The organism is Streptomyces sp. MMS24-W38 (genome assembly GCF_059889265.1).
This window is the reverse complement of sequence record NZ_JCBCPP010000002.1, coordinates 168,222-210,055: the sequence shown is the minus strand read 5'-3', so window position 1 is coordinate 210,055 and position 41,834 is coordinate 168,222. Positions and strand designations below refer to the sequence as shown.

Here is a 41,834-nt window from a genome sequence, read left to right as displayed (position 1 = left end):
CCACATCGCTGCGCGATGTGTAAGCGAACCTCCGCGCTGCGCGCGGAGGTTGCGCTCCCGCTCCGCGGGAGCGTTGGCGGGTGGCTGCGCCACCCGCACAACCCCGATGCTGCGCATCAGGGTTGACGCTCCGTCCGCTGCGCTCCCGAAGCAGCGGGGACTGCGTCCCCGCGAGGCGGCCTCCGCTGCGCTCCAGCCACCGCGTGGGCGCTCCGCACCCCAACCGCCGGCCCCGCTACGCGGGACGGCCAACGGGCCTGCGGCCCGAGCAGCAACAAGGGGAGGGTGGCTGGGGCCGGTGAGTCTGCATCAGGTGATGCAGCATGTAGCTTTGGCAGATCCGGGCTACCCCCTAAGCTGCTTCAAAAAGCATTTCGGATCAATTCTGGAGTCAGACTGTACCCGGCGCATACACGCGCGTCATCCAATTCGCTCGCGAAACGGTACGTCTTTTCATCGGCCTGACGGCACCGGAACCCCCGTGCCCATCACAGGAATCGGTGAAACCGCATGACGCGCCACAGTGAAAATGGGATGACGCCCATCACTGGTGAAGAATCCATGATGCCCATCAGTGGTTGAGGGGATGGCGAAGTCCTCGTTGGCTTGAATCAGTTGGGCGATTTTTCGCTGGTGGGCCTCAGCAGCGTCTTACCCAGCGGTAGCGCGTCGAGCTGGTGCTGCCACAGCGCGCGGTCTGCTGCAGCTTCTATTCCTCCGGGTCGGTCAGCCTGCGCGCCTGCACAGGTTCGGTCACCATCCTTCCAGGAGTCGGACGGGCGTCACCGTTCGTCCGACTGTCCCAATCGCTCCTCGGCCAGCCTTCCTCGTCACAGCGCTAGGTGAAGCAGGGAGTGTGTGGGCAGTCTGGTCCTGTCAGTGCTGGTAGACCTTTGTTTGGGTGGGCGATGGCGTAGGTTGCGGCGGCCGGCCACGGTGGCCTCGGTCTCGCGCATGGTGCTCAGTGGGTGGGCGATGGGCGGATGGGTCGAGATGTGTCCACCTTGAGTGAAGTTGTCGTATCGGACGGCTCGTCGTAGGGGTCTGTCTTATCCAGCGCATCGAGCCGAGGAAACGTCACACCGCGTGTGTTCGATGCGGTTGCAACGCCTTGTGTCTACGTTTTGCGTCCCTTGTGGACACAGCAAGCATCGCTTTTAGGTCACCGCGGCTTGAGGACGGAATCCGTGTAACCCTGTTTGTCGTCTAGGTTCGGGATATGGGGGCTCTATGGGGCAAGTTAGCTTCCTCCTGCCATGAGTCAGGAGGCCGCAGTGGTGAAGCCGGAAGGGTTTTTCGTTTTGCGTGTTCCAGTACCCCAGTGGTTTCTCGTCCGGGTGCCTATTGTGATCCATCTGACGTTTGAGCATGCGCGCCCGGTGATGCCAAGCGTGGTTCCTGGTTGGGTAGTTGCCGAATGCGTGTGTCCTGAAAGTAACTTCATCGGTAGTGATCTTCCCGCCTAGAGTCCTGACGTCCGTGCGACCTCGCACAGACGTTTGAGTTGACCTATCGGGAAGGACACGGCACTTCGTGTATCCATCCACACGATCCATCACGCCAAGACGCAGAAGACACAGCCGAATCGCGGCGGCCGCCGCGCTGCTGCTGATCGCCGAGGTGGGCATCGCCGTCACCGGACAGGCCGCCGCGGCTCCCGCCCCGGAGCCCAGCAGCGAGCCGGCCAAGGTCTCCCAGCCGTCCAAGGCGGAGATCCTCGAGGCCCTGCCTGCCGATGCGGGTGAGGTTCCCACCGCACGGTTCAAGGCGCGGCGCACCGGCGAGAAGGTGGAGCTCACGTCGCAGACGACGGATACCTCCAAGACCTTCGCCAATCCGGACGGCAGCTTCACCACCGAGATGACGGCCGGCACCGAGCGCGTCAAGCGTGGCGGGAAGTGGCAGACGGTCGACGTCGGCCTGGTGCGCCGGGATGACGGCTCGGTCGGCTCCAAGGTTCACCCACAGGGCCTTGAACTGGCCTCGGGCGGCGGCGCCAAGGCACGGTCGCTGCAGGCCGCGAGCGAGGCTGCACCGCGGGATCTCGTCACGCTCGGCAGCGGCGACACCGCTGTCACCCTGCAGTGGCGCGGTGGTCTGCCCGAGCCTGTGCTTGACGGCGCCACCGCACGGTACGTGGACGCGGTGCCCAACGCCGACGTGCGCGTGGAGGCAACTCGGACCGGGTTCGAGCAGTTTGTCGACATCAAGCAGCGCCCCACCGGCGACGCCGACTACGGCTACACGCTGCCGCTGAAGGCCAAGGGGCTTGAGGCCAAGGCCAACAAGGACGGCTCGGTCAGCTTCACCGACCGCACAAGCGGCAAACTGCGCGCCGTCATGCCGGCCCCGGTCATGTGGGACGCCTCCACGAGCAAGATTTCCAACAAGCACGAGAACCGGGCCCCGGTGGGCATGAAGGTGGTCAACAAGGGCGGCGGCAACGTCGACCTGGTCGTCACCCCGGACAAGAAGTTCCTGGCCGACCCGGCAACGAAGTACCCGGTCACGGTCGACCCGTCCACCTCCGCGCTGTCCAACGCCTTCGACACCTACGTCCAGCAGGGCGAGACGACGGACCTGTCCACCGACACCGAACTCGACATCGGTGACCCGGGCACCAAGAACAGCGACGGCACCCCGCGCACCGCGCGCTCGTTCATCAAGTGGAACACCACGCCCATCAAGGGCGCGCTAATCGTCGACACCAACCTGTCGCTGTACAACTTCCACTCGGGCAACACCGACTGCAAGAACTACGGTTGGGGTATCTGGGCCACCAGCGTCGCCTCGACCACCAGCCGGTGGACGAAGCAGCCCACCTGGCAGCAGCAGTACCACACCGGCACGGAGACCAAGGGCCGGACCGAATGCGGCGGGGACGGCTGGATCAACGCCGACGTCGACAACCTCGTCCAGTCCTGGGCCTCGGCCAACGCCAGCTCCGGGCACATGGGTCTGCGCGCCACCGGCGACTCGACCTCCCACTGGAAGCAGGTCAACTCCGCGAACAACGCGGCCAACCAGCCGAAGCTGTCGGTCACGTACAACTACCGGCCGGGCAACGGGCACGACCCGAAGGCCGGGCCGCCGTTCACGCAGGACTCCAAGGGCGTGTGGCAGACCGACACCCTCACCCCGACCCTTCAAGCCACGTTCGACGACGCGGACGGCGACAAGGTCAACGGCACCTTCGACATCCGTGACGCGGTGACCGACGCGAAGATCGGCGACTATCTCGTCTCGCCGTGGACCGACGTGGACAAGCCGACCGAGGTGAAGGTTCCCGCGGGGCTGCTGACGGAGGGCAAGAAGTACAAGTTCCGGGCATCCGCCTACGACGGCACGCACTTCGACACCGGGTGGACGCCGTGGGCCGAGTTCGTGCCCACGGGGACAGCCGACCGTCCGCACGCCGTCGACATCACGCTTCCCGCGCCCAACCCCACCGCTCCCGAGCCGGCGTTCAACAACAACCCCATGTCGGCCTTCGACTACAACGGCTGGGACCCGGCTTCGGTCGGTAAGTCGCGTACGTTCAAGCAGGACGGCGCCACCATCACAGTGACGCCCGAGAAGGAACGCTCCCAGGCCGCCGCGGACTCCATCAAGCGTTCCAGGCAAGTGCAGAAGAGCCAGCCAAGCACGCGTGACTACACCGGCCCGGTGCTCGACAACGACTGGTGCGACACCACCCTGGTGGGCCAGAAGTCCTACTTCAACCGCACCGAAGCCTGCCTGATCTACACCTGGACCGCGACGGCAGACGACGAGACAGGTGTCCCCACTTGGCGTCAGAGCTGGGAGTTGATGTGGCAGATCAAGCTCGACACCGAGGGCGACACCATCAAGCAGTGGCTCCAGGTACAGCCCATCGAGGGCTCCCACAAGCCGCTGGAGCCGTGGCCTGCGGCGCCCAGCGCACTGGGTCTCAACCTTGGCGCCGCGTGCAACGCCGGCTGCACGGACAACGAGACCGGCTTCGACTTCGCGAGCGACCGCAAGCCGAACTGGGGCAGCGGCCTCGACTACCACATGGCCGAGGGCAATGCGACCCTGACGTGGGACGGCAGCGTGGCCAATAGCTCGGGCACCAGGGACATCGATCTGTCCAAGGAGCTCCCGCTGTGGATCCACGGTTTCGCGACCACGAACGCGCCGGGACTGGTGATGACGCAGCCCGAGGCCGGCACTCCGTTGTTCAAGGCCCGTTGCGACAAGGCCAGCCTCGCCGGCAACAAGGCCCCGGGCTGCGTGTTCCCTGGCTTCGTGCCCGGCTACGTCATCAACAGCGCAAAGGCTCCGGCCGCGGCGGCACACGCCTGGCTGTTGCGGAACAAGACGCCCAACCTGATCGGGCGCGACCCACTGCACCCGTTGAACTACCTGCCGAACGCGGCCCGCAACGAGGGCAACGTCGACCCGGAGAAGACAAACCGCGGCAAGATCTGCAACACCAGCGGCACGGGGGCCTTCAAAAAACACCCCGACACCGGTCTGTTCGACGAGCTCGTCTCCACGGGAACGCCCGACTCCATCTCCTGTGACGAGTACGCCTTCAACGCCACCTATCAATCCGGTGGCATGCCCGCCGACAAGGGCGGCACGAACGAGGTCAGCCACGGCGGAGAATGCGTCCAGACCTACGCCACGAAGACCAAGCTCTACGACGACCTGTCGTACGCGGCCCCAACGTGGAAGGAAGTCTGCGGACGCTCCTCGATGTCCAACTGGGTGAACGGAGCCGCGATGAACCGGTTCGGCTCCACGTTCGCGCCCCAGTTCCGGCTGCTGGATCACGACGCCTACTGGGTCCAGATCCCGGGCCTGGACGCGTGCGACGCCTCCAAGGCAACGGTGAAGTGCGAACTGAAGCCGTAACCGGCATGTGACACGCAATAACGCCCCCCAGCCAAAGGCTGGGGGGCGCCGTGCTTGCCCGGGTCAGTCGTCATCCTCGGCATCAGGAATCTCCGGCGCCCACGCCCCCTCTTCCAACTGACTGGCCGCATCCTCGAGAAACGCGGAGAGCATGGACCCTTCGGGGAGGTGCTGGTCCTGGAAGTTCCACCGTCCGACCTGCCCGTAGTACTCCCCGGGGGTCGCGTTGACGAACAGTCCACTCTTGCCGTCGGGAACACCAGTGCCGAACGGAATCCAGGTGGGCTCGTAGAACTCCTGGCTCAGGTTGGTGCCGTAGAGGAACCTGGACGCCTGCACGGAATAGAGCATGTCCCCCGGCGGCAGGAACTGGCGGGCCAGGAACTCCTCTTCCGGATCGCCCCATTCAACTCTGTCGCCGCTTCCGTTGTTGCACATCCACAACGCCTTCAGCCCGGGCGGGATAGCCACGGCCGCAGAGATCCGCGTTTCGAAGTCCATCAACTGATCTGCGGTTGCCGCTGGTTGGAGCGTGGCGTACGAAGCCGGGGCGTGCAGACGCAACCAGCTCTGTATCCGGCGCCATGCAGCAACGACGCGCTCCGCTTCATCGGTACTCATGCGGCCCGATCATACAAAGAGACGCACATCCTCAGGGCGGGCATTCGCCCGGCCGACGGCGCCCCCCTCAACGCCACACCATCGAGCAATGACAAGCCGGACGGAAGGTCACGTACCGCACTCTCAAGCTGGTCCCTCATGTCGGAGAGGTCTTCGAGGGCGTCGTAGGCCTCCAGCCGCAGCACCCGGTGCGGCTTCTTTTTCGTCACCAGCAGGCGGCCGGCCGAGGTGTCGATGCCGAGCGCGGGTGTTCCGTTCACGTTCAGCGGCTGCTGCCCAGAGGTGCTTGACGTCTTCGGCTCGCTCGTCGTCGGCGGTGACTTCTCCAGGTCAGTCAGGGCCTTGTCCAGCACGGCCGCCAGCTTCAACGGGGCGATGGTGTGAACTGCCCCGGGTTCGGTAGAGATCTCAGATTGTGGTTGTGACCTGTGGTTTCTTGGATTCCATGTAGTGATTGGCCTCGTACTCGACGGGTGGGACGTGGCCTATCTCACCGTGGAGCCTGCGGTGGCAGTACCAGTCGATCCACTCGGCGGTGGCCAGCTCGACCTGAGAGAGGGTCTTCCAGGGCCGCTGCGGCTTGATCAACTCGGTCTTGAACAGGCCGATCGTGCTCTCCATCAGGGCGTTGTCGTACGCATCGTCGACAGATCCGATCGAGGCCGCAATGCCGGCCGCATCCAGGTGTTCGGCCAGCCGGAAACTGGTGTACTGGCTGCCCGCATCGCTGTGGTGTATCAACTCGCCGCGAACATAGGGATATTCATCGCGGTCGCGCTGCCACAGCGCCATCTCCAGGGCGTCCAGGACGAGCCGGGTCTCCTTCGACGTCGCGGCGGACCAGCCGACGATCCGGCGGGAGAAGGTGTCGACGACGAAGGCGACGTAGACCACTCCGGCCCAGGTGGCCACGTGCGTGAAATCCGCGACCCAGCAGCGGTTCGGCGCGCCGGCGACGAAGTCGCGGCCCACCCGGTCCGGTGCCCGCTCGGCCTGCTGGTCCGGGATGGTGGTGACCACCCTCTTGCCGCGGACGGCGCCGGCGATGCCCAGCTCACGCATCAGCCGTTCGACGGTGCAGCGGGCCACCGCGTGACCCTGCCGGTTCAGCTCCCGCCAGATCTTCCGGGCCCCGTAGACACGGTAGTTGTCGGTGTGGACCTGGCGGATCCGCTCCTTGAACTCCGTGTCCCGCACGGAACGGGCGGACGGGGCGGCCAGGCGTTTCTTGTGGGCGTAGTAGGTGGAAGGGGCGATCTTGCAGTCGTGCTCGGTGAGTGTCCTGCAGATCGGCTCGACCCCGCCGAAGCGGTCCCGGTGCTCGTCGATGAACGCTACGAGCGTGTGTGTGGCCGGTCGAGCTCGGCCGCGAAGAAACCCGCCGCCGCCTTGAGGATCTCGTTGGCCCGCTTCAGTTCGGCGTTCTCCTTCTTCAGCGCCTTGAGCTGGGCGGATTCCTCCGTCGTCGTCCCCGGCCGCGTCCCTGAGTCGATCTCGTGCTGCTTCAGCCAGTTCCGCAGTGTCTCGCGGGAGCCGATGCCGAGCTTGTCCGTGACCGCCTGCAGGGCGGCCGTCTCGTTCGGGTGGTCGCCGCGCACCTCGGCGACCATGCGCACCGCACGACGGCGGAGCTCAAGCGGGTAACGGGAAGGTCGTGCCATGACTCGATCCTTTCATGAAATTGAGTCTCCATTCGAGCCGGGGCGGTTCACCGCCTGCTCCCCGCACCTGCGGGGATGGTCCCGACCGGCCCTGTGTCGCCCAACGACGCGAGGAAGCAGCTGCAGTCCTCTCCGCGCGAGCGGAGGTGAGCCAGCCTGCGTGACGCGATCAGAGCAGACGGCACCGACTGGCTCACAAAGCGGGATGAGCTGGTCACGGTCCTGGCAACGACAGGCCACGGAGAAGCTGTTGCCCACAACCTGCGTCCTTCGTAGGCCTTCGGCAGGGAGTCGACTCGCTTGGTTTACCGCGGTAAACCAACGGGTGCCATGGGTGAATCATCGGAGTCGCCGTCAGCGGCGTGGGGCCGTCTGGAATGATGCTCGTGCCCGCAGTACCGGAACACACGGGAAGCATACGGAGCATCAGATGCAAGCTGCTGTCTATGTTGTGTCCATCGACCCACAGGCCTCCACGGTCTGGTGGGCGAACAGGATCACGGATCTACCCTTCGACTTCTCTCAGGAGCATGAGACTCCTGAAAACTTGGCGGTCCTCAAAGACACTGGTGCCAAGGTCGTCGTCATTGCCAACCAGAAGGGCGGCGTCGGTAAGACCACCGTCACCCTCAACCTCGGTGCTGTCGTAGCTGATGTCCTGAAGGGCTCCGGCCAGCTTCAGTACGTCTTCATCGACACCCCTGGCAGCCTTCAAGATGAGAACTTGCTCCTTGAGGCCCTGAAGTACGCCCACGAAGTCATCGTCCCTATGCCGCCGGAGCCGCTCGCCTTCGACCCGACCGCCCGCACCATTGCGAAGGTCATCGAACCCACCGGTCTGCCGTACAGGGTCCTCGTCAACAACTGGGACCCTCGAGACGGCAAGGCTGACCTTGAGGAAACCCGCGGCTACATCGCCGCGCAGGGCTGGCCGACGCTGGAGTCGGTGATAAGGCGCTACAAGGTCCACACCCGGGCTTCCGCCGAGGGCAAGGTCGTCACCCAGTACGAGGAGAACCGCCCTTCCTACAAGGCTCGCGAAGACTTCTACCGCCTCGCCATCGAGCTCGGTTACGGCGGTGGTCGCTGATGGGCCGCCGCACCAGCCTCGCCTCTCTCGCCGGCGCCAAAGTGGAAGACGTTCCTGGGCGCGGCGATGCAGTACTCCTTTCGCTGCCCCTGGACAAGCTGCACTGCACTCGCTTCAATCCGCGCCGCAGCTTCGGAACCGAGGACGAACTGCGCGATTTCGGAGAGAAACTGAAGAAGGAGCAGCTTCAGCCCGCGGTCGCGGTGTCCCGCACTGCCTACCTCAAGCTTTGGCCCGGGGAGGACGAGCGGGTCGGGACCGCCTCCTACGTCATTGCCAACGGGGAGCGGCGCTACCGAGCCTCCAAGTTGGTCGGCCTGAAGACCATCGAAGTCGTCCACCGTGAGGAGGTCGCCAAGTCCAAGGCCGACTTCCTTGACGCCGTCCAGTCGGAGAACAACGACCGTAAGGACCTGGACGCCATTGAGCGGGCCATTGCCATCGAGACCATGGTCACCGAGCTTGGCGGCGCCGATCAGGTAGCCGCCTACTACGGCAAGACCAAGGGCTGGGTCAGTCAGCAGCGCAAGCTCCTCAAGCTGACACCAATGCTGCAGGACCTGGTGAGCTCCGGGGAGATGCCCATCCGGGTGGCCCGTGATATCGCCGGCCTACCGCAGGAAGATCAGGCAGCCGCTTGGCATGAGGAGCTGGAGCGTCGACGCCTGGAGAAGCAGGCCGCCGCCCAACTGCGTGCTCGGGCCGTCAGCCCACCGACCTCCTCCTCTGCGCCCATCGCACCGCGGGATTCCGGCACGGCTCGGTTTACCGCGGTAAACCACGAGCCAGCGAGCGCTGGGCCCATCGCGGAACCTGCCGAGACTCTCGAGGCACGGTTTACCGCGGTAAACCAGGGTGAGGGATCCAACAGCCCGTCATCGCCGTCAGGTCGTCCGACTCCGGTTCCCAGCCCACGGCATGACCAGGCTGATCGAGTAACGGATCTCGCAGAACAAAGGGACGGTAAGTCTCCGCGCCAGCTGCCGTACGACAACGCCTTCTACGTCGCGCGGCACCTGCACCTCAAGATGGAGCTGCCGGTCTTCGCTCAAAACGCTCGCCTGATGCTGGGAATCCTGCAGGAGCAGCATCCCGACGAATACAGCGCTCTGCTACGCGAGCTAACCAACCAGGAGCAGCAGCCGACCTGACGTCAGAGGGCGTTAAGTCCGTTTCTGGTAGCGGCCACGTCCGGGCTGCTCGAGGAATCCCTGGCGGACGAGTCGTCCCAGGCGGGAGCGGGTGACGTTGATCGAGGGCTCGTCGGTGGGCAGGCCGAGGTGTTCGTGCAGATCGCGGACGCGGAACACCTTATCGGGGTGTTCGCTGAAGGCAGTCACGATGCGCTGGTAGACGGTGGCGGTCTCCGCGGAGGCCGTTTCGTAGTCGGGCGGGGCGAGGCCGTCGATGACCTTGCGGGTGGCGGCGAGCTCGGCCAGGCGGGCCTCGGTTTCGGCGAGGGCGGTGGTGAGCTGCTCGATCTGCTCGCGCAGGTTGTCGGCGCGGGCTGCGGTCTCGTCGTGTTCGGTCTGCAGCAGCCGCAGGAGTTCGGAGACGTTCACGCGGCCAGCTCCACCGCGGCGCGCCAGGCGGGGGTGGGGTGGTGAGGCGGCGGAGCATGCCGGCGGTGGAGGCCCAGTAGACGCGGGAGGCGGCGTTGTCGGGCCGGTGGTCATAGTCGCGGGCGAGGCGGCGGTGGAGCATGAGGGTGCCGTTGACCTGCTCGACGATCCACCGTTTCGGTTGCGGGACGAAGCCCTTGCCCTGGTCGTCGGGGTTGCGCCGGACCACCTCGACGGTGATGTCCTTCACCGCTCCGTGGATGATCACGGCGTCCTTGAAGCCCTGGTCGACCAGGGCCTTCTCCAGGCGTATCCCGCATCGTTCGGCCGCCTGGTCCAGCAGGGCGATGCCGGCCTCGTTGTCGTGCGCGCTCGCGGCCAGGACCACCACGCCGATGATCAGGCCCATGACGTCCACGGCGAGCCCCCGCTTGCGGCCGGGCGTCTTCTTGTTCGCGTCCAGTCCCGTCGTCTCCTTCGGCACCCCGGCCGCCACGCGGACGGACTGGGTGTCGATGATCACCAGGGACGGGTCCTCTCATCGCCGGGCCCGCTCCCGCACCTGGCAGCGCAGGATCTCCTGGATCCGCTGATCGAGGCCGTCCTTGCGCCACAGGGTGAAGCAGTAGAACACCGCCGACCAGGCGGGCAGGTCATGAGGCAGGTAGCGCCACTGGCAGCCCGTCCGGTTCTGGTACAGCAGCGCGTTCACGACCTCCCGGAGATCACAGGACCCGGGGTCGCCGGTCGCCGACCGCGCCACCCGGTCCCGTTTCCAGGCCGTGATCATCGGCTCGATCAACGCCCACTGTTTGTCCGATAAGTCGCTCGGATACGGCTCACGCTCCATGCCGATATCCGAGCATGCACATGTCCAACCGCTGCCCCGAACGGCAACCAGTCACACGAACGAGCGATCACGAACCGAGAGAGATGGGACTTAACGCCCTCTGAGAACTTCGACGCCGTCCTCGCCCACGAAGCCTAAGAGAAACGGATCACAACACCGATGACCACGCGCCCGTACGTCATCCTCTCCGCCGCCATGTCAGTCGACGGATACCTGGACGACACCAGCCCCGATCGGCTGCTTCTGTCCAACGAGCCCGACTTTGACCGCGTCAACCAGGTCCGCACGGAGTCCGACGCCATCCTGATCGGCGCGAATACGATGCGCCGGGACAATCCCCGCCTGCTGGTGAATAGTGAGGAGCGGCGCACGCGGCGCATCGCCGACGGCAAGCCCGAGTACCCGCTGAAGGTCACCGTCACCGCGAGCGGCGATCTGTCCGCCGATCTCAAGTTCTGGCACCACGGCGGCCAGAAGTTGGTGCTCACTGTGGACAGCGCCGAGGAGAAGGTGCGTGCCGCCCTGGGTGACTTCGCCGACGTTGTCAGCGTCGGCCCCGAGCTTGATTGGGGCCTGGTCCTCGATGAGCTGGGTCGTCGCGGTGTCGAACGGCTAATGGTGGAGGGTGGCGGCACCATTCACACTCAGCTCATGGCGCAGAACCTGGCCGACGAAGTACACCTAGCCATCGCCCCGTTGCTCGTGGGGCAGCCCGAGGCAGCCCGGTTCTTGGGCGCCGCCGACTACCCGGGCGGTTCGACGGCCCGGATGAAGGTGCTGGAGGTCAGGGCAATCGGCGATGTCGTCTTCGTTCGTTACGCACCGAAGGAACGTTCTACCGAGAACTAGAGCTGACGACACGCCGTCAACTCCACCTGAAGAAGTGCAGAACTATGTATAGTTCCGGATCACGTAAGGAGAGGGGGATCAGTGTCTGAGCTACTCAACGCAGTCGATGCTCTACTCGCACGGCCGGACGCCATGCCGCCGCCGGACGTCCGGGCTCGGCTGAGGAAAGCCGACGGGTTGACACAAGAAGAAGTCGCCGAAGTCTTCGGTGTCACCCGCGTGGCCTTCCATCGCTGGGAGACGGGTTTGGCGAAACCTCGCCGACGTCACCTCGAGGCTTACGTTCGCCTGCTGAACGGCTGGGCGGCAAAGCATCCAGAGGCAGCACAGGCTCCGGAACCAGAACGACAGGCTGGATAAGGAGATTGATGCCAACCGGTCCGTAAACGCCGAAGCGGCCCCGTCGCCACAACGGGACCGCTTCCTAGCGATCGACTCGATGCCTACCAAAGCCCTGAGTCGTGAGCAGCGAGGTGACCTCGTCTGCCGGGTGATGCCCGTGAGCCCTAGAGCCCGCGTGGTCACCTATACCCAGGATATGCGCGGCTTCGCGCGCATCGCCACTATCCCGGGTCGGCAGTTACGTCACACTCGCTGATCACGACTCCCCTACTTGGGGAGATGTCCTCCTTTGCACAGCCCACATCACCCGCCCGTCGGCCCTGCTGGCGAGGACTTCGGGTCCACCTACCTGGAACGCGCCTGGGAGCCGCCAGAAGAGGTCATCCTGCGGCGGGAGCTGGTGCGCACGCCCACGCTGCAGCCGGAAGATCTCGGCGTCCTGGCGGAGCTGCTGCTCCGTGACCCGCGCCTGCCGTCGACCATGGAAGCCATCCGCGCCGACCTCCAGGCGCGCGGCTGGAGGATGGGCAAGGACCGCTACAACGCCATCGCGGCGCGTCTGACGAAGGCCGGCCACCTCGCCCGCGTCTCGGTCTACGACGACACCACGCAGCGCCCTACCTGGGTCACTCGGGTCTACCGGAACCCCGCGAACAACGAGCAGTACGTCGATCTCGGCATCGCCGCATCAGCACAGGTCAGTGCCGGATTGCGGGAAACCCGCAATCCGGCCGACATCCCCGGCTCCGAACAGCGGGAAACCCGCGTTTCGCCTGGTCAGAGCCGGATCGCGGGTTTTCCGCAATCCGGAGCCGGATCGCGGAAAACCCGCGATCTGAAAACCCGCGTTTCGCCTGGTCAGAGCCGGAATGCGGGAAACCCGCGATCCGCTCCGCACCCCCCACACCCCCCGGAGGAGGAGGATTCCTCCTCCCCTACCCCTCCCACGCGCACCACGGGATCGCTCCCGTCACAGAGGGAGGAGGCGGAGTTCTCCCCGGAGGAGCTCTCGGCGGCCCGGGAGTTTCTGCAGCAGATGAAGCGCTGGCAGGCGGGCGCGGCCACGGCTCGCCGGGTGGCGCCGAAGCTGCTGGCCACGATGCGCGAGCAGGGCTGGCCGTCCCTGGTCGGCATGACTGCTCAGGACCGCGCGCTGCTGGAGGCCGATCTCCTGCGGAACACGGGCGGCGCTAAGTCCTGGGTCAAGTGCCTGCCCGGGTGGGTGCAGGACCTGCGGCGCTACGCCCTGGTGCGCCCGCAGGCCGCTCCCGCCCCGACCAACAGCCCGCGGCCGGCCTCCTCCCGCGCCGTCATCGCCGCCTGCCCGGCGTGCGACGAGTACGGCTGGCTCCTGGACGACGACGACAGCGGCCCGCAGCGCCGCTGCACGCACCCCGGCATCACCCGCAGCGCAGTGGAGGCGGTCAAGTGACCACCCAGACCCTGGACCAGGAGCAGGCCGTGTCGGTGGACGCGGAGCGCCGCGCGCTGGGCGCCTGCCTGATGGCCACCCCCTCCTACGACCCGGTGGCCGACGTGGCCCTTGCCGTGCGCGAGGGCGACTGGCACGAGCCCGCGCACGAGCTGGTGTGGTCGGCCGTGCAGCGGCTGCACGGGGCGAGCCGCCCGACCGGCGTGCCGGCCGTGGAGGCGGAGCTGCGCCGCACCGGCGACCTGGAGCGCGTCGGCGGCGTGGTGGGCCTCTCCCGGCTCGCGAGCGAGGCGTGTTCGGCGGCCGAGGCCGGCCACTACGCCGACCTGGTGCACGGCTACGCCCAGGTGCGCCGCTACCAGGCCGCCCTGGTGCGCGGGATGCAGGGCGCCCGCCTGGCCGACCCGCTGGCCGTACCGGAGACCATCGCCGCCCACCAGGCGGAGCTGGAGTACCTCACCGCCGACGACCAGACGGGCGACGACGACTTCGGCCGGTTCGGCGACCACCTGGACGCCCACCTGGACGGCCTGGCGGTGTCCCTCCCGGCGGCCGCCGTCACCGGCTTCACCGATCTGGACGCCCTGATGAAGCTGATGCCCGGGCAGATGATCGTGGTCGCCGCCCGCCCGGCCATGGGCAAGTCCGCGTTCGCCCTCGGCGTGGCCACCGCCAACGCCCGCACCGGGGCCCCCACCCTGGTGCACAGCCTGGAAATGGGCAGGGCCGAGGTCAGCAACCGCATCCTGTCCGCCCGGGCCCGGGTGGCGTTCCACCACATCCGCGACGGCGTCGACGGCCTCACGCAAGACGACTGGGACCGCCTGGACCGGCACACTCCCGAACTGCGCGGCCTGCCGCTGTGGATGGACTACTCCGCCCGCCTCAGCCCCGCCCGGATCCGCTCGCGCATCAAGACCATCGTCCGCGAGACCGGCCGCGCGCCGCTGGTGGTGGTGGACTACCTCCAGCTGATGCAGACCGACCAGCGCAATGCCCGGCAGTCGCCGTATGAGCGGGTCACCGAGATCAGCCGCGAACTGAAGATCCTCGCCGCCGACACCGGCGCCGTGCTCATCGCCCTCGCCCAGCTCAACCGCGGGCCCGAACAGCGGCAGGACAAGCGGCCGGCGGTGAGCGACCTGCGCGACTCCGGCGCGCTGGAGCAGGACGCCGATGCGATCCTCCTGCTGCACCGCGAGGACTACTACGAGCCGGAGTCCGGACGGGCCGGGGAGACCGACCTGATCGTGGCCAAGCACCGCAACGGGCCCACCGCCACGGTCACGGTGGCCCACCAGTTCCACTACAGCCGCCTGCGCGACATGTCCGCCGCCGAAGAACCCGCCCTGTAACAGCCCTGGACGTCGCTGTGCAGCCCGTTCCGCCCGGCGCCGGGCAACTACCCCGGCCCGGCCGGGAACACCGCGCAGCGGCCCCCACAGACGATCATGAACGGAGAGCCCGATGGGCATCGTCGGAAACGGCCTCGAGCGGGCCGTACAAGGGGCGTTCACCCGGCCCATCCCGAAGTCGGCCGGTGTGCAGATGCGTTACCTGGTCAAGCAGCTCAAGGGCACCCGCGCTGTGGCCGACGCCCTCGGCGTCTCCCAGCGCACCGTCGAGCGGTACGTGAAGGGCCAGATCAAAAAGCCCCGGGCGGACCTCGCCGCGCGACTGGAGCGTGAGGTGAAGAAGCGGTGGCAGCCGCAGATCCGGGCCAAGGCCCGGCAGAAGGCGGCGACCACCGGCGGCATCGTCATCGACACCCGCGCCCGCCTCGGCTACACCGCGCCGATCGGGTCGACGGACCAGGACCGCATCCGGCACCTGACCGTGGCCCTGCCGCCGCAGTACGCCGCCCGCCTCTTCGATGCCCAGGAGGCCGGCGTCGGCGACCAGCAGTTGCGGGAGATCGCTGCCGAAGCACTCAAGGAGGTGTACTTCCAGGACAGCGGCCGCCGCGCCGGCAGCCTGGAGGAGGTCCGCTTCACCGACATCGAACACCTGGAGTTCGACCTGTAGACGCCGGCGAACCCGGGGCGGTGGCCCGTTCCATGCTGGTCATCGCCTGGCAACTGATCAACGACCCCGACTCCCGCTACCAGGAGCTTGGTGCCGACTGGCACCAGCGACACCTCAACCCCGCCCGCAAGACCCGCGACCTTGTCCGCCAGCTCCAGGCCCTCGGCCTCCAGGTCACCATCGCCCCCACCACCGCATCCTGACCACGCCCACCCCATCCACAGAGTGACCGGCCGGCGCACGAGACCGTGTTCCGGGCGATCCTCGACGTCCACGGCAAGGGCGAGCCCGCCGACCCGATCACGGTCGCGGCGCACCTGACCAAGACCGGCGAGCTGACCAAGATCGGCGGCGCTTCCTACCTGCACACGCTGGTGCAGCAGGTGCCCACCGCGGCGAACGCCGCGTACTACGCCGAGAACGTCTACGAGGCCGCCGTCGCGCGGAACCTCGTCACCGCCGGTACGGACATCGCGGCCAGCGGGTATGCCCGCAATGGCGGTGCCGAGGAGCTCGTCGAGCGGGCCCAGGAGCGGCTGTACGGGGTGGTTCGCCAGCGCGGCGACGAGTCGCTGCTGGACGCCTCACAGGGCATGGACGAGACGTTCGACGACATCGAGGCGGCCGGGAAGCGCACGAAGGGCGAGCTCACCGGCGTGCCGACCGGCTTCACCGACCTCGACGCCTCACCCTCGGCCTGCAGCCCGGCCAGCTCATCCTGATCGCCGGGCGGCCGGCCATGGGCAAGAGCACCTTCGGCCTGGACATCGCCCGGGCGGCCAGCCTCAAGCACCACCTGTCCAGCGTGTTCTTCTCCCTGGAGATGAGCCGCAAGGAACTCCACATGCGGCTGCTGTCCGCCGAGGGCCCCGTCGCCCTGCACCACATCCGCTCCGGCCGGCTGGACGATGCCGAGTGGGCCCGGCTGGCCAAGGCCAAGGCCAAGATCGACGCCGGGAGCCTGCTCCTGGACGACTCCCCGGAACTGACCGCCCTGACGATCCGGACCAAGGCCCGCCGACTCAAGCAGCGCGGCAGGCTCGACCTGGTCGTCATCGACTACCTGCAGCTGCTCCAGTACGGCGGCGGCCGCCGCCCCGAGAGCCGTCAGCAGGAGGTCTCCGACATCTCCCGCCAGCTCAAGCTGATGGCCAAGGAGCTTCAGGTGCCCGTCGTCGCGCTCTCCCAGCTCAACCGCGGGCCCGAGCAGCGCACCGACAAGAAGCCGCAGGTCTCCGACCTGCGCGAGTCCGGCTCGCTGGAGCAGGACGCGGACGTGGTGATCCTGCTGCATCGCGAGGACCAGTACGAGAAGGAGTCCCCGCGCGCGGGCGAGGCGGACCTGATCGTGGGCAAGCACCGCAACGGGCCGACCGCGATCATCACGACCGCCTTCCAGGGCCACTACTCCCGGTTCGTGGACATGGCCCAGACCTGACGGCCTCGCCAAAGGGTGTGAGGCGCCCTCGCAGTGCCGATCTCCTTGCCCGGCGATAAATCCCCTGTCTGGCTAGGAGATCGGCGCTCAGCGGCCCACATAGCCGATCATGTACACAGCTCCGCATCCAGGGGGAAGCTCAGTCGACGGCTGACACACATCCCGGCAGGAACCTCAGGGCTTGAGTAATCGCGTCACTCTTCCGCCCGGAACCAGACAGTCCAGGCCAAGCCAACGCCTAAAGGTGATCAGCGAGGGAATCGTCACCCTCGGTTATTTGCGCCACCTCACAGTGAGCACGCTGGTGCAGGATCAGGGGAGGGAGATGCGATGGCAGTGGGCAGCAGGCACATCGTGCGGCGGGGGACAGGCGCTCTGGGCGTGGTGACGGCGGTGATGATCGCCATGGCAGCAACAGCACCCTCTGCGGCCGTTACGAGCGGCCCGAAGGATGCCGCCCCGGTGGTCGTGGCGGCGGCCGCTCTGAGCGATCCGACTCCGGAAGAACAGGAGCGTCTCCGGGAAGTGGCGGGAGCGATCTGGACGCCAGAACTGGCGGCCGGATGGAACATGAATGCCGGGGTCGCCGACGTCCTGTCGACGGCCACCGGGGAAATTCTCCGCTGCAGCGAGGCCTTTTCCCTCGTGCCACGTCCACCGGGCTTCGTGCCCGGACTCGGCTACCTGGTCAGCTACTGGAAGAACCTCCGCGACTACTTCCTGGCGGTGAAGGACAACCGGACCTACCGCGCCTGCGTGGTCACCGCCGCGGCCAACTACCGCTCACCGATCGAGATGGCCTCCATGGGTATTTGAGGGGGCTTCGGCCATGTCCGGCTCAGGGTGCGTACCTCGTACTGAATAGGCTCAGGGACTGGCGTGGTGGCTGACGCCCCGTTTCCAGTCCCCGCCGCTTCAAATCCCTCCGCCGGTCCCTGTTGGGCTGAGGCGGCTTCGCGTGCGGCAGCGCTCGCGAAGCTCGCCTCGTGGGTGGCACCAGTGGCTCTGAGTCTGGGGTGGTGCCGACCGCGATGGACAAGCATCAGAAGGCAGAGCCGGCTGTCCCGGTCGGGCACGACAGGTTCCCCGCCGACCGAGGACCGCCGTCAGATGAAGAGTTCCGGTAAACGAAGAGGATCCGCTCCAGACGCCGGCCGTGTCTCGGCATCCGGCACGTCAGCACACGTCGATGCCGTCAGCCTTGTCGTTGTTCGCGCTGCCGACGTTGCTGCTGGACGACGGGGCGGTGGAGGTCCAGAGCAGGGTCCAGGCGCCCGTCCAATTGTAGACGCGGGTCTTGGTTCCCGACGTCTGGTTGTTGTGCCAGGAGGTGGTCTTGTCGCTGAACCCCCAGTCGGAGAGGTCGAGGATGCCGCCGCAGTCGGACCAAGTGAGGCGACGTCCGTCGAAGTTGCTGTGCTCGTACAGGCACGTCCACTTGTAGGAGCAGTTCGGCGATCCCATGGCCGAGAACGGCTCGTCTACGGCCCGTGCCTGCTTCTCGCCGGGGAGCGGGAAGGTCATGATGGCCTTCCCGCCACGCCACGAGACCTGGTTGAGGCCGATCTGGCGGCCGTTCGGCACGAGCGCCATCTGCTTGTTGATCTGGCGCTGCAGCTCCGGGATCTGGCTGTGGTCCAGGCCGGCCTGAGCCGCCTGCCGCGCGATCGTCGCGTCCAGGGCGGTGGACGCACTGGTGGGGCTGGCGGCTCCCGCGATCAGACAGAAGCTGGCGGTGGCGCCGACTGCGAACTTGACGAGCGACTTCATGGACGTCCGCATAATTGCTCCCGGTTCCGAAATGGGTGGTTGCCCTTTGGCGTTGTTCAGCATCGGGGATTTTCGACGTCGAATCCAGGTTCTTTGGCGTAGGGCAAAACACGCTGCTCGTCGTCGTGTCAGACATGCGCGATTCTGACTCATGCGAAGGGGAAATCTGATGCTCAGGGTGCATTTCACCAGCGAGGATCTGCTGCGCACGAGGGTTGCTTCGGGACCGGATCCGCTGTGGGAATCAATACTCAGCGTTCATCTGCTGGGAAACCGCGAAGGGCAGGCCGTCTTCGACGTCTGGCGCGCGAGTGCTCGCTTGCGGCTCCGAGGCCTCCCGCCGGAGCACGTCAGATTGATCCGGCACATCGCACCGCCGTCCGGCGATTTCCCCGATTTCCTTACGCCTCACGAGGCAGGGCACGGCATCAGGGCGGGCATCGACGTCCTTCTGGCCACACCTGCGCGCCGGATACGGCAGGAGATGGCTGCCCTGCCCAAGATGCCAGCGTGGATGGACCCGCTGGCCCACGGCGATCCGGCCGCATTACGGCTTCTCGGGAAGTCACTTCACGGGTATCACGCTTCTGTAGTCGCGCCGTTCTGGTCACGCATTCAATCACTCGTCGATGCCGACAGGGCGACACGCGCACGATCGGTTCTCGAAGGGGGAGTCGAGACACTGCTAGGCAGTTACCGGCCGATACTGCGGTGGCGTCGGCCGGTGCTCGAGGCCAATTATCCCGTCGACCGCGAGCTTCACCTGGAGGGGAGGGGTTTGCTTCTCGTGCCTTCGGTGTTCTGTTGGCGCAGACCGGTTACTCTCATCGATCCGGATCTTGCTCCGGTACTGGTCTATCCCGTTGCTCGTGGCCCGCATTGGTGGACCTGTGGCCGAGCGGTCCCGGGCAGAGGCAGAGCCCTGGAGCGATTGCTGGGAGCGAGCCGCGCTGCAGCGCTCCGCAGCATCGAGGACGGTTGTACGACCGGGGAACTGGCCCGGCGCATCGGCCTGGCTCTTCCCACGGCCAGCCAACATGCCACCGCACTGCGTGAGGCTGGACTGACCGCTTCCCTGCGCCGGGGCAACACGGTGATTCACATCCTCACCTCTTTGGGTGTGGCCGTGCTTGCCGCCAACTCCGACTAAGAGGCGATTCCTAAAGCGGACGTAGCTTCAAGTTTTCCCAGTTCAGGCATGGTTGCTGCGCCGTAAGAGCATGCTCGGGCCGTCGTATTCGGGTCCCGGTGTGCGGAGGTGGCCGATGCCGTCGGCGATGGGGTTGCTGGAAGAACGCGAGCGGGTGGCGCTCGCGCGGGCCGAGGAGCTGAGGGTGGAGCTGGAGCGGCTTCAGGTCGCGGTGGTGGAAGCGGAGGAGGCCGCACGGCGGGCGGTGATCGCGCGTGAGGAGCTGGTGGCCGCGTTGTCCGGTGTGCCGGCGCAGGTCACGGAGGCGGCCGCCGGGGAGGCGGTGGTGGCCGGTGGAGGTGCGGGCCGGAAGGCCGAGGTGCCGGTGTGGGCAGAGGGCCTGGAGCGGTCTGTCCTGCCGGAGGAGTACGCCCGGATCGTGTCCCTGGTCGAGCGTGACGGTGCCGGGGGCGGCGGTGGTGTGCGGGCGAGGGGGCTGCGGGACGGTCTGGGCTGGCAGGCCACGGATGCGCGGGAGCAGGCGGCCCGGTTCCGGGCGAAGAGGCTGGTGGAGCGGGGGTGGCTCGTCGAGGCGGGGCCAGGGTTGTTCAGGCCGGGGCCGGGCCGGTCCGCTTGAGGCGGCGGGGTGCCGGGATGCCGCCGCGGGCGAGGCGTCGGGTGGCGGGGATGGTGGCCGCCCACCAGGTCATGGCCTCGGCACTGTCAGTGCGCGTTTCGTAGTCGCGGGCGAGGCGGCGGGCCCGGATCAGCCAGGCGAACGTGCGCTCCACGACCCAGCGGCGGGGCAGGACGGTGAAGCCGGTGACGTCGTCGGGGCGTTTGACGATGGTCAGCGCGAGGGCGAGGACGCCGGTGGCGAAGGTGACGAGCCAGCCGGTGTAGCCGCCGTCGGCCCAGACCAGACGGAGTGCGTGGTGCCGCTCGCGCAGGGTTTGCAGCAGGTCGGCACCGGCGTCGCGGTCGCTGACCGAGGCGGCGGTCACGATCACGGTCAGGAGCAGGCCGAGGGGGTCGGTGGCGATGTGCCGCTTGCGCCCGTTGATCTTCTTTCCGGCGTCGTAGCCGCGTGAGCGGGCCGGCACCGTGGCGTCGCCTTTCACGGACTGCGAGTCGATGATCGCGGCCGTCGGCTCGGTGTTCTTGCCGGCCAGTTCGCGCAGGCGGGCACGGAGCCGTCCGTAGAGTTCCTTGATCAGGTCGTTGTCGCGCCAGCGGCGGAAGAAGCGGTAGACGGCCCGCCACTTCGGGAAGTCGCGCGGCAGGCTCGCCCAGCGCACCCCCTCGGCGACCAGGTAGCGCACGGCATCGATCATCCAATGCCACGAAGTTAAGTGCTCGCCGTGAATGTCAAAGGCGGGTGAGATGAGGAGGGGCCTCTGCTATTCAGGGGATCGACCAAGATCTTCCTGAGAAAGCAGAGACCCAGTGGCCCAGTGAGCCTTTCCCGGTAACCGGTCGTCGCTCACTGTGATCGCCGGGCTGTGCTGCGTCCTGTAGACCCCAACTCCGGGCAGTCGCAAGGCCCCTGGTAGGAACGATCTTGCGACAGAAAAGATCCGACCGAGGGGCCTCACGTGCCGACCAGTGTCACATACACCGCCGTGCTCGATGTCCGCTGGTCCACCGCCGAGCACCTGGCCCGGCCGCTGCGGGACCACCGTTCGACGATCGGTACCCGCCGGGGACGACGCGCGCTGGGCTGCTTCCGGCAGGCCGTGCTCATCCTGCGCTGGTTCATCGACGGCACCCGTCTTGCCCAACTCGCCTGCGACAACGGCCTGTCGTCCTCCACTGCCTACCGCTACCTGCACGAGGGGCCGGTAGCTGTCAAGTCAAATGAGACGTTTACGTCGCTATGAGCTTTGTGATTCGGTTTGCGCTCGCTTGGTGGGGTCGTTGATCCAGACCTGGCCGGGTATCTCGGGTGGTTTCGGCCGGCGGGCGAAGCGCTCGGGATGGCGTTCGTAAGCCCCGGCGAGGGCGACGGACCGCTGATCCCTCACCTCGTGGGCGGTGCCGAAGTGGACCGAGGCGGGGGTGTGCAGGCCGATCCCGGAGTGGCGGTGCTCGTGGTTGTAGTAGCTGATGAACGCGTCCATCGACTCCCTGGCGTGCGCCAGGGAGTCGAAGCGTTCGGGGTAGTCGGGTGCGTACTTGGTGGTGCGGAACTGGCTTTCGCTGAAGGGGTTGTCGTTGCTCACCCGGGGTCGGGAATGGCTCCTGGTGACGCCGAGGTCGGTCAGCAGCTGGGAGACCTTCTTGCTGGTCATGGAGGTGCCGCGGTCCGCGTGGACGGTCTCGGGCACGATGCCGTTGCGTTCGATGGTCTCGCGGATCAACTCCTCGGCCCGCTCGGCCGTTCCGGCGCGTTCGACGGTGTGCCCGACGATGTACCGGCTGAAGATGTCGATGATCACGTAGGCGTGGAACCAGATGCCCCTGGCCGGTCCGGGCAGTCGGGTGATGTCCCAGGTGAAAACCTGGGAGGGGCCGGTCGCGACGAGTTCGGGGATCGTCCTGGGCGGGTGGGTGGCCTGGCGGCGGCGTTCGCCGTTCTGTCCGGCGGCCGACAGGATCCGGTACATCGTCCGCTCCGAGCACCAGTAGTTCCCCGCGTCCAGTTCACGTGCCCAGACCTGGGCGGGCGGCAGGTCGGCGTACTCCGGCCGGTTCAGCAGTGCCAGGACCGCGGCCCGCTCGGCCGGTGAGAGGGCCGAGGCGGGCGTGGGTCTTGGGGACGGTTCAGGCTTCGGCCTCGGGCTGAGGCGGCGGTAGTGGGTGGCACGTGAGCGTCCGGTCAGCCGGCAGGCCGCCGTGGTCCCCAACTGGCCCTGGACGCCCGCGAACGCCTCGGTGATCACCGGTGCGGCGGCGTGCTTCAGTCCGCGCTCTCGGAGAGCAGTTCCAAGAGCGCGTTGGCTTTTCCCATGACTTCCAGTGCCGCGTCCCGGCGGGCCAGGTCCTTCTCCAGCCGGGCGACCTTCTTGCGGAGTCGTTCCAGTTCGGCCTGCTCGGCCGCCTGCTTCGGCCGGGCCGGCGAGGTGCGCTGATCGGTCAGGGCGTCCAGAGCGCCGCCGTCGCGGGCCTGGCGCCACTCGATCACGTGCGAGTGGTACAGCCGCTCACGCCGCAGGATCGCGCCCTTCTCCCCGGTCGGGGCGGCGTCGTACTCGGCGACGATCCGCAGCTTGTACTCCGCGGAGAACGTCCGCCGCTTCGGACGGGGCGCCGGATCCGGTCCGGAGCTACGGGGGGTGGTGCCGGCCATGCCGGGGTGTACTCCTGTCTCGCCCTTCCAGCCTAACCCGGCAAAGCGGGCGTCTCAGTCAAGGCTGTCAGAGAGGGCCTGGACCGGGCGATCGGCGCCTTCCTCGCCGCCCGGGCCACCCCGACCGAGCCCGGACTGCGGGCCATCGCCGTCGACGGCAAGGCCCTGCGCGGCTCGCGCACCGCCACGGCCACGCACGTCACCCTGCTCGCCGCGATGGACCACAGCGGCAGCGTTCTCGCCCAGTGTCAGATCGCCGACAAGAGCAACGAAATCCCCGCCTTCCAGCCCCTGTTGGACACCATCGATCTCACCGACAGCGTGGTCACCGCCGATGCCCTGCACACCCAGCACGCCCACGGCACCTACCTCCGCACCCGCGGCGCCCACTACATCGCCCAGGTCAAGGCCAACCACCCCGGCCTGTTCGACCGCGTCCGCCGCCTGCCCTGGCAGGAGATCACCCTCGACCATTACGAGCGCACCCGCGCCCACCACCGCCACGAGACCCGGCGCCTGAAGACCGCTGCCTTCGCTCACCTGGACTACCTCGACGCTCAGCAGGCCCTCCAAGTCGTGTGCTGGAGGCAGGATTTCACCACCGGCAAGCTCACCATCGAACGCGTCTACCTGATCACCAGCCTGCCGCCGGGCGCCGTGAGCGGCGCCCAGCTCGCCGCCTGGATCCGCGGCCACTGGAAGATCGAAAATCTTCTGCACCACGTCCGGGACCGCACCTTCCGCGAGGACGACTCCAAGATCCGCACCGGCCGTCTTCCCCGGGTCATGGCCGGCCTGCGCAACCTCGCCATCGGCGTCCACCGCCAGGACGGCCACACCAACATCGCCGCTGCCCTCCGCCGGGCCGCTCGCGACTACCACCGCCCCCTGACTGCCCTCGGCCTCGCCGGATGAACCCGGACAGAACTGATCATGCAACGGACCCTGGCAGCACTACGCCGAGCAGGCAGCGGCCGAACGAGAGAACCTGAAACCCCGCCAACCCGCTCTGATCAGCTGATCAGCCCCTCCCGAGCAACGGGGGAACCTCACAGCGGGGGAGGGGAGCATCCCACGTGCCGCGTGGAGTGATGACGGTGCAGCCACTCCGCCCTGCCGGATCCAAGGCGCCGGGAAGTCCGCATCCTTGAAGTGGCGGACTCGAGGCGTGGATTCCTAGCGTGCTGGTCGGTGCGGCCAGCCATGCGTGCCATCCGTGTCCGGAGCCACCGAAGGAGCGCTCGTGGAGCATAGACCTGGAATGCATGGAATGCACGAGATGGGTAGCTCCGTGTCCGCTGTGGACACCGCGGGTGCCGTCTTCTTCACCGGATGGGCCGTGGCAATGTGGGCGGCGGTCGCCGTGCTCGCCTATGCGAACCGAGGGCCAGTACGGCCATGGCTGTACCGGACGGCGGTGGCGCTGATCGGCCTGGGAGTCATCGGGCAGATCGGCCACTTCCAAGAGCACATCGCACAGGCGGTTTACTGGATAGCCCACCCGTACTCCGAAGCATGGATGACTCCCTGGGCGAACAGTTTCGCCAGAGGAATGGGGCAGGTCGACACGACCAAGCCGCCGCTCGGTATGGAACTGCTCCATCTCACGGGCAACCTCATTTTCCTCGCCGGTCTGGTCGGCATCATGCAGATCACCCGGCGGGTCGGCGGTCAGCTGAAGTCGCGCAAGTGGGCCAGGACGGGTGTGTGGATGCAGGGCATCCACGGCGTGGAGCACTTCGTTCTGACCCTGTCTGTGGCGCTGGGAGCCAGTCGGGCCATCGGTCTGTCCACCTGGTTCGGCGCGATCGAACCGGGCGTCGCGCTGACGACGTACCGGGTCTGGTGGCACTTCGTCGCCAACCTCGTCGGAACGGTCATTCTGGGGCTCGCGGTCTTCCACCTGTGGCGGGAGAAGCGCAGCATCAGGGTGGCCTACCACCCGGAGCCGGACGACGGCGTCCTGCCCCTCCCCGGCGAAGGAAACCACGAGGACGTGCCGCGAGAGCCTGTTCTGGCCGGCCCCTCGGCCTCCACACGACACCGCCAGCACAGGCCATAGGGGGCCTTTCGGGCGCAGGTTCCCCCCCGGCCGCGGCAGCGGTCCACCACGACCGGTCCCGACGCCTCCGGTGGTGTCCGGGCCGGGAGGCCCGGATGCTGTTCCTTCCGCCGGAGGTGGTGTTGCTGGTCACCGGTGGCACGGCTCGGTGGGGCCGACAGAGGTGGGGGCGGGGTGGGTATGACTTCCTCGCCCCGCAGCGGGACGCGTCGGTCCGCAGCCGCCTCCTGGCAGGCGCGGCAGCGCCTGCCAGTTGACCAGAGAGTGCCGGTCTCGCAGTCCGGGTCCGCGCAGCCCCAGCGGGGCAGGGCCACACCGAGCAGCCAGCGTCCGGGGTCGCGAATGTCCTCGACCATGGTCCCGGCGAGCCGTTGTGTGAGGCGGCTGTGCAGGCGTTCGACGCCCATGCCGGCATCGAGTTGCCGGGCGATCTCCTGCCCCAGGCGCCGTTGCATGTAGGTGCTCACGTGCTCAAGCAGGAAGCGTACGGGTTCCAGCACCGCATGGAGCCGAGGACTGAAAGTCAGCTGCGGGCCCGTGTAGGGACGGCTCGTCCGGCTGCCGCCAGTGCGGCCTGTGTGAGTGGGGGAGAGGCCTGCGCCCTCCGTGCGAAGCGCGAGACTGCCGTGGCCCGGTACCGGCCGCGGTGTGATCGCGGAGACTGCCTCCTTATCCACCTGTCTCTCGCCTGCGGCGGATGGGGTGCGGGCAGCCTCGTCATCGGGTCGGTCAGTTCTGTGGTCTTCCTTGTACGCGAGCGACCCTTCATCAACCCGGGTACCTGATCGGTCATCTAGGAAGGCTGGGGAAGCAGTCATTCCGGTCGCACGGCCGGGGCCGGAACGACCGTCGTGGACCCCGAACAGGTGCCGCCCGTGCTCGCCGGCCCGGTGGTGGACGGTGATCCAGCCCGACACGTCGAGCTCATCGACGATATGGGTGACGGCGCTCGTGGTGAGGGGGAGGCCGGCCCGGCGTCCCGAGTGGTGGCGGAGGACCTCGGCGAGTACGCGGGAGGTCAGCGGGTACTTTTGGGCGACGGCGTAGGCGATCACGGCGAAGGCGCGCAGCAGGCGCGGGCGGAGGCACTCGCTGGCGGTCACCGGCAGCCAGACGAATCGTTCCTGCGGGGCCATCTGCCTGACTCTTCTTCGGGCCGTCGTTCCGTATCCGCCCGGAAGGGATCTGCGCCGGCTCTCCGGTAACTCCACGATGCCGTCGGGACCGACCGCGCGGAGCTGGGCCAGGCCGCGTTGCACGGTCGACTCGGACAGTCGCAGGTACGAGGCGAGCGTGGCGATTCCGGCGGTGCATCCTTCGGGCCGCTGTGCCAGCGCCTTGACCTTGACATAGACGCTGAGAGCGGCGTCCGAGTAGTGGGGTGACTCCACCAGTCGCATGGGGACTTTGACCCGCTGCCGTACGTGTGTGCTGGGGGGTGGTGGCAGGGCGCCGCCGGACCTCAGGGTCCGGTCGGGTCCGCGTGGTGCGGAAAGTTGCCCAAAAGGGAGCGTGGTTGCGGATGAGGGCTGAGAGGACTGGTCAATGGCGGAGCTTTGCTCCATGATGAAGGCGTCTCCTGGTGAAGGGGCATGACGAAGCCGTCTGCGTGGCTTCGAGGTTCAGCCGGAACCGACGAGGGCCCTGGTGGAGTGGCATCCCAACGGGCCTTCGCCCGTCGAGCAGCCGGCTCGACGGGCGGCATGACGCACGGCTGTGAGCCCAGTGGTGGCACACTGGGTCCAGCCCTTAAAACTCTTTCGTGGCGGTGAACCCGCTAACGGCCCGCCCGAAGGCGGGCCGTGGCTCGTTACGGCGCGGTGTCGACCATCTCGGCCGTCGCGGAGAAGGCCAGCCCCTCCCCCTGGAGCGCGTTGACGCGTATCGTCCGGCGTCCGCTGCGCGTCGGTGTGGTCTCGGCGGTCGCGTCGGCCTCGATCCAGCAGGGTTCGTCGAACTCGACGTACTTCTTGAAAGTCGCGTCCATCGACGCCGGCATCACGCCGGTCGAGAACGGCTGCAGGGCGTGCCCCGCCTGGCGTACCGACTCCAGGAGCAGCATCCCGGGCACGTGATCGACGGGGTGGTCGAAGAGCACCGGGTGCGTGGTGTCGACGCGCAGCTGCCAGCGCTGTTGCTGCTGTGTGGGCGACAGGACGATGTCCCGCAGCCGGTGGCGGTTCACCGCAGTCCGCTTGACCGGCGGGGGCGGCGCCGACCCGTTCACGAAGGCACCGAAGTCGCCGGCCCGTCCGGCGCGCAGCCGACGGTAGACGGCGGGGGTGTGGCAGCCGAAGTGCGTGTCCGCCACAGCGAGAAGCGTGCCGTCGCGTACCGCCTCGATGTGCATGGACATCGAGGCGGGCAGTGACCGGAGGAAGCGGACGTCCGAGCACGTCACGTGCAGTTCGAGCTCGGCCGGATTCCGCTCGAGCCGCATCGCGTCCAGGTTGACCGAGTACTGGAAGCGGGACCAGCTCAACTGGTGTCCCAGCGGGACGTCGTAGGCGACGTGCGTCAGCAGAGGGAACGTCTGGCGCACGGTCTCGCAGAGCAGCAGCGGGTCGTAGAGCCCGTTCTCGCACTCGTAGAAGCTGTGGCTGCGCGGCCACTGGGCACTCACGGTGAACGAAGCGGATCCCGCCTTCGTCCATCCGGTGAGGAACACCTCCGCCAGGGCTGCTCGGTGCACGTACTCCTTGGCGACGGTTGTGGTCAGGAGCGGTCTCGCAACGGCAGGGTTCTCCGCAGTGATGAGCATGACTATCCCCCCGGAAGCAGCGTGAGTGGGCGCCTCCTGCCTACCGACCGAAGGCGTTGACCTGTAAAATAAGGGCGTTCGTTTTTTTTGTCGAGAGTGATCGAGGCACAGAGATGACTGAGCCGAAGCAGGAACGGGCTGTGAAGACCCGGGAGACGATCCTGTACGCGGCCGCAGAGATCTTCGACGAGTGCGGTTACAGCGGAGCCAGCATCAGTAAGATCATGGACCGTGCCCAGGTGACCCAGGGCGGGATGTATTTCCACTTCAAGTCCAAGAGAAGGCTGGCACAAGCTGTGCTGGCCCACCAGCAGGACTTCGTGCACTTCTCCAGGGAGACGGTCGGACTGCAGAAGCTGGTCGACCTCACCTTCTTCCTCGCCCGCGAGCTCCAGAACAATGTGCTGTTCCGGGCCAGCGTGCGACTCGCCGTCGAGCAGGGCGAGTTCGGGGCGCATGACGACACGGCGTACCAGGAGTGGGTGAACGAGTTCCGCGCCCTGTTGCAGGAGGCTCGCAAGCGGGGAGAACTGCTGGCCGACGTCGACGAAGCCGAGTTCGCCAACGTCCTCGTCGGTGCCTACAGCGGCATCCAGGTGTTCTCCAACATCTCCACCGGACGCGCCGACCTGCCGGAACGCATCGTCTCGATGTGGCGTTACCTGCTGCCCGCCCTCGCCACCCCACAAACCAGAACGAAGATCTCGTTCCCGGCGGACGTCCAGCGGCTGGCCGCATGAGACCGTTACGCGTGGTGCTGACCGGCGCCACCGGATTCATCGGCTCGGCGGTGCTCCGCGAACTCGCCGGGTACCGCGGTCCGGGAGCTGCGGGCGAGGAGGAACGCTTGCTCGTCCGGGTGGTCGGCAGGCGCCGGCCGGAGGGCACCGGACCGGCCGACGAGTGGGTCCGGGCGGACCTGGCGCAGCCCCGGACGCTGCGTGGCGTGTGCGAGGACGCCGATGTGCTCCTCCACATGGCCGCCGTCATCAGCCCGGACGAGTCTGAGTGTGCTGCGGTCAACGTCGACGGGACGGCCGCCTTGATGCAGGAGGCGGCCCGGGCCGGCGTGAGCCGTATCGTGCACCTGTCGACGGCGGCGGTGTACGGCCTCGGCCCGCACCGGGGGCTCGGGGTGGATGAGGTCGTCCCCGCACCCGTCTCCCCGGCCAGCCGCACCCGGCTGGCCGGGGAGACGTACGCCCTGGCCGCAGGCGCGACCGTTCTGCGTCCGGGGCTGGTGCTCGGACGGGGGGACCGCTGGGTCGTGCCGCTGCTGGCCCGGTGCCTGCGCGCCGTTCCCGCGATGTGGGACGGCGGACGGGGCCGGGTGTCCGTCGTGGCCGTGAACGACCTGGCGCGGCTTGTCGCCCGCCTCGGACTTGTCCCCGGGCCGGTCAGTAGCCGCGGCGTTTGGCATGCGAGCCATCCCCGGCCGGTGCGCGTGGGCGAACTGCTGTGCACGCTGTCGCGGCACGACGTGCTGCCGTCCGTGACGGCGGATCTGCCCTGGGAGGAGTGCCTGGAGCGGCTGAGAGCCGCGCGGATCCCTGTGAGTGAGCGCCAGTTCGCCCTGGTCGCCACCGATCACTGGTACCGGAGCAGCGAGGTCTGGCACGTCGCCGGGTGTTCTGTGGAGCCGTCGCCGCTGACGTGGGTGGGCGACGCTGCTGCGTGGTACCGGTCGGTGGTGGTCGCCCGGTCGGGCGGTTGAGGGCGTTACGTAGGTTCGGGGGCCGTGGGCCGCAAGTCCGGTGACGGTGCTTCGTCGTCCGTGGGGTGCTGTGGGTGCTTTGGGCCGACGGTGCTGGCCGACACCCCGGTGAGGACGAGCTTCCAGATGATACGCAGCCGCGCGACGGCGTTCCCGAGCTCCGACTCGTCCGCGACCCTGCTGCGCAAGTACACCTCCGCACCGTCGGTCAGATACTCGACCAGCGTTACCACGTCGGCGGACCGAGCGCTCTCCCGTAACTGCCCGGCCGTGTACGCCTCGTCGAGAAGCCTGTGCACGGTCGGCAGCCAGGCGTGCGACCAGGAGACCGAGCCGGGGCGTTCCCTGCTCAACCGGATGGCGGCGCGGACCGGGGGTTCCTCCTCCATCAGCCGGGCCAGCTCGAGGGTGAGGTCAACCACCCGGCACAACGCCAGGCGGTCCTCGAGAGCCAGGACCTCCAGTGCGGCCAGCGTTACGGACCGTCCCTCCGCCTGCACCGCGTCGGCCAGTTCCTGCTTGGTCCGGAAGTGGAAGGTCAGCGCCCCGACCGACATGCCGGCCAGCTGACTGATCCGGGACAGCGATGTGCCGTCGTAGCCGGCGCGGGCGAACTCCACGGAAGCCGCCGTGATCACGGCCGCGCGGGTCCGCAGGGCCCTCTCCTGCCTCACCATGTCGCCTCCTCAACCCTGTGCCCGGATACCGACCACGGGCGGAACCTCGGCGGTCTTCCCCGTACAACCGGCCTTCGTGACGGACCGCGGTCCGGGGGGCACGGGTGCGGAGTCCAGTGGATGAACATCCCGGTCACAGCGCGGTGGGCCGGTCGACTTGGTGAAGTGCATTCGTCAACTCCCCTGAGTCGAGAAAAAAAGAGGTTGTTCGCTATTATTTTAGCGCGGTCGGCAGCCGCGGACCGATCCAGGGGAGGGAACTTGCCATGGCTGGACGAGCGTTGACGTATGGGAGCACCTCGATACCGGTCTTCACCGAGCAGATCTTCGAGGGCCTGCCCCGTGCCGACCAGCGCCGGTGGGCACACGCCTATGTGCAGGGACTGCTCACCACGCCGGGCAAGAAGTCGGTCCGCCGGCTCGCCGCGACGATCTCGGCCTCGCCCGCCACCTCCCAGTCGCTCCACCAGTTCGTCAACGCGAGTCCCTGGGAATGGAATCCGGTCAGGGCGGAACTGGGCAGGTGGGTGGAGCGACAGGCGACCCCCAGAGCATGGGTGGTCGACCAGGCCGTACTGCGCAAGCGGGGAGAGCACTCCTGCGGAGTCCACCGCCGTTTCATGCCCTCCACCGGACGGTCGGTTACCTGTCAGGTCGGCGTCGGCGCCTTCCTCGCCTCGGCGGACGCAGCCGCGCCGGTCGACTGGCGCCTGCTGCTGCCGGGCTCCTGGGCCAAAGACCCCGAACGCCGCCGTCGCGCCCGCATCCCGGCCGACGCCGGACTGCGCACCGCGGAGCAGCACGCCCTCGACCTGATCGACTCACTCGCCGAAAGCGCCGGAACCGCTCCTCTCCCGGTCGTCTGCAGCCTGGACCCGGCCGCCGGTTTCGGCGTCCGGACCCTATTGCACGGGCTTGCCCTACGCGGACGCGACTTCGTCGTCCCGGTACCCGGCAACCTGCATGTGATGGTCGGCCGGCACCTGCGGATGCAGCGTGCACACAGCGGTGACCGCCACGGCCTGGTCCTCGCGGCGAGCAGCCTTCTGGGGGAAGGCAGCGGTATGCCAGCCCATACCGAGACAGTGGCCATCCGGGACGGCGACGGCCGCCACACGATGGTCGCCGCCAGTTTCGTACGCCTGCCGGGTCAAGGCTCCTCAGGTGCCCACGCCCACCGCACCTACCGGCTGCTGGCCGTCCGACCCGACGGCGAACGCCGCCCGGCCCAGTTCTGGCTCACCAGCCTCACCCACGCCCGCACAGAGTCCGTGCTCGCGCTTGCGCGGCTGCTGCCACGGGCGGAACAAGCCGTGCGCGAGATGAGGGACGGCTTCGGACTGCTCGACTTCGAAGGCCGGTCCTACCCAGGCTGGCACCACCACATGACGCTCGTCTCGGCCGCCTACGCTTACGACCGGTTCACCCGGCCAGCCGCAATGGTGCCCGACCGCCGCCTCCTGGCTGCGGCGTGAACACCGCAATCCGCCCCCGGAACCCCCGAACGGCCACTCATTCCGGTGTGATCAGATGTTGAGACATACGTATGAAGGGCAGGATTGCAACCTCGCCCGGACGCTCGAAGTGATCGGGGAGCGATGGACGCTCCTGATCATCCGTACGGCGCTGCTCGGAACCAGCCGCTTCGAAGGTTTCCTGGAGAACCTCGACATCGCCAGGAACGTCCTGACCAACCGCCTGACCCGGCTGGTCGAGCACGGTGTCATGGAGCGCGTCCCCTACCAGGACAAGCCCGTCCGGCACGAGTACCGGCTCACCCCGGCGGGCAGGGACCTCACCTGCGCCGTCCTCGCTCTGATGCAGTGGGGCGACCGCAACCTGCCGCACGAACTGGGTCCGCCCCGCCGCGCGGACCACGTCGGCTGCGAAAGCCCCGTCCACGTGGAGCTGCGCTGTGCGGAGTGCGGCCGGGCCGTGCACGACGAGGAGGTCCAGGTGCGCCGCATCCGCTGAACGACGTGGAGGGCACGGCCGAAGATGCCCCGCGCGGGCCGGACCACCCACGATGGCTCACCGGCCGCCGGCGGAGCGGCTCGTAGGGAGGAGGCACGCACATGCCCGTACTGGGAGCCCTGCGCAGGATGGCCATGGCCCCGTCATTGGAGGAAGTGAGCTTCTCCGGCCGGGGCTTCACGGTGCCGGACGGCGAGCGCGCACGGAAACTGGAAGCCGTTCCGCAGGCCGTCGTCACCGGCTTCGAATGGGGCATCGAGGACCGTGATCTCGCGACCACCGAACGCCGCCTGAGCCTGGTCGACCCCGAGCACCGGGGTTTCGCCTACGAGGGTGCCACCATGGCCTGCGCCATCCGCGACGCGTTGGGCCGGACCGGTCACCGCACCCGCGGCCTGCTCACCGGCGGTGGCAGGCCGCACATCTTCCTGAACTACATCGGCATCGGTTTCGCCATGGCCAAGCTGCCGCGACCGCTGTGGAAGAAGATCGTCCCCGACCTGTCCGGGGCCGAGTACTACCCGGCGATGAACTGGCTGTGCGTTGACGGCTACGGCTTCGACCGCGCCTACTTCGACACCGAGACCTGGGTGACCCGCCAGCGGCTGGACGACCCGTACGGCTGGGACGGCGACCCCTCCTACTGGCGCCGTGCTTTCGACCAGGGGGTCGGACGCGCCCTGTGGTTCATCCACGGCGGCCACGCCCGGCACGTCGCCGCAGCCGTCCGGGCGTTCGCCGGCGGCCGGCAGGCGGACCTGTGGAGCGGTGTCGGTCTCGCCGCGACCTTCGCCGGCGGGAGCACCCCGGCGGAGCTGGCCCTGCTGCGTCAGGAGTCGTGCTCCGACCTCGGGCACTTGGCGCAGGGGTCGGTGTTCGCCGCCAAGGCCCGCCACCACGCGGGGTTCGTGCCCGGGCACACCGACGCCGCTGTCGAGGCGTTCACCGGACTGTCCGCCGAGGCCGCCGCCCGGCTCGCCGACGACTGCGCCCCGGCCGTCGTCCGTAGCGCCGCCGCACCCGCCTACGAGGTCTGGCGCGCACAGGTGCGTGAACGACTCGCCGCGTTCTCCTTCGTTGAGCACGTATGAAGTAGACGCGCCGTCCCGCCCCCTGGCTCAATTTGATTTGCTGGCGAAATTCCAGGGATCTGAGAGGGGCGGGTCATTACCGTGGCCACTGGGTTTGGAGCTTTTCGGCGCAGATTGTTCACACCTCCCGTTTCGGAAACGACCATGGAGGTGCGCGGATTTCACGTGAAGGACGCGGAGGCCAAGGCGCGGCTGGAGAGAATCGGCGAGACTTTCCTCCAGGGCTACGCCTGCGCGATGGAGGCGGCCTCGGCCGACGAGACCGAGGAGATGCTGGAAGCCGTCCCCCGGGACGTGCGGGGCTTCGCGTACGAGGGCGCTGGCATGGGTGCCGTGATCCACGACGCGCTCCCGGGGCACAGCGGCCGCCTGGCCGGCCTGCTGGCCGGCCGCGGCCGTCACCACGACTACATGATCCATGTCGGCATCGGCTGGGCGATGGCACGTCTGCCCAAGCCGCTGTGGCCCGACATCGGCACCACCGACCCCCTGCTGCGCTGGCTCGCCCTGGACGGATATGGCTTCCACCAGGCGTACTTCAAGACGGGCTCCTACGTCCGCACACCCGAGGTCCAGCACCCCTTTCGCTGGCGTGGCGGGCATAACCACTACACGGCGAACGCCATCGACCAGGGCATCGGCCGGGCCCTGTGGTTCGTTGGAGGTACTGACCCCGAGGTCGTCGCCGATCTGATCCGCGCCTACCCCGAGGACCGCCACGGCGACCTGTACGCGGGTGCCGGGCTTGCCTGCACCTACGCGGGCGGGGCGGACGAGGACGAGCTGCGGAGCTTCGCCGAGGGGGCCGGCGGGCACCGCTGGGCGCTCGCGCAGGGCTCCGCGTTCGCCGTTGAGGCACGTATCAAGGCGGACACCGTCATCGAGCACACCCACCTCGCGGCTCGCGTCATGTGCGGCACAACGGCCGAGCAGGCCGCCCACGTGTGCCGGGACCTCAGACCGCGTACGGCCGATCCGCAGGCCGCCTCTCCGGCCTACGAGACATGGCGGCGCGACATCGCCGCCGAACTCGCTTCTCTTTCGCTGCTCCGGAAAGGTGCCGACCAGTGACGGTCACGAAGAACTGGGTACGCAGAAATTCACCGGGAATTATCGCCCTCGCCCTGATGGTGGGGACCTTCTACGGAGTGCGACTTCCCGATTCGTCGGCGTCCGAGGTCGACAAAATAACGGAGAAATTCGCGTTCGAGAAAATGTCCATATCCATGCCGGGCGGTTTCGAAAAGCAAGAGGTCCGGAAGGTCAACAAGGCCTACAAGCACATCGACGCGTGGATCTCCTCGGTCGGCGCGGGCATCGCCCTCAACGACCTCGACCGCGACGGGCTGCCGAACGACTTGTGCATCAGCGACCCGCGCATCGACCAGGCGGTGGTCACTCCCGCACCGACGCGGAAGGACGCCTACGCACCCTTCGCGCTCGACCCGGCGCCGCTCGGCGTCAGCACGACGATGGCGCCGATGGGCTGCATGCCCGGCGACTACAACGAGGACGGCGCGATGGACCTCCTCGTCTACTACTGGGGCCGCACCCCCGTCATCTTCGTCAACGAGGGCGTCGAGGGCGCGCCGCTGACGGCGGACTCCTTCAAACCCACCGAATTGCTGCCCGGGAAGCCCGGCAAGAAGTACACCGGGCCGCTGTGGAACTCCAACACCGCCGCCGTCGCCGACTTCGACGGTGACGGCCACAACGACATCTTCATCGGCAACTACTTCCCCGACAGCCCCGTCCTGGACCCCTCCAAGGACGGCGGCGTCACCATGAACGACTCCCTCTCGCACGCCCAGAACGGCGGCGGCGGTCACTTCTTCCGCTGGACGGAGGACGGCTACGAGAAGACCGACGGCTCCGTCCCACAGGGCCTGGACAAGGGCTGGTCACTCGGCGCCTCGGCCGCCGACCTCGATGGCGACCGGCTGCCGGAGATGTACCTCGCCCATGACTTCGGCACCTCGGCCCTGTTGCACAACGTCTCCCGCCCCGGTGAGATCAAGTTCCGCGAGGTCAAGTCCGAGCATTCCGGTGCCGTCCCCAAGTCCAAGGAGCTGGGCCGCAGTTCATTCAAGGGCATGGGCATCGACTTCGGCGACCTGAACCATGACGGCCTGTACGACATGTTCATCAGCAACATCACGACATCGTTCGGCATCCAGGAGTCCAACTTCGCCTTCGTCAGCCGGGCCGACAGCAAGGCCGAGCTGCGGAGCCGCTTCCTGGAGCGCGAGGCACTCTACGAGGACAAGTCCTCCTCCCTCGGGCTCGCCTGGTCCGGCTGGGGCTGGGACGTGAAGATGGGCGACTTCGACAACGACGGGAACCTGGAGATCACCCAGGCCCTCGGCTTCCTCAAGGGCAAGAACAACCGCTGGCCGCAGCTGCAGGAGCTGGCCACCGCCAACGACGCCCTGGTCTCCAACCCGCAATGGTGGCCCAACGTCCAGGTCGGCGACGATCTGGCCGGCAGCCAGCGGATGCGGTTCTTCGCCCTGGACGAGAAGACCGGCCGGTACGCCAACCTCTCCCAGGAGCTCGGCATCGGCGAGCCCGTCCCGACCCGCGGCATCGCCACGGCCGACGTAGACGGCGACGGCCGCCTCGACATGGCCGTCGCCCGGCAGTGGGGCGAGCCGGCCTTCTTCCGCAACGTCAGCGAGAACACCGGTTCCTCCATGCAACTGACGCTGACCCACCCCGACGGAGCCCCCGTGGTGGGCGCCGAGGTCTGTGTCGAACTACCCGACGGAACCAAGCGCATCGCCCGCCTCGACGGCGGAGGAGGCCACTCCGGCAAGCGCAGCACCGACGTGCACATCGGCCTGGGCAAGGGCGTCCGAGGACCGCTGCCCGTCGTGCTGACCTGGCGTGACCGGAGCGGCGACGTCCACGAGCAGAAGCTGCGGATGGAGCCCGGCCGGCACGGCTTCGAACTCGGCATCCAGGCCAAGGAGAAGTGATCATGTCCCCGTCCCAGACCGCCCCGCGCCACAACACGAAGGTCGTCACGGCGCTGCGGAGATTCGCGATCTCGATCTCTGTGCTCAACGTCTTCGGCTACACCGTGCTCGGTTTCGAGCAGCCCTGGACCTGGCCCTTCATCGCCCTGGCCACCGCCTACACGCTGGAGATCGCCCTGGAGGCGATCGGCGCCCGGGCCGAGGGCCGCGCCGCCCGCTTCCGGGGCAACGGCTTCAAGGGCCTGATGGAGTTCCTGCTGCCGGCCCACATCACCGCACTCGCGGTGAACATGCTCTCCTACGTCAACGACGTCGTCGAGGTCATGATCTTCGGCGTCATCGTCGCCGTCGGCACCAAGTGGGTGCTCAGGGCCCCGCTCAAGGGCCGCATGCGGCACGTCATGAATCCCTCGAACTTCGGCATCGCCGTCATCCTGCTGCTGTTCCCGTGGGCCTCCATCGCGCCGCCGTACCAGTTCACCGAGTACATCGACGGCGGCTTCGACTGGCTCGTCCCGGCGATCATCATCGTCTTCGGCACGATGCTCAACGCCAAGCTCACCGAGCGCATGTGGCTCATCCTCGCCTGGGTCGGCGGCTTCGCCCTCCAGGCCATCGTGCGCGGCCTGATGTTCGACACCTCCATCCCGGCCGCCCTGGCGATGATGACCGGCGTGGCGTTCATGCTCTTCACCAACTACATGATCACGGACCCCGGCACGACTCCCTCCTCCAAGTGGGGCCAGATCGCCTTCGGCGGCGGAGTCGCGGCCATGTACGGCGTCCTAACCGCCATGAGCGTGGCCTACGGCCTCTTCTTCGCCACCGCGCTCGTCTGCGCCATCCGGGGCACCTTCCTGTGGACCGCGGACATCGTGGCCAAGCGGCGTGCCGAGGAGGCCCTGGCGCTGGCCGCCGTGGAACAGGCCACGGACCGGGACGCCGCACCGGCGTGCGCCTGCCCGGCGGACGCCTGCGCCTGCCCGCCCGCGGCCCAGGCGCCGACTCGGAAGGTTCCGGTGACAGCATGAACAGAATCGCCATCGTCGGCATAGCATGCCGCTACCCCGACGCCGACTCGCCCCAGGAACTGTGGGACAACGCCGTCGCCGGACGGCGCGCCTTCCGCCGACTGCCCGACGTCCGCATGAACCTGGACGACTACTGGGACGCCGACCCGGCCACCCCCGACACCTTCTACGCGCGCAACGCCGCCGTCCTCGAGGGCTACGAGTTCGACCGGATCGCCCACCGCATCGCGGGCAGCACCTTCCGCTCGACGGACATGACGCACTGGCTCGCCCTCGACACCGCCGCACGGGCCCTGGCCGACGCCGGATTCCCCGGCGGCGAGGGACTGCCGCGCGAGCGCACCGGAGTGGTGGTGGGCAACACGCTCACCGGCGAATTCACCCGCGCCAACGTCATGCGGCTGCGCTGGCCCTACGTACGGCGGGTGATGGCTTCGGCCCTCGCCAGCCAGGACGGCTGGGACGACGCCCGCATCGCGGACTTCCTCGCCGAGGTCGAGACCTCGTACAAGGACCCCTTCCCGGCCATCGACGAGGACTCGCTGGCCGGAGGGCTCGCCAACACCATCGCGGGCCGCATCTGCAACCACTTCGACCTGGGCGGCGGCGGATACACCGTCGACGGCGCGTGCTCCTCCTCCCTGCTGTCGGTCACCACGGTCGGCACCGCGCTGCTCTCCGGCGACATCGACGTCGGCGTCGCCGGCGGCGTGGACCTGTCGATCGACCCGTTCGAGATCATCGGCTTCGCGAAGACAGGTGCCCTCGCCAAGGGGGAGATGAAGCTCTATGACCGCGGCTCCAACGGTTTCTGGCCGGGGGAGGGATGCGGGATCGTGGTCATGATGCGCGAGGAGGATGCCCTCGCGGCGGGCCATCGCATCTACGCCACCATCGCGGGCTGGGGCATCTCCTCGGACGGACAGGGCGGGATCACCCGGCCCGAGGTCAGCGGCTACCGGCTGGCTCTGCGACGCGCCTACGAGCGGGCCGGTTTCGGCATCGAGACAGTTCGCCTGTTCGAGGGCCACGGCACAGGGACCGCCGTCGGCGACACCACCGAGCTCACCGCGCTCACCGAGGAACGCGCCGCGGCCGGCCCGGACGTCCCCGTCGCGGCCATCACCTCGATCAAGGGCATGATCGGCCACACCAAGGCCGCCGCCGGAATCGCGGGCCTGATCAAGGCCGTCCTCGCCCTCGACCACCACACCGTCCCGCCGTCGATCGGCACCGTCGACCCGCACGACCTGCTCACCGGCGAACGGGCCAACCTCAAGGCGCTGCGCAAGGCGGAACCCTGGCCCGAGGACGTACCGCGCCGGGCCGGCATCACCGCCATGGGCTTCGGCGGCATCAACACGCACGTGGTCCTCGACGAACCCACCACCCGGCACCGACCGCCGGCGCACCGCCGGCCCGTCGCACTGGCGGACTCCCCGCAGGACTGCGAACTGCTCGTCCTCGACGCCGACTCGCCCCGACACCTGCGCACCAGGATCACCGAGGTCGCCGACTTCGTCGCCGGTGTGTCCTACGGCCAGGTCGCCGACCTGGCCGCCACCCTCCAGCGCGAACTGCGGGGCAGGCCGCACCGCGCAGCCGTCGTCGTCTCCTCCCCGGAGGACGCCGAGCGGCGCCTGCGGCACCTGGTCGGCCTGCTGGAGTCCGGCGAGAGCACGTACACCGCCGCGGACACGCGCAGCTTCCTCGGCAAGGCCACCGGACCGGCCCGGATCGGATTCCTCTTCCCGGGACAGGGCTCCGGCAGGGGAACCGGCGGAGGCGCGCTGCGCCGCCGGTTCGCCCAGGCCGCCGACGTCTTCGACCGGGCCGGCCTGCCGAGCACCGGCGACATGGTCGCCACCGACGTGGCCCAGCCGCGCATCGTCACCGGCACCACCGCCGGCCTGCGCGTCCTCGACGCGCTGCGCCTGGGGGCGACCGTCGCCGTCGGCCACAGTCTCGGCGAGCTCTCGGCCCTGCACTGGGCCGGCGCCTTCGACGAGCAGACGCTGCTGGAGGCGGCGCGCGTAAGGGGCAGGGCCATGGCCCTGCACAGCGCCTCGGGCACCATGGCCTCCCTGCACGCGTCCTCTGAGCGGGCGGAGGAGCTCATCACCGGCCTCGACGTGGTCGTCGCCGGATACAACGGACCCGAACAGACCGTGGTCGCCGGACCCGTCGAGGCGGTCCGGGACGTCGAGCGCCGGGCCGGTGAGGCCGGGGTGGACTGCACCCGGCTCCCCGTCTCCCACGCCTTCCACTCCCCCCTGGTCGCCCCGGCGGCCGAAGCGTTCGGCACCTGGCTGGCCGACGCGGGCCTCGGACAGGTCCACGGCAGGGTCGTCTCCACGGTCACCGGTGCCGAACTGGACCGGGACACCGACGTACCGGCGCTGCTGAGCCGTCAGATCACCGCTCCCGTCCGCTTCACCCAGGCGGTGCGCGAAGCGGCCCGGTACGCCGACCTGTTCGTCGAGGTCGGCCCGGGTCGCGTGCTCAGCGGCATGGCGCGGGCGGCGACGGACGTCCCGGCCGTCGCACTGGACACCGACGACGAGTCACTGCGCGGCCTTCTCGGCGTCGCGGGCGCCGCGTTCGCCGCAGGCGCCCCCATCGCGCTCGAGGGCCTGTTCCGGGACCGGCTGATCCGGCCGCTGAAGGTCGGTCAGGAGTTTTCCTTCCTCTCCAGTCCGTGCGAGCAGGCGCCCCGCGACGGCGCGCCCCCTGCCCGGGCCCCGCGCCCGGCCACCCCGCAGGTTCCGGTCGCCGGGACCACGGCACCGGCACGCATCACCGACACCCAGGCACCCCCGGCCGCCGTGCCCGCGACGCCCATGGGCGGGCCGTCCCCCGTCACCGAGGAGACGGCCGCGGAGCGGGAGCCGGCGCTGGACGTGCTGAGGGGTCTGGTCGCGGAGCGCGCCGAACTCCCGGCCGAACTCGTGGACCCGGACAGCCGGCTCCTGGACGACCTGCACCTGAGCTCCATCACCGTCGGTCAGATCGTCAACCTCGCGGCGGCCCGCCTCGGGATAGCGCCGACCCAGATGTCGACCAACTTCGCCACCGCCAGCCTCACCGAACTCGCCGAAGCCCTGGACACCCTGGTCAGCACCGGCGCGACGGCGGCCGAGGGCGCCGGAGCCGCCGCGGTGGCGGGTGCCGCGCCCTGGGCCCGGCCGTTCGCCGTGGACCTGCAGGAGGTGGCTGCGCAGCCGGCCGGGGCCGCCGAGGAGTGCGGCACGTGGGAGCTGTTCGGCGCCGCCGACCGGGCCTTCTGCCAGGACCTGAAGGCGGCGCTGGAAGGTGCCGGCACCGGCAGCGGTGTCCTCGCCGTCCTGCCCAGGGGCTGCACCCGGCAGGAGGTGGACGAGGTACTCGCCGCCGCCAGAAGCGCCCTGGCGGGGGACCGGGGACGACGGTTCGTCCTGGTGCAGGACGGGCGCGGCGCGGCAGGCCTGGCCAAGACCCTGCACCAGGAGGCCCCGCATCTGCGCACCACGATCGTCCAGACCCCGCTGAACGGGGACGCGGTGGCCCGGGTCGTGGCAGAGGTCCGCGCGACCGACCGGTTCGCCGAGGCCCACTACAACGCGGCCGGGGTGCGGCGCGTGCCGACCCTGCGGGCCCTGCCGGTCCAGCAGGAGTCCACCGACCTCCCGCTGGACGCCACGGACGTGCTGCTGGTGACCGGCGGCGGCAAGGGCATCTCCGCCGAGTGCGCCCTGGCCGTCGCCCGGCGGACCGGGGCGAAGCTGGCCGTGCTCGGCCGGTCGGACCCGGCCGCCGACACCGAACTCGCCGAGAACCTGGCGCGGATGGCCGACAGCGGCGTCGGCGTGCACTACGCGCGCGCCGACGTCACCGCCCCCGAACAGATTGCGGCGGCCGTCGCCGAGCTGGAGAAGACCCTCGGCAGGATCACCGGCGTGCTGCACGGAGCCGGCCGCAACGAACCGGCCGCCCTGACCGAGCTGGACGCGGAGGACTTCCGCCGCACCTTCGCCCCCAAGGTCGACGGTCTGCGCACCGTCCTCGACGCGGTGGGGGCCGACGGCCTGAAGCTGCTGGTCTCCTTCGGCAGCATCATCGGCCGGGCGGGACTGCGTGGCGAGGCCCACTACGCCACCGCCAACGAATGGCTGGCGGACCTCACCGAGGAGGTCGCCCGCACCCACCCGCGGCTTCGCGCGAGGTGCATGGAGTGGTCGGTGTGGTCCGGCGTAGGCATGGGCGAGAAGCTCTCCGTCGTCGAGTCGCTCTCCCGCGAGGGCATCACCCCCGTCTCGCCCGACCAGGGCGTGGAGATCCTGCTGCGTCTGATCTCCGACCCGGACGCTCCCGTGGTCACGGTCATCAGCGGCCGCACCGAGGGCATCGAGACCGTCCGCCGCGACCTGCCGCCGCTGCCGCTGCTGAGGTTCACCGGCAACCCGCTCGTGCGCTACCACGGCGTCGAACTCGTCACCGAGGTGGAACTGAACGCGGGCACCGACCCTTACCTGGCCGACCATCTGCTCGACGGCAACCTGCTGCTGCCCGCCGTCATGGGCATGGAGGCGATGGCGCAGGTTGCGACCGCCGCGACCGGCTGGAGCGGC

The 41,834-nt window shown here is 68.4% G+C and carries 33 protein-coding genes and 3 pseudogenes (1 of these 36 only partly in view); 25 read left to right on the top strand and 11 right to left on the bottom strand.

Translation table 11 applies throughout. The features are described 5' to 3' along the window. Window positions 1-1,533 precede the first annotated feature (1,533 nt). Entirely contained in the window at window positions 1,534-4,881 is a 3,348-nt protein-coding gene (locus AC6F7H_RS33930) for a DNRLRE domain-containing protein (protein ID WP_500762545.1), read from the top strand. 63 nt (window positions 4,882-4,944) lie between these two features. Here the strand turns inward: AC6F7H_RS33930 and AC6F7H_RS33925 are convergent, their stop codons facing one another. From AC6F7H_RS33925 to AC6F7H_RS33915, 3 genes are all read right to left on the bottom strand, one after another. Then, the gene (locus AC6F7H_RS33925; protein ID WP_500762543.1) at window positions 4,945-5,502 is read right to left on the bottom strand and encodes an SMI1/KNR4 family protein; all 558 of its coding nucleotides are present in this window, start codon (window positions 5,500-5,502) and stop codon (window positions 4,945-4,947) included. Continuing rightward, window positions 5,499-5,870 (bottom strand): hypothetical protein, encoded by a 372-nt coding sequence (locus tag AC6F7H_RS33920; RefSeq protein WP_500762541.1) that lies wholly within the window; start codon window positions 5,868-5,870, stop codon window positions 5,499-5,501. Before AC6F7H_RS33920 ends, AC6F7H_RS33925 begins: the two co-directional genes overlap by 4 nt. A gap of 40 nt (window positions 5,871-5,910) precedes the next feature. After that, window positions 5,911-7,163, bottom strand: a protein-coding gene (locus AC6F7H_RS33915; protein WP_500762539.1) for an IS3 family transposase whose coding sequence is annotated in 2 segments (ribosomal slippage) — window positions 5,911-6,881 and window positions 6,881-7,163 — 1,254 coding nt in all. Because the reading frame shifts where the segments join, the coding sequence is not laid out codon by codon here. Window positions 7,164-7,593: 430 nt separating this feature from the next. On the opposite strand from AC6F7H_RS33915, the gene AC6F7H_RS33910 reads away from it, so the two are divergent. Beyond that, window positions 7,594-8,253: a ParA family protein gene (locus AC6F7H_RS33910; RefSeq protein WP_500762537.1), complete on the top strand. Its 660-nt coding sequence runs from the start codon at window positions 7,594-7,596 to the stop codon at window positions 8,251-8,253. Continuing rightward, the gene (locus AC6F7H_RS33905; RefSeq protein ID WP_500762535.1) at window positions 8,253-9,404 is read left to right on the top strand and encodes a ParB/RepB/Spo0J family partition protein; all 1,152 of its coding nucleotides are present in this window, start codon (window positions 8,253-8,255) and stop codon (window positions 9,402-9,404) included. Before AC6F7H_RS33910 ends, AC6F7H_RS33905 begins: the two co-directional genes overlap by 1 nt. 12 nt (window positions 9,405-9,416) lie before the next feature. Here AC6F7H_RS33905 and AC6F7H_RS33900 read toward each other — a convergent pair whose 3' ends face one another. Continuing rightward, entirely contained in the window at window positions 9,417-9,815 is a 399-nt protein-coding gene (locus tag AC6F7H_RS33900; RefSeq protein ID WP_500762533.1) for a hypothetical protein, read from the bottom strand. Beyond that, window positions 9,812-10,665: pseudogene (locus AC6F7H_RS33895) on the bottom strand (IS5 family transposase). The gene AC6F7H_RS33900 and the pseudogene AC6F7H_RS33895 overlap by 4 nt, the downstream one beginning before the upstream one ends. Before the next feature lie 159 nt (window positions 10,666-10,824). Between AC6F7H_RS33895 and AC6F7H_RS33890 the strand changes: the two are divergent. The 8 genes and pseudogenes from AC6F7H_RS33890 to AC6F7H_RS33855 all read left to right on the top strand — a co-directional run bounded on the left by AC6F7H_RS33890 (window position 10,825) and on the right by AC6F7H_RS33855 (window position 17,567). After that, on the top strand, window positions 10,825-11,514 hold the full coding sequence (locus AC6F7H_RS33890) for a RibD family protein (protein WP_500762531.1): 690 nt from the start codon (window positions 10,825-10,827) through the stop codon (window positions 11,512-11,514). A gap of 132 nt (window positions 11,515-11,646) precedes the next feature. Continuing rightward, complete coding sequence (locus tag AC6F7H_RS33885; RefSeq protein WP_363044563.1) at window positions 11,647-11,874, top strand: helix-turn-helix domain-containing protein; 228 nt, start codon at window positions 11,647-11,649, stop codon at window positions 11,872-11,874. Between the two features lie 382 nt (window positions 11,875-12,256). Then, the gene (locus AC6F7H_RS33880; RefSeq protein ID WP_500762529.1) at window positions 12,257-13,288 is read left to right on the top strand and encodes a hypothetical protein; all 1,032 of its coding nucleotides are present in this window, start codon (window positions 12,257-12,259) and stop codon (window positions 13,286-13,288) included. After that, window positions 13,285-14,643: a replicative DNA helicase gene (locus AC6F7H_RS33875; RefSeq protein ID WP_500762527.1), complete on the top strand. Its 1,359-nt coding sequence runs from the start codon at window positions 13,285-13,287 to the stop codon at window positions 14,641-14,643. Before AC6F7H_RS33880 ends, AC6F7H_RS33875 begins: the two co-directional genes overlap by 4 nt. A gap of 112 nt (window positions 14,644-14,755) precedes the next feature. Beyond that, on the top strand, window positions 14,756-15,313 hold the full coding sequence (gene tpg / locus AC6F7H_RS33870) for a telomere-protecting terminal protein Tpg (protein ID WP_500762525.1): 558 nt from the start codon (window positions 14,756-14,758) through the stop codon (window positions 15,311-15,313). 20 nt (window positions 15,314-15,333) lie between these two features. Beyond that, window positions 15,334-15,516: a hypothetical protein gene (locus tag AC6F7H_RS33865; RefSeq protein WP_500762523.1), complete on the top strand. Its 183-nt coding sequence runs from the start codon at window positions 15,334-15,336 to the stop codon at window positions 15,514-15,516. A 27-nt stretch (window positions 15,517-15,543) separates the two neighbouring features. Continuing rightward, a pseudogene (dnaB, locus tag AC6F7H_RS33860) lies at window positions 15,544-16,751 on the top strand (replicative DNA helicase); the annotation flags it as partial. A 330-nt stretch (window positions 16,752-17,081) separates the two neighbouring features. Further along, window positions 17,082-17,567 carry a hypothetical protein gene (locus tag AC6F7H_RS33855; RefSeq protein WP_500762521.1) on the top strand — a complete coding sequence of 162 codons (486 nt, stop codon included), beginning with the start codon at window positions 17,082-17,084 and terminating at the stop codon, window positions 17,565-17,567. Between the two features lie 360 nt (window positions 17,568-17,927). On the opposite strand, the gene AC6F7H_RS33850 is transcribed toward AC6F7H_RS33855, so the two are convergent. After that, window positions 17,928-18,521 (bottom strand): peptidase inhibitor family I36 protein, encoded by a 594-nt coding sequence (locus tag AC6F7H_RS33850; protein ID WP_500762519.1) that lies wholly within the window; start codon window positions 18,519-18,521, stop codon window positions 17,928-17,930. Between the two features lie 169 nt (window positions 18,522-18,690). Between AC6F7H_RS33850 and AC6F7H_RS33845 the strand changes: the two genes are divergently transcribed. Both AC6F7H_RS33845 and AC6F7H_RS33840 read left to right on the top strand, forming a co-directional pair. Next, the gene (locus AC6F7H_RS33845) at window positions 18,691-19,671 is read left to right on the top strand and encodes an ArsR/SmtB family transcription factor (protein WP_500762517.1); all 981 of its coding nucleotides are present in this window, start codon (window positions 18,691-18,693) and stop codon (window positions 19,669-19,671) included. Window positions 19,672-19,798: 127 nt separating this feature from the next. Beyond that, window positions 19,799-20,287: a hypothetical protein gene (locus tag AC6F7H_RS33840; protein ID WP_500762515.1), complete on the top strand. Its 489-nt coding sequence runs from the start codon at window positions 19,799-19,801 to the stop codon at window positions 20,285-20,287. Here the strand turns inward: AC6F7H_RS33840 and AC6F7H_RS33835 are convergent. Further along, entirely contained in the window at window positions 20,259-20,984 is a 726-nt protein-coding gene (locus AC6F7H_RS33835) for an IS5 family transposase (protein ID WP_500762513.1), read from the bottom strand. The genes AC6F7H_RS33840 and AC6F7H_RS33835 overlap by 29 nt on opposite strands. A 261-nt stretch (window positions 20,985-21,245) precedes the next feature. Between AC6F7H_RS33835 and AC6F7H_RS33830 the strand changes: the two are divergent. Continuing rightward, window positions 21,246-21,488: pseudogene (locus AC6F7H_RS33830) on the top strand (IS5/IS1182 family transposase); the annotation flags it as partial. Between the two features lie 36 nt (window positions 21,489-21,524). Here AC6F7H_RS33830 and AC6F7H_RS33825 read toward each other — a convergent pair. Continuing rightward, entirely contained in the window at window positions 21,525-22,532 is a 1,008-nt protein-coding gene (locus AC6F7H_RS33825; protein ID WP_500754568.1) for an IS3 family transposase, read from the bottom strand. 17 nt (window positions 22,533-22,549) lie between these two features. Beyond that, complete coding sequence (locus AC6F7H_RS33820) at window positions 22,550-22,939, bottom strand: transposase (protein WP_500762511.1); 390 nt, start codon at window positions 22,937-22,939, stop codon at window positions 22,550-22,552. 78 nt (window positions 22,940-23,017) lie between these two features. Here AC6F7H_RS33820 and AC6F7H_RS33815 point away from each other — a divergent pair, with 78 nt between their 5' ends. Next, a complete protein-coding gene (locus tag AC6F7H_RS33815) occupies window positions 23,018-23,854 on the top strand; it encodes an ISAs1 family transposase (protein ID WP_500762566.1) in 837 nt (278 codons plus the stop codon). A gap of 364 nt (window positions 23,855-24,218) precedes the next feature. Further along, on the top strand, window positions 24,219-25,001 hold the full coding sequence (locus tag AC6F7H_RS33810; RefSeq protein WP_500762509.1) for a DUF6008 family protein: 783 nt from the start codon (window positions 24,219-24,221) through the stop codon (window positions 24,999-25,001). Window positions 25,002-26,811: 1,810 nt separating this feature from the next. Here AC6F7H_RS33810 and AC6F7H_RS33805 read toward each other — a convergent pair. Beyond that, window positions 26,812-27,762, bottom strand: coding sequence for a ScbA/BarX family gamma-butyrolactone biosynthesis protein (locus tag AC6F7H_RS33805; protein WP_500762507.1), 951 nt, complete (start codon window positions 27,760-27,762; stop codon window positions 26,812-26,814). Window positions 27,763-27,875: 113 nt separating this feature from the next. On the opposite strand from AC6F7H_RS33805, the gene AC6F7H_RS33800 reads away from it, so the two are divergent. Then, window positions 27,876-28,502: a ScbR family autoregulator-binding transcription factor gene (locus AC6F7H_RS33800; protein ID WP_500762505.1), complete on the top strand. Its 627-nt coding sequence runs from the start codon at window positions 27,876-27,878 to the stop codon at window positions 28,500-28,502. Then, complete coding sequence (locus AC6F7H_RS33795; protein ID WP_500762503.1) at window positions 28,499-29,476, top strand: NAD-dependent epimerase/dehydratase family protein; 978 nt, start codon at window positions 28,499-28,501, stop codon at window positions 29,474-29,476. Before AC6F7H_RS33800 ends, AC6F7H_RS33795 begins: the two co-directional genes overlap by 4 nt. A 5-nt stretch (window positions 29,477-29,481) precedes the next feature. On the opposite strand, the gene AC6F7H_RS33790 is transcribed toward AC6F7H_RS33795, so the two are convergent. Beyond that, window positions 29,482-30,153, bottom strand: coding sequence for a TetR family transcriptional regulator (locus AC6F7H_RS33790; RefSeq protein WP_500762501.1), 672 nt, complete (start codon window positions 30,151-30,153; stop codon window positions 29,482-29,484). 266 nt (window positions 30,154-30,419) lie between these two features. On the opposite strand from AC6F7H_RS33790, the gene AC6F7H_RS33785 reads away from it, so the two are divergent. The 7 genes from AC6F7H_RS33785 to AC6F7H_RS33755 all read left to right on the top strand — a co-directional run. Next, window positions 30,420-31,628: an IS701 family transposase gene (locus AC6F7H_RS33785; RefSeq protein ID WP_500762499.1), complete on the top strand. Its 1,209-nt coding sequence runs from the start codon at window positions 30,420-30,422 to the stop codon at window positions 31,626-31,628. A 109-nt stretch (window positions 31,629-31,737) separates the two neighbouring features. Continuing rightward, window positions 31,738-32,127 carry a winged helix-turn-helix transcriptional regulator gene (locus tag AC6F7H_RS33780; RefSeq protein WP_500762497.1) on the top strand — a complete coding sequence of 130 codons (390 nt, stop codon included), beginning with the start codon at window positions 31,738-31,740 and terminating at the stop codon, window positions 32,125-32,127. A gap of 101 nt (window positions 32,128-32,228) precedes the next feature. Further along, on the top strand, window positions 32,229-33,218 hold the full coding sequence (locus tag AC6F7H_RS33775) for a DUF1702 family protein (RefSeq protein WP_500762495.1): 990 nt from the start codon (window positions 32,229-32,231) through the stop codon (window positions 33,216-33,218). 81 nt (window positions 33,219-33,299) lie between these two features. Next, a complete protein-coding gene (locus AC6F7H_RS33770; protein WP_500762493.1) occupies window positions 33,300-34,289 on the top strand; it encodes a DUF1702 family protein in 990 nt (329 codons plus the stop codon). A gap of 56 nt (window positions 34,290-34,345) precedes the next feature. Next, complete coding sequence (locus tag AC6F7H_RS33765) at window positions 34,346-36,196, top strand: CRTAC1 family protein (protein WP_500762564.1); 1,851 nt, start codon at window positions 34,346-34,348, stop codon at window positions 36,194-36,196. A gap of 2 nt (window positions 36,197-36,198) precedes the next feature. Then, window positions 36,199-37,227, top strand: coding sequence for an enediyne biosynthesis protein (locus tag AC6F7H_RS33760; protein WP_500762491.1), 1,029 nt, complete (start codon window positions 36,199-36,201; stop codon window positions 37,225-37,227). Then, window positions 37,224-41,834 carry the 5' portion of a type I polyketide synthase gene (locus AC6F7H_RS33755; RefSeq protein ID WP_500762489.1) on the top strand. Its footprint extends 1,293 nt past the window's final position, so the window shows 4,611 of its 5,904 coding nt (coding positions 1-4,611); its start codon is at window positions 37,224-37,226; the stop codon falls past the right edge of the window. Before AC6F7H_RS33760 ends, AC6F7H_RS33755 begins: the two co-directional genes overlap by 4 nt.

Bases quoted from the DNA above. Each gene is read 5' to 3' on its own strand.
- AC6F7H_RS33850 (WP_500762519.1), bottom strand. From the start codon at position 18,521: ATGAAGTCGCTCGTCAAGTTCGCAGTCGGCGCCACCGCCAGCTTCTGT.
- AC6F7H_RS33820 (WP_500762511.1), bottom strand. From the start codon at position 22,939: ATGGCCGGCACCACCCCCCGTAGCTCCGGACCGGATCCGGCGCCCCGT.
- AC6F7H_RS33785 (WP_500762499.1), top strand. From the start codon at position 30,420: ATGGCTGGACGAGCGTTGACGTATGGGAGCACCTCGATACCGGTCTTC.
- AC6F7H_RS33855 (WP_500762521.1), top strand. From the start codon at position 17,082: ATGGCAGTGGGCAGCAGGCACATCGTGCGGCGGGGGACAGGCGCTCTG.
- AC6F7H_RS33790 (WP_500762501.1), bottom strand. From the start codon at position 30,153: ATGGTGAGGCAGGAGAGGGCCCTGCGGACCCGCGCGGCCGTGATCACG.
- AC6F7H_RS33840 (WP_500762515.1), top strand. From the start codon at position 19,799: ATGGGGTTGCTGGAAGAACGCGAGCGGGTGGCGCTCGCGCGGGCCGAG.
- AC6F7H_RS33760 (WP_500762491.1), top strand. From the start codon at position 36,199: ATGTCCCCGTCCCAGACCGCCCCGCGCCACAACACGAAGGTCGTCACG.
- AC6F7H_RS33845 (WP_500762517.1), top strand. From the start codon at position 18,691: ATGCTCAGGGTGCATTTCACCAGCGAGGATCTGCTGCGCACGAGGGTT.
- AC6F7H_RS33905 (WP_500762535.1), top strand. From the start codon at position 8,253: ATGGGCCGCCGCACCAGCCTCGCCTCTCTCGCCGGCGCCAAAGTGGAA.
- AC6F7H_RS33925 (WP_500762543.1), bottom strand. From the start codon at position 5,502: ATGAGTACCGATGAAGCGGAGCGCGTCGTTGCTGCATGGCGCCGGATA.
- AC6F7H_RS33805 (WP_500762507.1), bottom strand. From the start codon at position 27,762: ATGCTCATCACTGCGGAGAACCCTGCCGTTGCGAGACCGCTCCTGACC.
- AC6F7H_RS33910 (WP_500762537.1), top strand. From the start codon at position 7,594: ATGCAAGCTGCTGTCTATGTTGTGTCCATCGACCCACAGGCCTCCACG.
- AC6F7H_RS33775 (WP_500762495.1), top strand. From the start codon at position 32,229: ATGCCCGTACTGGGAGCCCTGCGCAGGATGGCCATGGCCCCGTCATTG.
- AC6F7H_RS33890 (WP_500762531.1), top strand. From the start codon at position 10,825: ATGACCACGCGCCCGTACGTCATCCTCTCCGCCGCCATGTCAGTCGAC.
- AC6F7H_RS33765 (WP_500762564.1), top strand. From the start codon at position 34,346: ATGGTGGGGACCTTCTACGGAGTGCGACTTCCCGATTCGTCGGCGTCC.
- AC6F7H_RS33810 (WP_500762509.1), top strand. From the start codon at position 24,219: ATGGGTAGCTCCGTGTCCGCTGTGGACACCGCGGGTGCCGTCTTCTTC.
- AC6F7H_RS33835 (WP_500762513.1), bottom strand. From the start codon at position 20,984: ATGATCGATGCCGTGCGCTACCTGGTCGCCGAGGGGGTGCGCTGGGCG.
- AC6F7H_RS33795 (WP_500762503.1), top strand. From the start codon at position 28,499: ATGAGACCGTTACGCGTGGTGCTGACCGGCGCCACCGGATTCATCGGC.
- AC6F7H_RS33885 (WP_363044563.1), top strand. From the start codon at position 11,647: ATGCCGCCGCCGGACGTCCGGGCTCGGCTGAGGAAAGCCGACGGGTTG.
- tpg (WP_500762525.1), top strand. From the start codon at position 14,756: ATGGGCATCGTCGGAAACGGCCTCGAGCGGGCCGTACAAGGGGCGTTC.
- AC6F7H_RS33800 (WP_500762505.1), top strand. From the start codon at position 27,876: ATGACTGAGCCGAAGCAGGAACGGGCTGTGAAGACCCGGGAGACGATC.